Consider the following 56,659-nt stretch of genomic DNA (forward strand, 5'->3'; position numbering starts at 1 on the left):
ACAGGCTCAGGGACCGATTCGCCGGTCGCCGAGCTTGTCGAGGCGTCGTCCTCGTTCTTCGCCCCTTCGACAGGCTCGGGGACCGAGGCTTCTGCGTCGTCCGCGGGGAGGCCGGCGGCCGCGCGGGAGCCCCACGCCTCGGCCCGCTGGTCGTCGTCGATCCGGGGCGGGGCGCTGTAGTCGGGAAGCGCCTCCGTCCCCTCCACGATCGGCGTGCGCAGCCGGCCCGAGGAGGCGCCTTCGGGCACGTCGACCTCCACCTCGACGACATCGCCGGGTTGCACGACGGACGCCCCCGCGGGCGTCCCGGTGAGGATCACGTCCCCCGGCTCGAGCGTCAGCAGCTGCGAGAGGTCGGCGACCAGAAGGGGGAGGGGGAAGAGGAGCGTCGCCGTCGAGTCCTCCTGAACGAGTTCGCCGTTCACCCACGTGCGCAGCCGCAGCGACGCCGGATCGACGGTGCGGGCGTCGATCAGCTCGGGGCCGACGGGGGTGAACCCGTCGCCGCCCTTCGACCGGAGGTTCGACCCCTTGTCGGCCCATCGGAGGTCATAGACCCCGAAGTCGTTGGATGCGGTGACGTGCGACACGTGCGCCCACGCGTGCTCCGGCTCGATGCGGCGCGCTGCGCTGCCGATCACGAGGGCGATCTCGCCCTCGAAGGCGAGCAGCTCGGTCCCGGCCGGCCTCTCGACGGGCGATCCGCTGACTGAGAGGGAGGTCGACGGCTTAAGGAAGTACGACGGCTGCTCTGGAGTGCGGCCTCGCTGCGCGGCTCGCGACGGGTAGTTGATGTGCACCGCGATCACCTTGCCGGGGCGCATCGGGAGCGCGCCGAATCCAGCGGCCGCGGCATCCGTCGTTCTCTTCATGAGCTCCCTCGCCCTTGCGTGATATTCGAAATCGTATATTATCTTGTTCACCTCGGCAACCCCTCGCCATCCCACCGGCCGAAGGCAATCCCCGACATTGGAGTCACACATGTCCGCAGAGTCGCCGACAGGGTTCACGCCCACGGGAACGATCGCCACCTCCACCGACCGACGCCGCGTCGTATTCGCGACCGTCGTCGGCACCACTGTGGAGTGGTACGACTTCTTCATCTACGCCTCGGCCGCCGGCCTCGTGTTCGGCCAGCTGTTCTTCGCGCCGCTCGGTGCGGACGCCGCGATCCTGCTCTCGTTCGCGACGGTGGGCGTCAGCTTCCTGTTCCGCCCGCTCGGCGCGTTCCTCGCCGGCCACTTCGGCGACAAGTACGGCCGCCGCGTCGTGCTCATGTGGACCCTCATCCTGATGGGTGCCGCCACCGCCGCCGTCGGCCTGCTGCCGACATACGAGGCCATCGGCATCGCCGCCCCGATCCTGCTGATCCTGCTCCGCATCCTGCAAGGCATCTCGGCCGGTGGCGAGTGGGGCGGCGCGGTGCTGATGGCCGTGGAACACGCGCCCAAGACCAAGCGAGGGCTGTTCGGCGCCTCTCCGCAGATCGGGGTCCCGCTCGGCCTGCTGCTCGCGAGCGGCATCATGGCGATCATGACCGTGCTGGCCCCCGGCGACGCGTTCCTCGCCTGGGGCTGGCGCGTGCCGTTCCTGCTCTCGGTCTTCCTGATCCTCATCGGGTACTACGTGCGTCGCCGCGTCGAGGAGAGCCCGGTGTTCGTCGAGCTCGCCGAGCGCAAGGAGCAGACGCGGATGCCGATCATCGAGCTGTTCAAGCGCCACGCGCTCCTCGTGCTGATCGCCGCGCTCGTCTTCGCCGGCAACAACGCCGTCGGCTACATGACGACCGGCGGCTACATCCAGAATTACTCGACGAACCCCGACGGGCCGCTCGGCCTCGAGCGCGGGCCCGTGCTCTGGGCGGTCGCCGGCTCTGCCGTCACCTGGCTGCTCTCGACGTTCTTCGCCGGATGGATCTCCGACCGCATCGGTCGCCGGACGACCTACATCATCGGCTGGATCTTGCAGCTGATCGGTGTCTTCCTGCTGTTCCCGCTGGTCAACACGGGCGAGATCGGGATGCTGTTCCTCGGCCTCGCCATCCTCACGATCGGTCTGGGTTTCACCTACGGTCCGCAGGCGGCGCTGTACTCGGAGCTGTTCCCGGCATCCATCCGCTTCTCGGGCGTCTCGATCTCGTACGCCATCGGAGCGATCCTGGGTGGAGCCTTCGCGCCGACGATCGCCACGGCCCTCGTGCAAGCGACGGGTTCGACGGAGTCGGTGACGTGGTACCTCGCCGGGATGACGCTGCTCGGCCTGTCCGCGACGCTGCTGCTGCGGGACCGCAGCGGCATCCCGCTCGGGCCCGACAGCGAGACGGAACAGACCAAGAGCCCGGTGTACGGGCTCGCGAGGGCCTAGCGGGTGTGCCGCGCCGATCGTCACGGCGTCGGCGGGGCTCCCAGTCCGTAGCAGCGCATCGCCGTGATCAAGCCGCCGTCGATGTCGTATGCGACGCAGTAGTGGATGCGTTCGTCCGCTCGTGAACGTCCGGCCGAACAATCGCCCTCCAGGTAGGAGTGGTCGTCGGCGACGACGAAGTTCAGGGTCTGCATGTCGGTCAATCGCGCGTGCAGCGTGACAACGTAGTTCCGGACGGTCTGCGGCCCGCGCACGATTTCTCCCGTGTCGGCGACGAGCCACGTGACATCCGCGGCGTAGCACTGCGCGAAGTCTCCTTCGGAGCCCATGAGCGTGAAGTAGCGATCCATCGTCTGTTTCGTCTGTTCGGTGCTCATGCGGCCCCTCCCACGCTGACGAGGTGCGGCGCAACGGATCGTCCCGCTGCGGCGTCCCCTCGCTCTGCAGTATCCCGCCCTGGACGTGTGTCCGCCAGGGACCGGGCGCGGCCCAACTGTTCTCTCAACGGCTGTTCACGTCTGCGCGATCCCAAGCCCAGACTTGAGGGCCACGGGGAGTCCTCAAGTCTGCGCGAACCTCAGCGCAGACTTGAGTAGGCGAATCGAGAACAGCTGCGCCCCCGCGACACGCCGAGCGCCCTCCCATACCCGAGCGAGCGACCGGTCCCCCTTCCGAGCCCAGAGGGGCCGGCGCGCTACGAGTTCACGCGGATGATCTCCTGCTGGTACGGCGCGATCACGGTGCCGGAGATCCGGAGGTCAAGGAGCAGGAACGGGCGATCGGATGCCGGCTGCCGGGCCCACTCCGCGAGTCGTTCGAGGTCATCGAGCGTCCGTACGACGACCCCCTCGGCGCCGAAGCCCCGGGCGAGCGCCGCGAAGTCCACCTCCGGAATGAGCATCGGCGCCTCGGCCAGGCCCTTCAGGCCGTACAGGTTCACCTCGGCCCCGTAGGCGGCGTCGTTCCACACCACCGCGAGGCCCCGTCCGCGGGCGACCCGCACCGCCGACTCGAGGTCGGCGAGCGCCATGAGCCCACCGCCGTCGCCGGTGGTCAGCACGATCGTCGCCTCGCGCCGCGCGAGGGCCGCCCCGGCGACGCTCGGGAATCCGAGTCCGATCGACTGGAACGCCGTGCCGACCATCATCATGCGGTCGGGGGAGGCGACCGGCCAGTACATGTTCGCCCAGCCGATGAAGTGACCGCCGTCCGAGACGACGACGCGGTCCTCCGGCAGCAGCTCGGCGATCCGCGCGGCCGCGGAGCGGGGGTCGAGGCGTCCGTCGGCGGCCAGGTGCTCGCCCGGCTCGTAGATCCGAAGGGATGCCGCATCCACCCTCTCGCGCCAGCCACTCGGAGTTGCGCCGAGCGCCCCGAGCTCCTCGGTGATCGCGCGAGCCACGACGGCGGCATCGCCGCGGATGAAGCCGCCCACGTGCGGGTGCGTGGCGGCCGGGGCGAGATCCACCTGGAAGACGCGCGTACCCGGGGCGAACAGCGCACCGAATCGCATTGTGAACTGATTGAGGGATGCGCCGAACACGACGGCGACGTCGGACTGCCCGATGAGCTGCATCGCCCCTTCGGCGCCGAATCCGCCGGTCACGCCGAGGTCGGACTCCGGACGCGGGAAGATGCCGCGGCCGAGCGCGGTCGACGCGGTCACCGCTCCCGTCGCATCGGCGAGGTGGCCGAGCGCCTCTCCGGCGCCGGCGATCCAGGCGCCGCGGCCGGCGAGAAGCAACGGCCGCTTCGCGCCGGCCAGCGCACGGGCGACATCCCGCACCGCCCGCTCGGCGAACGGGCCGCGCGGAGCGGCGGGCCCGGGGAGACGCGGCTCCGGCGCGTCGGGCACCGGACCCGCCTCGAGCGCGGCGACGTCGTAGGGGATCGCGAGCACGGTGGGCACGCGGTAGGTCAGCGCGTGCTCGATCGCGATGACCGTGGTGGCGGCGGCATCCGCGCGCCCCACGGTGTACGTGCGGGCGCCCACCGCGGACGCCATCGCGATCTGGTCGACGTCCCACGGGCGCGGGCCGGACGTCGGCTCGTCGCCCACGACGAGCACGAGGGGGACGTGCGCCTGGACGGCCTCCGCAAGGGCGGTCAGCGTGTTCGTGAAGCCGGCTCCGTAGGTCGCGGTCGCCGCCGCGAGCCCGCCACCTGCGCGGTGATAGGCGTCGGCCGCGACGACGCCGCCGGCCTCGTGGCGCACGGCGGTATAGCCGACGTCGGTGGAACGCTCGAGCGCATCGAGGAAGTAGGCGTTGCCGTTCCCCATGACGCCGAAGACGTGGTCGATATGGCGGGCGAGGGTGGCGGCGACGTGCGCGGAGACGGTGGGCATGGGACTCCTCGAGACGAGAACGGAAGGACGGGATCCGTATGTGTCTCGCGCGCCTCGTTGGCGGCTGCGTGCCCATTTTCCGAGCACCGGCGAACTGCGGCCGGACGTCGCGAGTTTACCCTCGCCCGATCGGACGCCGCCACTCGCGAAGAAGCAAGCTCTTGATCGGGGCGAGCTCAACCGCCGAGGGCGTCGCGGATGAGGTCCGCGGAACGCCGGAGGCGAGCGGCGATCTGACTCGGCTCATGGGCGCTCGCCACATACACCACGGCGATCGCCGACGGGCGACGCCCGTGCACGACGACCGGCACCGACACCGAGCGGAGGCTCGGGATCACCTCGTCGTGGCTGGTCGCGAAGCCGCGGAGCGCGGCATCCGTGACCTCTTCACGCAGCTGCGGGGACACCTCCGGCGGCCAGGACGAAGGCGGCAGCACGGAGAGGATCGCCTTGCCGGGAGCTCCGACGGTGACCGGATGCCGGGTCCCCGGTCGCTGCGCCACCGAGGCGACCGCGTGCCGGGGTTCTACGCTGACGAGCGTGACGCACTCGTCGTGGTCGAGCACGACGAGGAAGCACGTCAGGCCGAGCTCGTTCGCCACGGCCGTGAGCTCTGGCAGCGCCTCCGCCTGAAGGTCGTGTGCCACCCCGGCCGCGAGGGCGGCCATCCGGGCGCCGAGCTGGATGCGACCCGCGCCGTCGCGCACGGCGAGTCCGTGGTCTTCGAGCGTGCGCAGCAGTCGGTAGGCCACCGATCGATGCACGGCCAGGCGCCGGGCGATCTCGTCGATGGACAGAGGCTCCCGAGCGTCGGCGAGGATCTCCAGAATCCGGATGCCGCGGCTGAGGGTCTGCGACGGCGGAGCCGTGGCAGCGGCATCCGTCATCATGGTGTCTCCCCTTGCCGATGTCCCAGGCGAACGTATACGATCTGTTCAGAAGTGGAACGTCGCGTTCGAATATAGAACACGTGATCCCGCGCCACAAGCCCCGCACCGCAGGCCTCGACATCGCCGTCCGAGGAGGACATCCATGCAGTTCCACCACCACGGATACGTCTCGGGCGAGCCCCGCATCCAGGACGCGGCCGGCTCCGGGATCGATCGGCCCGTCGACCTCCCCGACGAGATGGACGTGCTCATCGTCGGGTCCGGCCCCGCCGGCATGCTGCTCGCGGCGCAGATGTCGCAGTTCCCGGACGTCACGACCCGCATCATCGAGCGCCGCGACGGCCGCCTCGTGCTCGGGCAGGCCGACGGCATCCAGCCACGCAGCGTCGAGACGTTCCAGGCCTTCGGCTTCGCCGAACGGATCGTCGCCGAGGCCTACAACATCGCGTACATGAACTTCTGGGGCCCGGACCCGGAGAACCCGCGGAACATCGTGCGCACGACGCGCACCGAGGACTACGCCTTCAAGATCAGCGAGTTCCCGCACCTGATCGTCAATCAGGCGCGCGTGCTGGACTACTTCGCGGAGGCGGCGGCCCACGGCCCGGGGCGCATCGTCCCCGACTACGGGGTCGAGTTCCTTGGCCTGACCGTCCTAGACGGCGGCGACTCGAACGGCGGCGATCATCCCGTCGAGGTGCGCGTGCGGCACACCACCGGGGACCGCGCGGGTGAGGAGCGGACCCTTCGCGCGAAGTACGTCGTGGGCAGCGACGGCGCCCGCAGCCGTGTGCGGGAGGCGATCGGGCGCACGCACGTCGGCGACTTCTCCGCTCACGCCTGGGGCGTCATGGACGTGCTCGTCAACACGGACTTCCCGGATTGGCGCACCAAGTGCGCGATCAATTCCGTCGCGGGCAACATCCTGCACATCCCGCGCGAGGGCGGCTACCTCAGCCGGATGTACATCGATCTGGGCGAGGTCGCACCGGACGATCATCACCAGGTGCGCGAGACGCCGATCGAAGAGATCATCCGCAGGGCGAACGAGATTCTGCACCCCTACTCGATCGATGTGAAGCAGGTGGCCTGGCACAGCGTCTACGAGGTCGGCCACCGCGTGACCGACAAGTTCGACGACGTCCCCGTCGACGAGGCGCGCGCTCCCCGGGTGTTCCTCACCGGCGACGCGTGCCACACGCACAGCGCGAAGGCCGGGCAGGGGATGAACGTGTCGATGCAGGACGGGTTCAACCTGGGTTGGAAGCTCGGCCACGTCCTGACCGGTCTCAGCCCCGAGTCGCTGCTGGCTTCCTACTCCGCGGAGCGGCAGCCGGTCGCCCAGCAGCTGATCGACTTCGACCGCGAGTGGTCCTCGCTCATGGCTCGCAAGCCCGAAGAGATCTCCGACCCGCAGGACCTCGCGAACTACTACCTGGCCACCGCGGAGTTCCCCTCCGGATTCATGACCCGGTACGGTTCGTCGGGCATCGTGGGCGATTCGTCTCACCAGGCGCTCGCGGCCGGCTTTCCTCTCGGCAAGCGGTTCAAGTCCGTCGAGGTGGTGCGGGTCTGCGACGGCAACGTCGTGCACCTCGGTCATCACGCCAAGGCGGATGGACGCTGGCGCGTCTATGCTTTCGCGGACACCGCGGCCGGGGCCTTCGCGGACACCGCGGCCGGGGCGTACGCCGATGCGCCGTCCGCCGGTGCGCCCTCGGCGCTGTCGTCCTGGGCGGAGTGGATGGCCTCGCCGGAGTCGCCGATCACCCGTTACACGCCGGCCGGCGCCGACATCGACGCCGTGTTCGACGTGAAGGCGATCTATCAGCAGCGATTCGAGGACATCGACATCGCGCGGGTTCCCCCGCTCTTCCTCCCGAAGACCGGACCGCTCGGCCTCACCGACTGGGAGAAGGTCTACGCGGCGGCACCGAGCGCGTGGAGCAGCGCCGACATCTTCGCGGAGCGCGAGCTCTCGCGCGACGGCGTCGTCGTCGTGGTGCGCCCCGATCAGTATGTCGCGGCGGTGCTGCCGCTGACCGCGACGGCCGCGCTCGCGTCGTTCTTCCAGCGCTTCCTGGTTCCGCAGGGGGCGCCCGTCCTGGCCGCAGGCGCCTGAGGGCCGAGCCGCCGGCGAGCTCGCGGTGCGTGAAAGGATGCTCGGGTGAAGACGATCCAGTTGCGCAGATACACGCTCGTCCCCGGTGAGTACGACGCCTTCGTGGCGTGGTGGCAGGAGTGGATGCCCCGGGTGCGACCAGCCGCCGGTTTCACGATCGATTTCGCCTACGGGCTGCGCGAGACCGACGAGTTCGTCTGGGCGGTCAGCGCCGACGGCGACCAGGACGCCTTCCTCGAACTCGAGCGCACGTACATGGCGTCCGACGAGCGCGCGAAGGCCTTCGACGGCGTGCCGCAGCGGATCGCGGAGTACAACATCCGCTTCGTGGACGACGTCTTCGCGTAGGGCAGGGGCCGTCCGCAGTGCGCAACGTGATCGTGAGCGGATGACCCCACAACCTCCGACGGGGTTGACCGGAAACTGATCCTGCATGAAGATCGGGGTAATCGCGCCTGGCCCATAGGAGGACCATGATCCCCGAGTTCCATGGCGACGCGGACGGTCCACCTCGGAGCGCACGGATCACCCGGCGGACGATGCTTCTCGGAACGGTTGCCGGGGCAGTCGGAGCCGTCGGCGGCACCTCGGCCGCCTCTGCCGCCGACTATTCCAGGGTGGGACGGCTGCCCGGCGAGGTGAGCCGTGCCGCCACAAAGTACACGGCGGCGGGCAATGCCTATGAGTCCATCGATGTCGCGTCTGGCGGCGACAAGGCGCGACTGTTCGTCCCGTGGACTGCGCCACCATCCAAGCCCGGCACGACCGTCGTCTGGTTCTACCACTCCAACGGCGGCGACCGTACGGCACTCACCCACGTGTACGGCTATCCGGCGGCATTGCTCGTGGACCGCGGCATCGTATCGATATGCCCTGACTACGGCGGCACCTTGTGGACCAGCCAACCGGCAATCGACCATCAAGCACGCTGGGCATCATGGATGTCCGCAACATTCTCGGTGGCGCGCGCGTACAGCCGTTCCAACTCTGGTGGAGGACCTCTGATGTGTTGGGCGTATGGACAGAACATGATCCCTAGACTCCGCGGTATCTACCTGGTCAACTCCGCATACGACATGAGCGACCTGTACTCCCGCGACCCGATACGCATCGCACCTGTGTACGGCTACAGCAGAACAACGATGGAGAGGACAAATCCGGCACGCCTTTCCTCCACGTCGTGGACGGCGAAGCGCATCAGAGTCGTCGTTTCAATGGCGGATGCGATCGTGCCGCCCGCGCGGCACGGCACCGCGCTGATCAATAAGGCAGCCCCGGTGGCCACATCGACCAGCGCGCGCTGGCACGAGCTGGGTCACAAGGAACCCAGCTGGGCCACGACCGACATGCTGACCACATTCCAATCCTGGGCTTAGGTCGGTCCGCCGGCACCTCGGGCATGATGAACCCGTGACACCCGCCCGTCTCCGAGCGCTTCGCCTGCGGCACCACCGGCTGTCCGCCCCCGCGCGCACGCTCACGGATGCGGCGTCGCACATGACGGCCACGCAGGGCCAGGAGTTCTGGGGCGGTCGCCTCGCGCTCGCCGCGCGCACGGCCGGCGCACCGACCATGGCCGACGTCGACGCGGCCTTCGACCGCGGCGAGCTGGTCCGCTCGTGGACGATGCGCGGCACGTTGCACATCGCCGCGGCCGGTGACCTCGCGTGGATCCTCAGCGTGACGGGTGAGCGGATGCTGCGCTCGGCGCGCAAGCGGCACGCCGACCTCGGCCTCGACGCCGACGTGATGGCCCGCGCCGAACGCACGCTGGTCGGCGCGCTCCGCGGTGGAGGTGCGCTTTCGCGAGCGGAAGCCTTCGAGGCGCTCGCCGCGGGTGGCGTGGATCCGTCCGGCCAGCGCGGCTACCACATCCTCTTCGCGCTGTCGGCGCGCACGATCCTCTGCTGGGGACCGGTGGTCGGAAGACCGGGGAAGACGACCCGCGAGCAGCGGGTGGTTCTCATCGACGAATGGATCGCCGAGCACGCGCGGCCGGCCGACCCGCTCGTGGAGTTCTTCGTCCGCTACGTGCAGAGCCACGGCCCCGCAGGCCCCGCCGACTTCGCGTGGTGGGCGGGCCTGCCGGTCGGCATGGCGCGGCGGGCGCTCGACGGCGCCGGCGATCGCGTCGCTCCCGTCGAGGTGGGCGGCGAGACGCTGTACGTCTCCGCCGCTCCGGCGCGCACGAATCCGAAGGCCCCGAGAGCCTTCATCCTTCCGCCGTTCGAGGAGTACTTCATCTCCTACGCCGACCGCACCCGGGTGTGCTCACCCGAACTGCTCTCGGCGATCGGCCCCGGCATCAACGGGATCGTGAGGCCGGTGATCGTCGCAGATGGCGAGATCGTCGGAACCTGGGCCACCCCCAAGGTCACCGACATCCCCGGATCACTTCCGCCGGCGACGCTGTTCGCGCGTGACGCCGTTTCAGAGGAGGACCTCACCGCGGCGCTTGCGCGTTACGCAGCCTTCGCGTCATCCTGATTCCCCGTCACCACCAGGATCTGCCGCGGAGCATCTCCCCGAAGTCGTCGGGTGAATCGTGCCCGCTGTGGCGGGAGCCCAGGTAGCTCTCCACGACCGCGCGTCCGAGGTCGTCGAGCTCCGGCGCGACCACCTGGCCACCGGCCCGACGCGCGAGCGCGTCCATGAACCGCGCGAGGCCGGGGTCATCCCCCAACCGGAAGAAGGTCGTCTGTGCGCCGAGGCGCTGCACCGTGTCGAGCTCGCTCACGGTGACGGCTATCGTTCGGGGATCGGGCGGGTAGGCGAAGTGCACCCGGCCGTTCGGGTCGAGGTGCGCCGTCGGCTCACCGTCGGTGACGATGAGCAGCACGGGCTGCGCGGTCGGGTTGCGCCGGAAGTGCCGCTGCGCGAGCAGAAGGGCGTGGTGGAGGTTCGTTCCCTTGTCCCAGACGGAATCCTTCGCCGTCAGCTGCTCGATGTCGATGACTTCCGCGTGGCGGGCGAATGCGATCAGCTGCAGGCTGTCACCGCGGAAACGGCTGGAGATCAGGTGATGCAGCGCCAGGGCGGTGCGCTTCATCGGCACCCATCGCCCGTCCAGCTCCATCGAGAAGGACGTGTCGACGAGGAGGGCCACCGCCGCCTGGGTGCGTTCCTCGGTCTCGACCACCTCGACGTCGCGGGTCTCGAGCCGCACACCGGCCGATGCATCCCTGCCGTCGGAGACCGTTCTGAGCACGGCATTCGACACGGTGCGGGGGATGTCCCACGCCTCGGTGTCGCCGAACGCCCACTCTCGCGTCGATCCGGTGCGGTCGCCGGCCGCACCGGCGTTGCGCGTCTCCCGGCGACCGGTTCGCCCGGACTGGCGCGTGGCGATGTCGCGCAGCAGCGCACGGCCGAGCTGGCGCATCGCGCGAGGGGTGAGCCGCAGCGCGCCGTCGGACGCCCGGTGCAGCATCCCGGTGTCCATCAGCTCCTGCTCGAGGTCCCGCAGGGTGCGTGCGCTGACGCCGGCATCCTCACCGACGAGACGTGCCAGCGCATCGACGTCGATGTCGTCCATGCGGGCGCCGGGATAGGACTGGCTCAATTGATCCGTCAGCGAGTCGAGGTCGGCGAGATCCTGCATGATCCCGGTCGCCTCGCCCAGCCCGGTCGGCTGGTCGCCCGAAAAGGATGCCGACCCGCTCCAGTCTTCGCCGGGTCTCAGCGAGCGAAGGTTCTCGTCCAACCGCGACAGCGACTGCATGAGATCGGGCGACCCGAACGCCTGGGCGGCGAGATCCATCAGCTCGTCCCGCTGCTCGGGAGTCATGGAGTTGAGCATCCGCTGGGCCGCGGCGGAACGCTCGGCGAGGGTGTCGAGCAGCTCATCGAGACTCTGAGGGTTCTCGGGGAACTGGTCGCCGTGCTTCCGCATGAACTCGTCGAAGTCCTCGGCCGTGTCCTCTCCGAGCCGACGCTTCTCGAGCAGGTCGTTCAGGTCGTTCAGCATGTCGCGTATCGCCTGGCGGTCGGCGTCCGTCGCGCCCTCGAGAGCGCTCTTCATGCCGGCGAACCGCTGGTCGAGCAGCTCGCGACCGAGCAGCTCTTTGATGCGCTCGTAGTCGGCGCGTGCCGCCGGGCTCTGCCACTCGTAGTCGGCCAGGTCGTTCACGGCGGCGGCGGTGCTCGCCGGGAGGTTCTCGAGCCGCATCTCGGCGAAGGACCGGGCGTCGTCATCCATGTCGACATCGCGGACGAGGTGCTTCCGCTCTTCGAGCACCGCGCGGTCGAGGAGCTGACGGACCTCCTCGAGCGTGCCGTCGAGCCGATGCCGGCGCGTCAGTTCGCTCCGCCGCTCGCGCACTCGTCGCGCCAGGTCATCGAGACCCAGCTGGTCGCGGGTACCGCGGCGAAGGTACTCGCGCATCGCGCGTTCGGCGGACGTGCCCGACATGACGTCCAGCCCGATCGCCTCCAGCGCCTCCTGCACGGGGACGGGCGGAGCGAGCGGATCCGGCCCGCCGGCGTACCTCCCGTACCGGTTGGTGTGCGCGGGCGCGCGGTGGAATCCGCGGACCATCAGCGGCCCTTCGACAGGCTCAGGCGCCGGGGGTGCGGCTCAGCCATACACGGTCTCCCCGTCTGCGCTGTCCTTGCTGATCCGGCGCTCGAGGTAGAGCGCCTCGAGCAGGAGTTCGAGCGCGCCCGCACGCTCTCCCGGCGTCTGCGCGCCGAGCCGCTCGGCCACCTGGTCGTACAGATCCGACTCCCCGAGCACCGGCATCGCGGTGAGAACGTCGGCCGCGGGCACCTGCTCCCCGGTCATCACGGTCGCGCCGTCGTGCAGCGCATCGACGAGTGCGCCGGCGTCGATGCCCCGCAGATGCCTCCGGGCGGTCTCAGCGACCGCCGTGCGCAGCAGATGTTCCAGGATGACGCGCTCGCGGCCCTCCTCGCCGGTCTCGAACTCGATCTTGCCCCCGAGCACGTCGACGGCGGTCTCGAGGTCGACGGGACGCGCCACCCCGACCTCCTCATGCTGACGCGTCGCGCGGTGCAGCGCCGCCGCCGCGATCGTCTCGGCCCCGGCGATGGCGAATCGCGCCGACACTCCGGCGCGCTGGTCGACGGCATCCGACTCGCGAAGGTTGCGGGTGAACCGCGCCAGCACCTCGAGCAGGTGCGCCGGGACCGCCGCGACGAGCTCCGCCTCCTGGCGGATGACCGCGACCTCCTCCTCGATCGTCTGCGGGTAGTGCGTGCGGATCTCGGCGCCGAAGCGGTCCTGCAGCGGCGTGATGATGCGACCCCGGTTGGTGTAGTCCTCGGGGTTGGCGGTGGCCACGACGAGCACATCGAGGTTGAGGCGCAGCACGTAGCCGCGGATCTGGATGTCGCGCTCCTCCATCACGTTCAGCAGCGACACCTGGATGCGCTCGGCGAGATCGGGCAATTCGTTGATGGCGACGATGCCGCGGTGACTGCGCGGGACGAGTCCGTAGTGGATCGTCTCCGGGTCGCCGAGCGAGCGGCCCTCCGCGACCCTGATCGGGTCGACGTCCCCGATCAGGTCGGCTACCGACGTGTCGGGGGTGGCGAGCTTCTCGACATAGCGCTCCGAGCGATGGCGCCAGACAACGGGAAGGTCGTCACCGAGCTCGGACGCATGCCGAAGGGATGCCGGCGTGATCGGATGGAACGGATGCTCGCCGAGCTCTGATCCGTCGATGACCGGGGACCATTCGTCGAGCAGACCCGCCAGGCTGCGCAGCAGCCGCGTCTTGCCCTGACCGCGCTCGCCGAGCAGCACGACGTCGTGTCCGGCGAGGAGGGCGCGTTCCAGCTGAGGGATGACCGTGGTGTCGAAGCCGTGGATGCCGGGCCACGGGTCACGCCCGTCGGCCAGCGCCGACAAGAGGTTCTCGCGCAGTTCGACGCGCAGCGGCCGATAGGTGTGCCCCGATGCGCGCAGCTGCCCCGTCGTGGCGATCGCGGATGGCGAAGATGTCATGACGAGAGGGTAGGTCGCCTTCGAGGGCATCGGGGCCGGATGCCGCAATTTCGTTCAGCGCGGGCGCCGCGGGGAGCAGGTCCGTGCGACCCGACATCACCCCTCGGCATGCCGGTCGAGGAACGCGTACACCTCGTTGTCGTCGACACCGGGGAACGCTCCCCTCGGCAGCGGCGAGAACATGTGCGTGTGCACACGGGCGCTCGGCCAGGCCTTGCCTCTCCAGCGGCCCGCCACATCCTGCGGGGGCCGCCGGCAGCACGACTCGTCGGGGCAGGTGGACGCGGCGCGCGTCGCCGTCTCGCGGCCTCGGAACCATCGCGCGTCGTCGAAGGGCACGCCGATCGTGATGGAGAACTCGCCGGCATCCGTCGCCCCCGTCTGCGTCGAGCACCAGAAGGTGCCGGCCGGGGTGTCGGTGTACTGGTAGTGCTCCGTCGTGCGGTTCTGCCGCGCGAAGGCGCTGCGCGCGGAGAAGCGCCGGCAGACGATCTGTCCTTCGATCGAGCCGGTCACATCCATCGGCAGGGGAAGGTCATCGTTCTCGTACACGCGCATCAGCGCCCCGGTGCCGTCGACGCGAAGGAAGTGCAGGCGGATGCCGAAGTGGTGCGTGAGCAGGTTGGTCAGGCGCATGGCCGCGGCCTCGTGCGTGACGCCGAAGGCATCGCGGAAGTCCTCGACGGCGAGGTCGCGGTCCTTCTTCGCCTGCGTGAGGAACGCCACCGAGGGCGTCTCGGGCATGAGGCAGCAGGCGGCGTAGTAGTTGATCTCCAGCCGCTGCTGCAGGAAGTCGGCGTAGTCGCTGGGGCGGGTGTGCCCGAGCAGCCGGTGCGCCATCGCCTGCAGCGCCATCGAGCGAAGACCATGACCGCCGGGGATGGAGGCGGGCGGAAGGTAGATGCGACCGTGCTCGAGGTCGGTGATGGAACGCGTGGAGTGGGGGAGGTCACTGGCGTAGATCAGCTCGAAGCCCAGCTGCTCCGCCATGATGCTGACAGTGCGGTGCGTCAGGGCGCCGGAGACGTGCCCGGCCGCTTTCAGCTGCTTCTCGGCGAGCTTCTCGATCTCGGGCAGGTAGTTGCCGCGTTCGCGCATCCGCAACCGCAGTTCGGTGTTCGCGCGCCTCGCCTCTTCCGGCGTAGCGATCGCCTCGCGTTCCCGGCGCTGCAGTTCTCGGTGCAGACCGAGCAGCGACTCGAGCGTCTCGTCGGTCATCCCCTTGCTGACCCGCACCGGCGGCACGCCCAGCTGTCGGAAGACATGGCTCGCCTGCGCGCGCTCCAATTCGATCTCCAGTGCGGCGCGGCGGTTGGGCGGCTCGCCGGAGATGAGGTCCGAGACCTCCGTGCCCGTCGCCTGTGCGATCGCCTGCAGCAGCGAGAGCTTCGGCTCGCGCTTGCCGTTCTCGATGAGGGAGAGCTGGCTGCCGGCGATGCCGACGACGGCGCCGAGTTCGTCGAGCGTGAGGCGGCTGGCCAGGCGGTGATGGCGGATGCGGTGGCCCAGTGTCGCGAGCTCGATCCCGGTGGACGTCATTCCTTGAGCATATCGAAAGAATACTGCTTCTTTCGACCAAATTTCCCGAAACATCGCCACATGGCTTTCAGAATGGATGCAGACCCCTTGTTCTACGACTTCAGTCTCACTACTCAGAGGAGCGACAATGGCACTCGCGGAAACCTTCACGGCCCGGCGTCCCAGTCCGGCCCCCGTTCCGGCGGCGCGCGTGTACGGCCGGCGGCCCGGCTTCGTCGGCAAGGGGATGGACGATCTCGTCGCCTGGGTCGATGAGATCGCCGCGCTGACCCAGCCCGCGAACATCCACTGGATCGATGGCAGCCGCGCCGAGAACGACGCGCTCCTTCGTCAGCTCGTCGACGAGGACAAGCTGATCAAGCTCAACCCCGAGTGGCGTCCCGGCTCCTACCTCGCCCGCTCCCACCCGAGCGACGTGGCTCGCACGGAGGGGCGCACCTACATCGCCTCCGAGCGCGAGGAGGACGCCGGTCCCACGAACAACTGGGCCGACCCCGCCGAGATGCGCGCCACGATGACCTCCATCTTCGACGGCAGCATGCGCGGGCGCACGATGTACGTCGTTCCGTTCTCGTTGGGCCCCGTCGGCGGCCCCCTCTCGCACATCGGCGTGCAGGTCACCGACAGCGCGTACGCGGTGACCTCCATCGGCATCATGACCCGCGTCGGCGATGAGGTCACGAAGCTCATCGCGGATGGCCGGCCGTGGGTCAAGACGGTCCACTCGGTCGGCGCGCCGCTGGCGGAGGGCGAGGCGGATGTCGCGTGGCCGTGCAACGACGAGAAGTACATCGTGCACTACCCCGACTCGCTCGAGGTGTGGTCGTTCGGCTCCGGGTACGGCGGCAACGCCATCCTCGCGAAGAAGTGCTTGGCCCTGCGCATCGCCTCGGTGATCGGCCGCGACGAGGGCTGGCTGGCCGAGCACATGCTGCTCATCCGGGTCATCGACCCCCAGGGCAGGGCCTACCACGTGGCGGCCGCGTTCCCCTCGGCGTGCGGCAAGACGAACCTCGCGATGCTGCGCCCGACGATCCCCGGCTGGCGAGTCGAGACGCTCGGCGACGACATCGCCTGGATCCGCCCGGGCGAGGACGGTCGCCTGTGGGCGATCAACCCGGAAGCCGGCTTCTTCGGCGTCGCTCCGGGCACGGGGGAGTCGACGAACGTCACTGCGGTCGAGACCCTCTGGGGCAACACGATCTTCACGAACGTCGCGCTTCGGCCCGACGGCGACGTCTGGTGGGAGGGACTCACCGACGAGGCCCCCTCACACCTGACCGACTGGGAGGGCAACCCGTGGACGCCCGACCAGGACCGCCCCGCCGCGCACCCGAACTCCCGCTTCACGGTGGGGGCGGGCCAGTGCCCACAGATCGCGGCGGACTGGGATGCGCCGCAGGGCGTTCCCCTCGACGTGATCCTCTTCGGCGGACGCCGGGCGACCAACGTGCCTCTCGTGGTCGAGGCGACCGACTGGACGCACGGCGTCTTCCTCGGCTCGACCATCTCGTCGGAGCGCACGGCAGCCGCCGAGGGTCTCGTCGGCGAACTGCGCCGCGACCCGTTCGCGATGCTGCCCTTCTGCGGCTACAACATGGCGGACTACTTCGGGCACTGGCTGAAGGTCGGCGGCGGTCTGCGGTTCGATCGTGCGCCTCGCATCTTCCAGGTCAATTGGTTCCGCAAGGGATCGGACGGCCGGTTCCTGTGGCCCGGGTTCGGCGACAACGCCCGCGTGGTCGACTGGATCATCCGCCGCATCGAGGGCGAGGTGGGCACGATCGACAGCCCCATCGGCCGGCTGCCGAAGCCCGAGGACCTCAACCTCAACGGCATCGAGGTGCCGCAGGAGGACCTCGACGAGCTGTTCGCCGTCGACCCCGAGTCGTGGCTGCACGAGGCCGACCTGACCCAGGAGTTCTACGACTCCTTCGGCGGTCGGGTCCCCGCGGCGCTGCAGTCTGAGCTCTCGGCGCTCCGCTACCGCCTCAAGGCCGCGCAGCACTGACTCCTCGCCCGGCCATGCCGAGGGGACGCGATCTGCTGCTGAGCCGGAGGCGAAGCAGCAGATCGCGTCCTTTCGCGCTCCGAAGGCTCCGGCTGCACCAGCACCCGGTGCCTCGCCCGGCCATGCCGACGGGACGCAACCTGCTGCAGCGCGGGAGGCGCAGCGGCAGATTGCGTCCTTTCGCGACCGTCGGGTTGGCGCGCGCGTCAGACCAGGAGCTGGTGCCTTGCGAGGTCGCGGTAGAGCGGCGTCGACTCCACCAGCTCCGAGTGCGTTCCCTGGCCGACCACCCGGCCGCGGTCGAGCACGACGATGCGGTCGCTGTCCACGACGGTCGAGAGGCGGTGGGCGATCACGATGAGCGTTCGCCCTGCGGCGACGGCGTCGATGGCGTCGCGCATCCGCTGCTCGTTGACGCCATCCAGCGACGAGGTCGACTCGTCGAGCAGCAGGATCGGGGGAGCGGCGAGCAGGGCCCGGGCGATGGCGAGGCGCTGGCGCTCTCCGCCCGAGAGCATCACGCCGGCCTCGCCGACCGGAGCGTCGAGCCCGAGGGGATTGCGCTCGAGCACCTCGGTGAGGTTCACCGCGTGCAGCACGCGCTCGCACTCGAAGTCGGTCGCATCCGGTGACCCCAGCCGCAGGTTGTCGCCGATCGTCCCCGCCAGTGTCGGGGCATCCTGTTCGACGTAGCCGAACTGCGCACGCAGCTCTTCGCGATCCAGAGAGCGGATGTCGCGGCCGCCGAGCAGCACCTGCCCGCCGGTCGGGTCGTAGAACCGCTCGATGAGGGACAGGATCGTGCTCTTGCCGGCACCGCTCGGCCCGACGAGCGCGACCCGGGTCCCCCGCGGGACTTCGAAGGACACCCCGCGCAGCACGTCCCGATCGGTGAAGTTCGATTCGCCGTCCACCTCCTCGGCGGCGCGGTCGAGATGAACCTGCTCGAGGACGGTGCGAGCCTCTGCGGCCGCCGCCTCGCGGGCGGCCACCACCGCCTCCGGGTAGCGGAAGCGCACGTCGCGGAACGCGATCGCCGGCGCCGCGGCATCCGACAACTCACTCGCAGAAGGCGCCTGATCCGCATCCGGTCCTTCACCCCGGCGAAGGCGCGAGACCGACACCGCATCCCCTTCGGTCTCGGTGGGCAGGTCGAGCATCTCCTGAATGCGGCCGAGCGCACCCAGCGCCTGGTTCACGGAGGTGATCGCACCGAAGGTCGACCCGAGCGGCGCGATCAGCATGAACAGGAACATGATGAAGGTCACGAGAGCGGCGATCGTGATGGCACCCGACGCGACGCGGAACCCGCCGACGCCCAGCACGACCAGCAGGGAGAGCTGCAGCGCCACGCCGGCGATGGGCACGACGAGGGCCGACACCTTGGCGATGCGCACCCCGACGTCGTAGGCCTGGGTCGCGAGCCCGCTGACCGACGCGACCTCGCGGTCCGTCGCACCGGCGGCGCGCACCGTGCGGATCGATCCGACGGCCCGTTCGACGCCCGACGCGAGCTCGCCCACCTTCTCCTGCTGCTCGGTCGAGGCCGTGCGGATGCGGCCGCTCAGCAGCGAGACCACGGCGACGGAAACGCCGATGACGACGATGATCAGCCCGAGCAGCACGGGGTCGATGATCGCCATCGCGATGAGGGCGCCGACCAGGATGAGCGCGTTCCCGACCGAGTCCGCGAGCCCCTGGGTCAGAACGGCGTAGAGGAGCGTCGTGTCGGTCCCGACGCGCGACACGAGATCCCCGGTGCGGCGCGCATCGAATTCGCTGATCGGAAGGTGCAGGATGCGGGCGATGAGCTTGCGCCGGGAGGAGTAGACGACGGCCGTGCCCGTGCGCTGCAGCAGGTAGTGCTGGTAGCCGGAGAGCAGCGACGACGCGATGACCAGGGCTATCAGGACGGCCACCAGCGAACCGAGGGCCTGCTCGCGCTGCACCCGATCGATCACCATGCCGACGACGAGCGGCTGCGCGAGGGTCGCGATCGCGCCCAGCACGCTCAGCACGCCGATGACCACGAGCACGCGCTTGTGCTCGAAGAGGAACGGCAGCAGCTGCCGGAAGGAGGCGCGTGGCCCCTCCGGCGCTTTGCGGCCGCGGCGGCGCGGCGTTGCTTCGGGCTTGGCGGGGGCGTCGACGGACACGGTTGCACCTCGGGGTTGTTCGGGGGTCATCTTCGACCGTACTTCTTGTGGACGGCCTGCCGGGTCACGCCCAGCGCCGCGGCGATGGCCTGCCAGGAGTAGCCCTGGAGGCGCGCGCGACGAACCTGAACCTCTTCGGCCTGGGCCAGCTCCCGCCGGACGGCGGCGAGGCGGTGCAGTTCCGCGATCGGCGCGTCATCGGGGGCCGCCCCGATCAGGGTGCGGATGTCGTCGCCGCTCACGCGGGGCTCCTTCCCGGGTGCCTCGCTCGAGGCATCCGGGTGTCAACGTTAGTTGACGCCTCGCGCCGATGTCAACTCTTGTTGACAGAACGTGGAGCTGCCCGGTCCTCGAGGGGGACCGGGCATCTCCGCACACGCGACCGGATCAGTGCGCCATGGCCGCCAGCGCCTCGGGGTCGATCGTCGCGATGGAGCGCGTGTCCTGGAACGCCCGGATGCCCTCGATGCCCTGCTCGCGCCCGATTCCCGACTGCTTCATGCCGCCGAACGGGGCGCGGAGGTCCAGCCGGGTCGCTCCGTGGTCGTTGACCCACACGTAGCCGCACACGAGCTGCGATCCCACGCGCGACGCGGAACCGGGGTCGGCGGTCCAGACGGACCCGCAGAGCCCGCCCCACGTGTCGTTCGCGAGACGCACCGCTTCCTCCTCGGAGTCGAACGGGAGGATCGGGATGACCGGCCCGAACTGCTCCTGCGTCACGACGCGGAGCGCAGGGTCCGGGTCCACGACGATCGCGGGCCGCAGGAAGTTGCCGCCGGCGAGGTCGCCGGCCGGCAGCTCGCCGAACTCGCGGACGTCGGCTCCCGCATCCTTCGCCTCCTGGATGATCTCCTCGACGAACGCCTTCTGCGCGGGCGAGTGCAAGGGGCCCATGGTGGTCTCCGCGTCGAGGCCGTGCCCGAGCTTCGCCCGCTCGAGCCGCGCGGTGAGCCCCGCCACGAGTTCGTCGAGCCGCGAGCGGTGCACGAACACGCGCTTGGCGTTCATGCAGATCTGGCCCGTCGTGTCGTAGACCGCCGCGAACAGCCGGTCCAGATGCGTGTCGTCGAGGATCGCGTCGTCGAGGAAGACCGCCGCGTCGTTGCCACCCAGCTCGAGCGTGACGCGGGTGAGCGTCTTCGACGCCATCTCCATGATGCGCTTGCCGCCGTTGACGCTGCCCGTGAAGCACACCTTCGCGATGTCGGTGTTCTGGATGAGCCCGGTCATGTTCTCGTCCTTGCCCGTCACGACGTTCAGCACGCCGGGCGGAAGCTTCTCGGCGACGCGCTGCACCACGCGGGTGGTGGCGAGGGGCGCCGACGGCGGCGGCTTGACGATCGCCGTGTTGCCGGCGAGAAGGGCGTGCGGCAGCGACGCGCCGAGGATCGCGATCGGCCAGTTGAACGGCACGATCACCGTAACCACGCCGAGGGGCTGGTAGGCGACCTCGGTGCGCACCGGGATGCCGGGGGCAGGCTCGAGCACCTTGCCGGTGTCGACCTCGTCGGCCAGCATGAGCGCGAGCTGCCAGCGGATGTCGAACACCAGGGCATCGATCCAGCCCTCGAGGCGGACCTTGCCGTTCTCCTGCGACAGGATGGCGGCGTCCTCGTCGCGATCATCGGCGATCCCGGCGATCGCCTCCGCCATCTTGGCGGCGCGCTCCTGCGCGCTCAGAGCCGACCATGCAGGGAAGGCCGCCTTGGCGGCGGCGACGGCATCCTCGACATCTCTCGGTGACGCGGATGCCGCGTGGCCGACGACGACGCCAGGTCTGGCGGGGTCGGGAATCTCCAGTGTGTCCTGCGTGTGGCGCTCCTCGCCCCCGATGTACAGCCCGGTTCGAACAGGCGCTTGCGTGACTGTGTCCGACATCGATCGATCCACCTCTCTGACGGCGTGCTCGGGTGCGACGCCCGCATCTAGCGTGCGCTCGCCGGTCGCGGAGCGCAAGATTGCCGACAAGATCTGCGCGCATTTCGTCTGCAATCCTGCGCGCGCGGCCACTACTCTCTTGAGACAGGGCGCACATGCGCTCCGGGATGTCATCACGAGAGGTCACAGAGCTGCCATGTCGGATGCCGCGGTGGTCGAATCGGGTGATGAGCCGGCCCGTGCGGACCTCACCCAGCAGATCCGGGACGCGATCCTCGGCGGCGAGTTCGCCCCTCATCAGCGGCTCATCGAAGCGGACATCAGCGAGCGCTACGACGCCTCCCGCGCCGCCGTGCGCACCGCCCTGCTGAATCTCGCCAGCGAGGGACTCGTGGAGCGCCTGCCGAACCGGGGAGCGCGGGTCCGCGCCATCAGCATCGACGAAGCGGTCGAGATCGTCGAGGTGCGCATCGGCCTCGAGACGCTTTGCGCCCGCAAGGCGGCCGAGAACCTCACCGACGCGGATGCCGAGGAGCTGCGGAGGCTGCGCGAGGAGATCGCCGGCGCGGTGGCGGCGGGCAACCTCGTGGAGTACTCGCGGCTCAATCAGGAGATGGATCGCCGCATCCGGGACCTCAGCCGGCACGCCACGGCCACCCGGCTGCTCGAGCGGCTGCGTGCGCAGTCCGCGAGGCACCAGTTCCGGCTCGCGTTCCACCCCGGTCGGGCGGCGCAGTCCGCCCCGGAGCACATCGCCATCATCGACGCTCTGCTCGCGCGCGATCCGGATGCCGCCGAGGCGGCGACCCGCTCGCACCTCGAGGGCATCGTGGGCGTGCTGCGCGGCTTGGACTGAGCCGGCTCCCAGAACAGAAGAGCGGCCCGGCCGATCGGCCGAGCCGCTCCCTCTGGCCGGACGCCGCTTATCCGAACTGCTCCGCCGTCGCGTACCCCTTGCCGTTGTACTTCTGCACCTGCACGTCGGACACGGCCGGCTTGCCGTCGACCGTCGTGTCGATGACCGACCCTTCGAGCATGAACGGCGCCTCGTAGCCCTGGATGCTCATGAGCGCCTCCATGAAGCTGTCCCGGGTCGGCTCCTCCATGGCCGCGAAGGCCTGCTCGAGCGTCGCCGCCGCGATCCAGCTCCAGACGCAGTGCGGGAAGGCGGGGACGCCGTCCTGGTCGGTGTACTCGTCGATCGCCGCGAGGAACGCCTTGCCCTCTTCGCTCTCCTGGAACGGCGGGCTCGCCGCGGACTGCGAGAACGCCACGGAGTAGATCCCCGGGAAGGCCGAGCCGCCACCTGGTTCGAGGATGGCTACTGGGCTCGACGTGTTCGACGGCAGGAACCAGCTGGGCAGCCAGCCGACCTGCTGCGCCTTCTGCAGCGAGGAGATCACCAGCGGTGTGATCGACATCGCGTTGAAGAAGACGTCGGCGCCGCTGGCCGCGAGCTCGGTCAGCTGCGCGTCGACGCTCGTGTCGGTGGCCTCGTAGGTCAGCTCGCTCACGACCTCGATGTTGTCGGCCCCGTCGATCGCATCCTTGAAGCCCTCGACGTAGCCGTCGCCGTAGTCGTCGTTCTGCGACAGGATCGCGACCTTGTGATCCTCCCCGGATGACGCGAGGAGTTCACCGAACGCCGCACCCTCCTGCTGGTAGATCGGGACGAGACCGAGCTGCATGGGGCTCTCGTTGCGGTCGCTGAACAGCGGGTCGCCCGTCATCACCAGCACCTGCGGGACGCCCTCGTCGATCGCCGCCTCGCGCCACGCGCGGTTGGTGGGGGTGCCGAGCCCGATGCCGGCGGCGAAGACGCCGTCGGACACCATCTGCTGGAAGTTGGCCAGCGCCTTCTGGGGGTCGTACGTGTCGTCGTACGCCTTGATCTCGACGGTACGGGTCTTGCCGTCGCCGAACTCGATCCCCCCATCGGCGTTCTTCTCGCCGAAGTACGCCTTGGCCCCGTCGACCGTGCAGTTTCCGGGGCCGGCTGTGGGACCGGAGAGGGGGCTCGTGATGCCGAGCGTGATGCTCGTGTCGGTGATGCCGGGGCTGGCTTCTGCGGCACCGTCGCCGCTGTCGCCACCGCCCCCGTCGGTGTCGCCGCCGCGGGCGCAGCCGCTCACGGCGAGGGCGAGGACGGATGCCAGGGCGACGCATTCGATGACACCCCGCCTCCGCTTGCTGATGTTCATGATCAACCTTGCCTCTCTGTGTCGTACGGTTCAGGGTTTTCGGGTGTCTTCCGCACGGGACCGGCCGGGGCCGCGGGCACGGGAGCGGTCTGCGGGATCGGTCCCGAGCGGCTGGCCGGCGGCGAGCCCGAGCCTCCTCCGCGTCGCCGGGTGAGCCGGCGCAGCGTTCGCGGGAGCGAGACGAGACCGCCTGGCAGGAGGAAGAGCACCGCGAGGAGGATGATCCCCTGCAGGACGAGGGTGAGGCTCGCGTCGATGCTGTTGGTGAGCTGCGGGGCGAGCACGTAGTACGCGCCGCCGATCAGGGATCCGGCGATGCTGGCGGCGCCGCCGATCACCATCGCGGCGACGAGGCTGATCGAGTGGGCGAAGCTCATGGTCTCGGGTGAGGTGTACTGCACGGCCACCATGTAGAGGAAGCCGCTGGCGCCGCCGAACAGCGACGCGATGGTGAACGCGAGCACCTTGTAGCGATATGGGGAGATGCCCATCGAGGTCGCGACCGCCTCGTTGTCGCGCACGATGGCCATCGCGCGTCCGAACTTGCCGCGCACGAGGTTGCGGGCCAGAAGGAACGCGACGACGGTGATCGCGAGCACGATGTAGTACTGCCACTGGTCGTCATCGAGGCCGCTCCAGTCGGGAGCGCCCGAGAAGCGGGCCGATGTGCCCTGTGATCCTCCGGTGAACTCGTCGAGCCGCTTGGCCAGGGGCAGGCCGACGATCGGCAGGGCGATCGTGACCATCGCGATGGCGAGACCGCCGAGGCGCGCAGCGGCGAGGGCCACGATGAGGCCGGCGACGCCGGGGATCAGGCACGCGAGCACGAAGACGATCGTGATGTTCCAGCCGGCGTTGACCCCGTATGCGGTGACGTACGCCCCGAGGCCGACGAAGAAGATCTGCCCGAGCGACACCTGGCCCGTGTAGCCCATCACGATGTTCAGCCCCAGCACCGCGACGGCGTAGACCCCGATGCGCACGAGCGTCTGGTTGGCGAAGACCGGGAGCATGAGCGGCGCCGCCACCAGCAGGGCGGCGACCAGGACGACGAGTGCCCCCACGATCCAGGGGTTGCGCAGCCGATCGGTCAGCGTGGACATCAGACGCGCACCACGACTTTCCGGCCGAAGAGTCCCTGGGGGCGCAGGAAGAGCACGACGAACACGAGGATGAAGGGCACGGCGATCTTCAGGTCGTAGCCGATGAAGGGCACGTAGACCGCGGCGAGATTCTCGAGGATGCCGATGGCCCACGCGGCGACGACGGCACCGGCCGGGCTGTTCAGACCGCCGATGATGACGGCCGCGAGGGCATACACGAGCGCGCTGTCGAGCATCCCGGGCGTGAGGGTCAGCTGGGGGGCGACGAGTGAGCCGGCGACCGCCCCGAGCGCGGCGGCCAGGCCCCAGCCGACCATCAGCAGCCGGCCGACCGGGAGCCCGGAGAGAGCCGCCGAGTTCGGGTTCACGGCAACGGCCCGCAGCGCCAGGCCGAGCTTGGTGCCCCGGAACAGCAGCTGCATCACGATCATGATCGCCACGATGGCCAGAAACGTGCCGAGCGAGCGGACGCTCACCACCGCTCCCAGGATGTTCACCGTGTCGAGGGGGAAGAGCGAGGGGAACTGCCGGTTGTTGAATCCCCAGATCCAGCCGCAGATTCCGGTGATGAGGGTCAGCAGCCCGATCGTCACCACAACGGCCGTGTCGGGGTCGCCGCCCTCGAACCTCCGGATGAGGAAGCGCTCGATCAGCCCTCCGTAGACGAAGGAGATGACCACGGCGATCACGATGGCGAGAAGCACGGGGGCGCCCAGCTGGGTGAAGGCGAAGGCGATGTACGCCGACAGCACGGCCATCCCGCCCTGAGCGAAGTTGATCAGCCCGGTGGACTGGTTCACGAGCACGATCGCCAGCGCGAGCGCCGCATAGATCGAGCCGGTGGAGAGACCGTCGACGACGAGCTGGATGAAGGTGTCCACGCTCAGCCTCCCAGGTAGGCGCGACGGATCTCGTCCATGCCCTTGAGCTCGGCCGAGGTTCCGGTGAGCGCGTTGCGCCCGGTCTCGAGCACGGTGGCGGTGTCGACGAGGGTGAACGCGAGGTTGGCGTTCTGCTCGACCACGAGCATCGCGATGCCCGAGTCCAGCCGCAGCCGCCGGATCGCCTCGTACACCGACTTGCCCGTGCTCGGGGCCAGGCCGAGCGATGCCTCGTCGAGCATGAGCAGCCGGGGCTTCGCCATGAAGGCACGGGCGATGGCGAGCATCTGCTGCTCGCCGCCGGAGAGGGTGGATGCCGTGGAGGTGATGCGCTCCTTCAGCTGCGGGAAGAGGTCGAGGCAGTAGTCGACGTCGGCAGCGACGCCCTTGTCCTTGCGGCGGTACGCGCCGACGCGAAGATTCTCCCGCACGGTGAGCTGACCCAGTGTGCCCCGCCCCTCCGGCACGTGCGCGATGCCCCGCGCCGCGACCTGCTCCGGCCGCAGGCCCCGGAGGCTCTTCCCGTCGAAGGTGATGCGCCCACCGGAGCGGACCGAACCGCTGATGGCGCGAAGCGTCGTGGTCTTGCCGGCTCCGTTTGCGCCCAGGATGCCGACGGCTCCGCCGTCCGGAACGCTGAGCGACACCGTGTCGAGCACCTGCACCGGTCCGTAGAAGGCCGTCACATCGGTGAGCTCAAGCAGCGTCATCCGCCGCGTCCTTCCCGATGTACGCCTCGATGACCCGGGCGTCCGCCTGCGCCTGCGATGCCGTCCCCTCCATGAGCTTGCGGCCGTGGTCGAGCACCACCACGCGGTCGGTGAGCGCCGAGATCAGCCCCATGTGGTGCTCGACGATGACGATGGTGATGTCGAAATCGGAGCGCATGCGGCGCACCTGGTCGATGAAGCCGTCGACCTCCGAGTGGGGGAGGCCCGCGGCCGGCTCGTCGAGCAGCAGCAGCCGCGGCTGAAGCAGCATCGCCCGGCACAGCTCGATGCCCTTGTGCAGCCCGTGCGACATCTCGTCCGGGGTGCGCATCGCGGCCCAGCCGAGCCCGAATCGATCGAGCAGCTCGAGCGCGTCGGCGCGCAGGCTGCGCTCGTCCTTCCCCGTCGGGGGCACGCGCAGCGACCACGAGACCGGCCCCCCGCGCAGCCGCGGGTGCGCGCCGAGCATCACGTTCTCGAGCACCGTGGCGTGCAACTGCAGCGCGGGGTGCTGGAAGGTGCGGGCGAGCCCGAGCCGGGAGAGGCGCCACGGGGCCGTGGCGAGCACCTCCTGCTCGTCGATGCGAATCGAACCGGATGACGGGCGGTAGTGGCCGCTGATGCAGTTGAAGAGCGAGGTCTTGCCGGCGCCGTTGGGTCCGACCAGCCCGAAGACCTCGCCCGGCTGCACCTCGAAGCCGACGTCTTCGAGCACCTTGACGCCGCCGAAGCGGAGGTTCACGTGCTCCAGGGTGAGTCGAGCGGCCATCGCCTCCCTTTCCCCGTCGTCGCCTCGCTGCTGTCGACCGTGAGAGCGCGCGTGCCCTCGGGTGGATGCGCGCGCCTCCCTGTGATGGGACGGTACGGACCCCCGGCCGGATTGTCAACGATTTTGGCGTGAGCGTCGCGATCTTTATCCAACCGTGTCTCACCCCGCCGTCGGGGTGACCCGTACCGGCATGTGCTCCCATCCGCGCAGGGTGTTGTTGAGGTGCCGCGCGGGCGTTCCGGAGAGTTCGATCGCCGAGACGCGGTCCAGCAGCGCCCCGAGCACGGCCGTCGCCTCGAGGCGCGCGATGTGCTGCCCGACGCACTGGTGCAGCCCCATCCCGAAGGCCACGTGCCCCGAGGGATCGCGCGAGAGGTCGAAGCGGTCGGGGTCCGCCCATCTCCGCGGGTCGCGGTTGGCCGCGCCCAGGAACATCAGCACCTTCTCGCCCGGCGGGATCGGCGTTCCGGAGACGACGGTCTCGACGGTGGTGGTGCGGAAGAAGGTCTGCACGGGCGATTCGAGGCGCACGGCCTCCTCGAACGCCCGCGGCAGAAGCGATCGATCGGCCCGCAGCCGCTCCCACTGGTCCGGATTCGCGGCGATCGCGTGCACGACCGCCGCGATCCCGGTGACCGTGGTGTCCACCCCCGCGGTGAGCATCGAGCGCACGATCAGCGGCGCCTGCTGCGGCGTGATCTCCCCGCGGTCGGCCGCGGCCCAGATCTGCGCGCCGAAGCCGTCGTCGGTCAGGTTCTCGCGCAGGCACTGCTTGTTGATCCATTCGACGGTCGGCCCGATGGTGGCCGCCGGAACCGTCACCAGTTCGTTCTGCGGACCGAAGGCGTTGAACGCGAAGTCGCCGTACGGCAGCAGGTGCTCACGACCGGTCGGGCCGATCCCGACGGCGTCCGGGAAGACGCGCAGGGGGAGCACCTCGGCGAGGTCCGTGACGGCGTCGAACTCCGTGCCGCGGCCGAGCAGCTCGTCGACGAGCTGCGCGGCATCCGCCTTCCACTCCTCCTCCAGCCGCCGGAGCCGCCGCTGGGACAGCAGCTGCGAGAGCACCGCGCGGGGAGCGTCGTGCCGGGGCGGATCGGCCTCCAGCAGCAGGCTGGGCGGTCGCCACGGCTTCTCCGTGGTGAAGTTGCTGAGCCCCACGCCGGCGCCGGACTGCAGCGCCTGCCAGTCGGTGAGGCAGCGGTGCACCTCCGCGTAGCGGGCGACCGCATATACGCCGTAGGCGTCGAGGGAGACGACGGGGCCGAGCTCCCGCAGCCGCTCGTGGAACGGCAGTGGGTCGGCGAGGAACTCGGTCGAGAACGGGTCGATCGAGCTGACCGGTGTGGGGGAGAGGGCGATGGCCATCAGGCGGACCTTTCGAGAAGCGGGTCAGACATCGAGCACGAGACGCGGGCCGAGGCTGCGCGAGACGCAGGGGAACATGCAGAGGGATGCCGCCCGCTCGGCGTCGTCGAGCAGCGAGTCCCGATGGTCGGGGCGGCCGTCCAGCACGTCGGTCTCGCAGGTGCCGCAGACCCCCTGGGCGCAGGACGTGATGACGTCCACGCCTGCACGGGCGAGCGCGGCGACGATCGTCTCGTCGGGAGCCACCGTGACCGTCGAGCGCGAGCGTGCGGCCACCACCTCGAACGCGCGGGCCACGTGCGAGCCGTCGTTCGAGGCCGCGGTGAACCGCTCCACCTTGGCCGGAAAGCCGCCGGGCGGCGCCGGCCATGCCTGCACCGCATCCAGCAGCCGGGTCGGCCCGCACGCGTACACGCGCACGCGGGGGTCGGTCGGTCGCCATGCTTCCAGGTCGGCCCGTCCGATCTCGTCGGCGCAGTGCACCGTCACCCGCTCGGCGTGGGAAGCGAGCTCATCGAGGTAGGCCAGCCGGGCGCGCGACCTGCCGAGGTACAGAAGTCGCCACGGGAGGTCGAGCAGCTCCGCCTGGCGGATCATCGGCAGCAGCGGCGTGATGCCGATCCCGCCGGCGATGAAGAGGTGGTCGGCGGCCGGTGCCAGCCGGAAGTTGTTGCGAGGACCGCCGAAGCCCAGCGCGAAGCCCTCGGCGGCGTGGTCGTGCAGAAACGCGGAGCCGCCGCGGCCGTCGAGCTCGCGCTGCACCGCGATGCGGTAGGTCGCGGCATCCCAGCGATCGCCGCACAGCGAGTACTGCCGGGTTCTGCCGTCCGGCAGCACGACGTCGATGTGCGCGCCGGGTGCCCAGTCCGGCAGCCGGGACCCGTCCGGCCGCGCGAGGGCGAGTTCCACGACCCCGTCCGCGACCGTCCGGCGTCCGACCACGACCAGCGTCCGGCGGGCCGCGGGCGCGGCCACGGGGGGCGCTGCGGGAATGGCGTGCGGTGTCACGAGGCTCCCTTGCCAGGTGGATCGGCGGTGATCGAGCCCCACGCTAGACCCGGCCGCGCGTGGCGGCTCCGGACATTCCATTGAACGGAATCACCGCGTAGGGTAGCGCGCGGAGGAAGCGATGGCGCGTGGGTCTGCCGGCGAATCGGTGCTGCACAAGCACCTGCGCGTGCTGGAGTCCTTCGAGCCGCTGCGTCCCTTCCTGACGCTGGCCGAGATCGCGGATGCCGCGGGGCTCGCCCCGTCGACCACGCACCGGCTCGTGGCCGAGCTGGAGCGCGAGGGCATGCTCGAGCGGATGCCGGATCGCTCGTACCGCCTCGGGGTGCGCCTCTGGGAGTTCGCCTCCCGCACGCCCGGCGCTCTGGGGCTCCGCGAACTCGCGCGGCCGTGGCTCGGCGCCGTGCACGCCCGCATCCGTCAGCACACCCAGCTGGGCGTGCTTGCGGGCACCGACGTGCTGTTTATCGAGCGGATGTCGACCCGCGACGCCGTGGTGAACGCGACGCTCATCGGGGGCCGCATCCCGCTGCCGATCAGCTCGAGCGGGCTCGTGCTGCTGGCCCATGCCGGCGAGCATGTCATCGACGAGGTCGTCGCCGCCGGGTGGCCGCTGCCGACATCGAACACCATCCGGGGTGAAGCCGAGCTGAGGCCCCGGCTGCGGCGCGTCCGGGCCGACGGCTTCGCGGTGACCGATGGACACATCCATCCGGAGTCGCGGGGGATCGCGGTGCCGGTGCTCGGGCCGCACGGGGTCGTGTACGCCGCGATGGGTGTCGTCGTCCCCAACGACGACACGTCTCCGCAGGCCGCGATCGAATTGCTGACGGTCGCCGCGGCCGGCATCACGCGGGCGCTCGAGGAGGTCTATCTGCCCGGCGGGGGGCGGCCGGGCCTGCCGCTGATGACCACCTCGGTCCGATCGCTCGAGTACTTCGCCGAGTCGGGGATGCCGTTGCTCCGTACACCCGGCGAGGGCGGCTAGGGTGAGGGACGCCATGACGACGATCGCGATCCTCGGCCTCGGCGAGGCCGGCCGGGTGTACGCGCGAGGTCTGCGCTCCGCGGGCGCCGACGTGCGCAGCCACGACCCGTTCCACCGGGTCGATGACCCGGGGCTCGGTCAGGTCGAGACCCTGAAGGGCGCCGTTCGCGGCGCGGATGTCGTGCTGAGCCTGGTCGGCGGCGCGGCCGCGCTCACCGCCGCGGTGGATGCGCTGCCGTTCGCGTCGGAGGGCGCCGTCTATGCGGACCTCAACACCGTGTCGCCGGAGGTGGAGGTCGAGATCGCCGAAGTGGCCGACCGGCACGGCGTACCCATGGCGGATGTCGCGGTGCTCGCACCCGTGCCGCGCGCGGGGATACGCACCGAGCTGCTGGCCAGCGGAACCGGCGCCCCAGCGTTCGCCAAGAGGGTCGGCCCCTTCGGAGTCCCGGTCACCGTGGTCGAGGGCGGGCCCGGCGAGGCCGCCCGGCTCCGGCTGCTGCGGAGCATCTTCATGAAGGGGCTCGCCGCGCTCGTCCTCGAGGGCGTGGGCGCGGCACGGGCTCTGGGAGCCGAGGACTGGCTGCGCGACCAGATCGCCGGCGAACTCGGTCCCGACGGCCACGCCGTTGTGGATCGCCTGGTCGACGGCACCTACCGTCACTCGGCGCGCCGTGAGCACGAGATGCGCGACGCCCTCGCGAGCCTGGAGCAGCTCGGCCGGCCCTCCGACATGACGAAGGCGACTCTCGCCTGGCTCGAGCGCATCAACTCCGAGCGCCGAACCCCCTGATCCGCGAAGGGACGCAATCTGCGGCTCAGGAGCCCGCGAACCGACGTGCTGCGTCCCTTCGCACGGGGTTGCGAGGGGCTCAGGCCTTGGTCGAGCGCCAGCCGCCGTGATACTCCGTCCGCACCGTTTCGGCGTAGGGGGCTGGGCTGACGACGGCTCGCACGGCGATCTGCTCGTGCGGCTCGACCGTGGTCTTCCTCGATCCGCCGTCGGGCTCGCCCCAGATGACGCGCACCTCCGTGCCGATCGGCACATCAGGATCCACGGTCGCCAGCGAAAGGCCGCGCCGCTCGTTCGCGGTGATGCCGGTGAACAGCGAGAGGCCCACGATGTCGCCGTCGGCGTCGATCACCGAGTCGTAGTTCGATGATCCGTAGTTCGCGTTCGGCAGGTCGAAGAACTGGTATCCCGGCCCGCTGCGATCGATCGGGGAGGCGAGGATCTTCGCGAGGTCCTCGTCGTTCCAGGCGAGCGTGACCTTCTTGCGCTGGGCATCGCGGTCGATCCCCTCCAGCGCCTGGCGGCCGATGAAGTCGTGGTCGAACTTCACGAATGAGCCGTAGCCGAGCTCCCACGGGTTCAGGTAGTAGTCCTCGATGTTCTCCGAGACGAACGATCCGGCCAGGGCGTTGATGGCCTCATAGCTGTCGGCGGGCAGCCATTCGCGGTAGGCGCGCTCCGGCTCGCTCGAGTAGATCGCCGGCAGCGGCGAGGGGATCCACCCGGACTCCAGGGTGTTGGACGAGTACGCCCGCGACCCGCAGGGCTCGATGCCGAACTCCGCACCGGCGTCGAGCACGGCGTCGCGGATGCGGCCGTGGTCCTCGTACGGTCCCCAGATCTCCAGCCCGGGCGCGCCCGCCATGCCGTGGCGCAGCGTGCGCACCTCCACGCCGCCGACCTGCAGGTGGCCCATATGGAAGAACTTCACCTGCTCTACCGCTCGGCCGGCGAAGCGCTCGATGATCTGCCACGCGTTCGGGCCCTGGATCTGGAAGCGGTAGTACTCGCGTGTCACTGCGGCGCCGTAGGGCCGCGACGGGGACCGGTCGTCGTAGCGCACCTCCACGTCGTAGCCGCCCGTCTCGGCGTGGAACTGCAGCCAATTCGCCGCCGGCGCCCGCCCGACGTAGACCAAGTCGTGCTCCGCCTCATGGAAGAGGATGCCGTCGCCGATCACACCGCCGTTCGACGCCGTCGGCACGAACTGCTTCGCCGTGTCGACCGGGAAGTTGGCGAAGCTGTTGATCCCAGTATCGGAGACGAGCTTCAGAGCGTCCGGGCCCGAGATGAAGAAGTTGACCATGTGATGCGACTGGTCATAGAGCACCGCCGTCTCGCGCCAGGCCTTCTGCTCACGCCGCCAGTTGGTGAACTCCGCCGGCACCACGGGGTAGATGTACGTTCCGAGCTGCGAGTCGCGCAGCATCCGGACGGTGTCGCCCCTCTCATCCAGCAGCTGCTGCAGGTTCTCCGGCATGTCTGACTTCCTTCTGTTGCGGTTGCGTGGTCGGGCGAGTGATGTTCAGGACGTTCGGTAGTGCTCGCGCGCCTCGCGCACGTAGGGCCACGGTGCGACGGTCGCCCGCACCTCCACCTGGCGGTGTGGCTCGACCTGCGGCTTGTGCGAGTTCGGCTCCTCGCCCCATGTCACCGTCACCTCGGCGCCGACATCGGCGTGCGCGGCGTCGAGCGTCGCGAGCGACACGTAGGCCTGCTCGTTCGCGATGTAGCCGCAGTCGAACGACTGGCCGACGATCGTATCGCCGACCCGCACCCGGTCCACCTGGTACAGCGCGTAGCGCGATTTCGGCAGATCCATGTACTTCGCCGCCAGCCCGTCCTCGAGCAGCGAGCCCCAGACCCCGCGCACGTCGTCGGCGTTCCATTCCAGAGTCACCTTGCGGCGGTGCGGTCCCTCCGCGACGCGCTGGAGCGCATCCCGGCCCACGAAGTCGTGGTCGAACGAGATCGTGCGGCCGTAGTCGAGGTCCCACGGCGTGAGGTAGTAGTCCTCGATGCGCTCCGATGCGAAGCTGCCCCCGAGCGAGCCGGCGCTCGTGGCGGGCAGCCACCGGCGGTAGTCCGCCGTGCTGTCCCCCGAGAAGATCGCGGGCAGGGGCGAGGGGACCCATCCGGACTCGAGGTTGGCCGTCGAGTACCCCTTCGCCCCCACCCGCACGAGGCCGTGCCCCGAGCCGGCCTCGAGGATGGCCTCGAGCACCCGGTCGGCGTCTCCCCAGGCGCCGAAGAGCTCGAAACCGGGCTGCCCGGCCATGCCGTGCCGGATGCCGCGCACCTGCAGTCCCGCGATCGTGAAGCGCGCCATGTGGAAGAAGCCGATGCGCGGCACTTCGCCGCCGATCAGGCGCTCCATGATCGGCAGCGCCGTCGGCCCCTGCAGCTCGTAGCGGAACAGCGCGGGCGCGCCCGCCCGCACGATGGAGTTGCCGTCGCGCGTCACCTCGACGTCCCAGTCGCCGGTCTCGGCGTGGAACTGCGTCCAGTCGATCACCATCTGGTGGCCGACGAGATCGTAGTAGTCGTCGTCGATGTGGGTGAGGATCGCGTCGCCGATCAGGTGACCGTCGTCGTTGACGGCGACGAACTGCTTGGCGCGGTCGACGGGGAAGGTCGCGAAGCTGTTCACCGCGAGGCGCTCGAGGAGCTGAGCGGCCTCCGGCCCTCGGAGGAACAGATCGGTCATGTGATGCGACTGGTCCAGCAGTGCGCACGACTCCCGCCACGCGTGCTGCTCCGAACGCCAGTTGCTGAACTCGGGTGCGACGGGGAAGACCGTCGGCCGGGCCTGCGCATCGCGCAGCAGGCTCACCGGAGAGCCGACCCGGTCGATGGCGGCCTGAAGCGACTCTCCTGCACCGGCGCTGTTTCCGGCCGGTTCCGGCGTCCTTGCGGCGGCGGCTGCGACGTTCGACATGAAGACTCCTCGTCTCTCGTCAGGCTGTGTCGTCGCGCGGAGAAGCCCCCGGCATCCGTTGCACTTCGTCGCCAAGATTGTAGACAGAATCTTGACCAGCGCACCAGGGTGTGGTTCGCTTTGCTCGCGGGGCGGACGTTCCGGCGTTCGGTGCATCTCCGCGCACGCTGATCGCCGCGCAGATCGGAGCCCCCATGGCAGAGACCACGCCGAGCCTGCTCGTCGTGAGTGCGCACGCCGGCGACTTCGTGTGGCGCGCGGGCGGCGCCATCGCGTCCGCGACGAAGCGCGGGGAGCGCGCCATGGTCGTGTGCCTCTCCTATGGAGAGCGCGGCGAATCGGCCAGCCAATGGCTGGAGGGCAGGTCGCTCGAGGAGATCAAGACGATCCGCCGGGATGAGGCCGCGGCCGCGGCCGCCGCACTCGGGGCGGAGATCGAGTTCCTGGATGCCGGGGACTACCCGCTGCGCGAGTCCCAGCAGACGCTCGAGCGCCTCATCGACGTGTATCGTCGCGCGCAGCCGACGGTCGTGCTGACCCACCCGCTGCTCGATCCCTACAACGGCGATCACCCGGCTGCGGCGAGGATGGCGCTCGAGGCTCGTGTGCTCGCGCAGGCCATCGGCGTGGCGAACTCGGACGGCACCTACCCGGCGAAGGACGAGATCATCGGCGCCCCACCCGTGTTCTTCTTCGAACCCCACCAGAGCGAGCAGAGCGAGTTCAAACCGAACCTCCTGCTCGATATCACTGCCGCGTTCCCGCAGAAGCGCGCGGCGATGGAGTGCATGCCGGCCCAGAAGCACATGTGGTCGTACTACACCGACCTCGCGATCCGGCGGGGGGTGCAGGTCAAGCGCAACGCCGGACCCAACCTGGGGCTGCCGCACGACACGATGGGCGAGGCCTACATGCGCTACTACCCCCAGGTCACGGACGTGCTGCAGTGAATCGTGCTGAAGTGAGCGGTGCTCACGTGAACGGGGCACTGGTTCGGGCGGGCCGCGCCGGAGGTTCGCGATGAGGAACGTGGTCGTCACCGACATCGAGAGGGCGGATGCCGCCACGATCGACGCGCTCGGTGCGCACGGTGTCGCCACGGTGCATGAGGCGCTCGGCCGAGTCGGACTGGCGGGCGCGACGCTGCACCCTCGCCAGGACGGCGCGCGCATCGCCGGCTCGGCTGTGACGGCGCTCTGCTGGCCCGGCGACAACCTCATGATCCACGCCGCGGTCGAGCAGTGCCGCACAGGCGACATCCTGGTCGTCACCACCACCTCGCCCTCCCTCGACGGCTCGTTCGGCGAGCTGTTCGCGACGGCGCTGCGCTATCGAGGCGTGCGGGGGTTCGTCACGACCGGCGGTGTGCGGGATGTCGCGGACCTGCGGGCGGTGGGGTTCCCGGTCTGGTCCGGGGCGGTGAATGCGCAGGGAACGGTGAAGGCGACGCCAGGAGCGGTGAACGTGCCCATCGTCGTCGGGGGTGCGACGGTGCGGCCAGGAGATGTGATCGTCGCCGACGATGACGGGGTGCTCTGCGTTGCTCGGGAATCGGCCGGTGAGGCGCTCGCCGCGGCCGACGCGCGTGTGCAGAAGGAGGCCGCATCGCGGGCCGCCTACGAGCGCGGGGAGCTGAGTCTCGACCGCAACGACCTCCGCTCGGTGCTCCGCGACCTCGGTGTGCAGTACATGACGCAGACGGAATACGAGGCGCAGAGTGGCCGAAGCTGACGGCATCCCGTGTCTTCTCATGCGCGGCGGCACCTCCAAGGGCGCCTACTTCCTCGCGGATGACCTGCCCCGCGACGAAGCCGAGCGCGATGACCTCCTGATGCGCATCATGGGGACGCCCGACCACCGTCAGATCGACGGACTGGGGGGCGCACACCCCCTCACCAGCAAGGTCGCGGTGGTCTCGCGGTCGGCGACGGGCGACACGGACGTCGACTACCTCTTTCTGCAGGTCGGCGTCGACGAGGCGTTCGTCACCGACAAGCAGAACTGCGGCAACATCCTCGCGGGAATCGGGCCCTTCGCCCTCGAGCGCGGCCTCGTCGAGGCGCAGGGCGACCGCACCAGCGTGCGCATCCGCATGCTCAACACGGGATCGGTCGCCACGGCCGCCTTCGCGACCCCCGGCGGGCGCGTGCACTACGACGGCGACCTGGCGATCGACGGCGTCCCGGGCACGGCGGCGGCGATCACCCTGGACTTCGAGGGGACGGCGGGGTCCTCGACGGGCGCGCTGTTCCCCACGGGACGCGTCGCCGACGAGGTCGACGGGGTGCGCGTGACGTGCGTCGACAACGGGATGCCGAGCGTGCTCGTGCGCGCCGACGACGTCGGTGCGACGGGCGTGGAGTCGCCCGAGGAGCTGGAAGCGGATGCCGAACTCAACGCGCGGCTCGCCTCGATCCGCCGGGCCGCCGCCCGGCTGATGGGCATGGGCGATGTCTCCGAGACGACCGTGCCGAAGGTGGTGCTGGTTTCGCAGCCCTCTCGGGGTGGGACGATTTCGACGCGCAGCTTCCTGCCCGTGCGGGTGCACACGTCCATCGGGGTGCTCGGCGCGCTGACGGTCGCGGCCGGCGGGCTCGTGGAGGGAAGCGTCGGCCACGACGTCGCCGATCTTCCCTCGGGGGGCTCGCCGTTCGTGCTCGAGCACCCGACCGGCCATTTCGACGTGGATGTCGCGGTGGCGACATCAGGCGACGGCTGGACCGTGACCCGCTCGGCCGCCCTCCGCACCGCTCGCAAGATCTTCGACGGGGTCGTGTTCGCGCGGCCCCGCCGGTAGCCGGCACCGGCAACACCGCATGTCAGAGAGGACGTCATGACGGACTTCACGTCGTTCGACACCGCGCACATCGGCAGCGTGGAGCTGCTCACCCCGGATTTCGAGAAGAGCCTGTGGTTCTTCCGGGACCTGCTCGCGATGCGGGTGGTCGCCGAAAGCGAGGGGTCGGTGTTCTTGCGCACCTGGGACGAGTATGAGCTCTACACGATCAAGCTGACGGCGGCGGATGCCGCGGGAGTCGGTCGTACGACCTTCCGGACGACCAGCTCTGAGGCGCTGCACCGGCGCATCGCCGCGATCGAACGATTCGGCCTGGGCGAGGGATGGGCGGACGGCGAGGTCGGCGTGGGCGCCACCTACATGTTCCGCGACCCGGACGGGCACTCGATGGGCATCTACTACGAGACGCAGCGCTATGTCGCGACCGACGACAAGCCGGCGCTCAAGAACCAGGCGTCCGCGTTTCCGGGCCGCGGCGTCAACGCGCGCAGGCTCGATCACATCAACTACCTCGCCAAGGACGTGGAGGCCAACGGCCGGTTCGTCCAGGAGGCTCTCGGGGGCCGCGAGAGCGAGCGCATCCGCAACGACGACGGCCGCTTCGCCGCGTGGTGGTTCCACTTCAGCCTCAAGTCCTACGACGTCGTGTACTCGGACGACTGGACCAAGCACGGCAACCGTCTCCACCACGTCGCGTTCGCCCCCGACACCCGCGAGGACATCCTGAAGGCCGCCGACATCTTCCTCGAGAACGGCATCCACATCGAGTCGGGCCCGCACAAGCACGCGATCAACCAGACGTTCTTCCTCTACGTCTACGAACCGGGCGGCAACCGCATCGAGTTCGCCAACGCCGGCGCGCGCCTGCTGCTCGACCCCGATCAGCCGGTGGTCGAGTGGAGCCAGGAGGAGCGCAAGAAGGGCCAGGCCTGGGGCATGAAGACGATCGAGACGTTCCACACCCACGGCACGCCGGTCGTGGACGTCCCCCCGCCGCACTGAGCCCGGCGGCCGGCGCCGGACGCACGTACGAGTGTGCGGCGCAACCCGCCGCTGCGGCATCCGCTCGCATGAGTTCGGAGAATCGCGCCTCAGTCGTCCAAATCGCCCGGAATCACCCGAATTACGCGACATTTTCCGAAGTTCGTGCTCCGGCGGCGGGGCGGGGCGCTGTCCGGTGGTTGAGCCAGCGCAGCCAGGCGGCACGCGCGAGCCTGCGGTATCCGCTCGCATCAGCTTCGGAGAATCGCGTCTCGATCGGCCGGATCGCCCGGAATCACCCGAATCACGCGACATTCTCCGAAGTTCATGCTCCCGCGGCGAGACTGGCGCTGTCCGGTGGATGAGCCAACGCAGTCAGACGGCACGCCCCGCCCGCGGCATTTGCTCGCATCAGCTTCGGAGAATCGCGCATCAATCGTCCAAATCGCCTGGAAGCACCCGAACTACGCGACATTCTCCGAAGCTCGTGCGCGCGTGAGCGCGTGAGCGCGTGAGCGCGTGAGCTCGTGCCCCGCGAGCCCGTAGCGGCCCGGCGGGTCAGCGCCAAACGTCGTCCGCGATGGCGACGACCTCGCGGATCTTCGCCCACTGCTCGTCCTCGGTGAGGACGTTGCCCTCCTCGGTTGAGGCGAAGCCGCACTGGGGGCTGAGCGCGAGCTGCTCGAGCGGGGCGAATGCGGATGCCTCGTCGATGCGCTTCTTCGTCGCCTCGATGTTCTCGAGCTCGCCGCTCTTGGTCGTGATGAGTCCGAGCACGACGGTCTTCTCGCCCTGGGGGAGGAAGCGCAGCGGCTCGAACCCGCCGGCGCGGTCGCTGTCGTACTCGAGGAAGTACCCGTCGTAGTCCACGACCCCGAGCAGCTGCTCGGCGACGGGCTCGTAACCGCCGGACGAGATCCAGGTCGAGCGGAAGTTGCCGCGACAGACGTGCGTCGTGACGACGAGATCGTCCGGCTTGCCGTCGAGGATGCGGTTCAGCAGCGACGCGTAACGCTCGGCGATGCCGTCGGTCTGGATGCCGCGGTCGCGGGCCTTCTCGAGCTCCACGTCGGAACAGAGATAGGCCCAGGCCGTGTCGTCGAACTGCAGGTACCGGGCACCCGCGTCGTAGAACGCCGCGATGGCATTCCGATATGCGGTGACGAGGTCATCGACGATCGCGTCGCGACCGGAGTAGGTCTGCGAGTCGATGTGCCCCGGCTCGAGGCGGAAGTCGAGCACGGTGGGGGACGGGATGGTGAACTTCGGCGTCGCGCCGGTCGTCCGCTCGAGCAGGTCCTTGAGGGTGCGGAAGTGCCCGAGGAACGGGTGGTTGCGGCTGAAGCCGATCGGCCCGTTGATCTCGACGCCGCGCGGCTTGGTCTGCACACCCTGGAACTGGATGCCGTGGTCGAGCTCGACGATGTCGACCCCGTCGAGACCGCCGAAGAAGTCGAAGTGCCACCACGAGCGGCGGAACTCGCCGTCCGTGGCGAGCCTGAGCCCCGCGTCGGACTCCTTCTGGACGAGCTCGGTGATCGCAGTGTCCTCGGCGACCTGAAGGGCCTCGTCGTCGATGACGCCGTGTGCGTGCTGCTCGCGCGCGGCTTTCAGGGCCGGAGGGCGGAGGAAACTGCCGACGATGTCGGCGCGGAACGGCGGATCGGTGCTCATCCTTCCAGGCTATGCCCGCCGGGCCTGCGGGCACAGATCACCGATACCGATCGTCACATTGCCTGCACGATCCACGTGTCGGGGCCCGGCGCTAGGCTTCTCGGGTGCCAGAAGCAGTCATCCGCGCGCACCAGCTCGTGAAGTCCTACAAGGTGAAGGCAAAGCCCGACTTCCTCGCCGTCGACGGGCTCTCGTTCGAGGTCGCGCCGGGGGAGTCGTTCGGCCTGCTCGGTCCCAACGGCGCAGGAAAGTCGACCACGATGAAGATGATCGGCGCGGTGTCCACCCGCACGCGCGGCGACCTGAGCATCCTCGGACTCGACCCCGACCAGTACGGGCCGGAGATCCGTTCGCGCCTCGGCGTCGTGCCGCAGCAGGACAACCTCGACGGCGAGCTCAACGCCCGCGAGAACCTGTTCATCTACGGCCGCTACTTCGGACTCCCCGCCAAGGTCTGCCACCAGAAGGCCGACGAGCTGCTCGCCTTCGCGGCGCTCGAAGACAAGGCCAAGAGCAAGGTCGACGCCCTCTCCGGCGGCATGAAGCGACGCCTTACGATCGCCCGCGGACTCATCAACGACCCGCGCATCCTGCTCCTCGACGAGCCGACCACCGGCCTGGACCCGCAGGCCCGGCACGTGCTGTGGGATCGCCTGTTCCGCCTCAAGGAACGCGGCACGACCCTTGTGCTGACCACCCACTACATGGACGAGGCCGAGCAGCTCTGCGATCGCCTCATCGTCGTGGACAAGGGCCGGATCATGGCGGAGGGCACCCCGCTCTCGCTCATCCGCGAGCACTCCTCCCGCGAGGTGCTCGAGGTGCGGTTCGGGTCGGAGCGCAACCAGCAGATCGCCCCACAGCTCGAGGGCTTGGGCGACCGCGTCGAGGTGCTGCCCGACCGTGTGCTGATCTACACCGAGAACGGCGAGCGGGCGCTCGAACGGGTCACCCAGCAGGGGCTCGAGCCGATCACCTCGCTCGTGCGCCGCTCGAGCCTGGAAGACGTCTTCCTCCGCCTGACGGGAAGGTCGCTGATCGAATGACCGAGCCGGCCGTCGTCGCCCAGCCCTCGCTCGAGCAGCTCCGCGCCGAGGCGATGGAGTGGGCTCAGAAGCCGCGACGGCGCGGGGCCTGGTACGTGACGGAGCACATGGTGCGCGCGATGCGCGCCTACGGCTGGACGATCGTCGTCAGCGGCCTGGGGCAGCCGATCGTGTACCTCCTGGGCGTCGCCGTGGGTCTCGCCGCGCTCATCCAGGCGCCGATCCAGGTCGCCGGCCAGGAGGTGTCCTACCTCGTGTTCGTGGCGCCGGCGCTGCTGATGACGTCGGCGATCGCCATCGCGAGCGAGGAGTTCACGTATCCCGTCATGTCGGGATTCAAGTGGCGGCGGTATTTCTTCGGCTTCAACGCGTCGCCCCTCTCGTCCCCGCAGATCGCGACCGGTGTGGTCTTCGGCGCCACCGCGCGGATGGCCGTCGTGGCGGTGGCCTACGCCGGGTTCCTCTACCTCTTCGGCGCGATTCCGGACCTGTCGCGCGGGTGGCTGACGATCTTCGTCGCCCTCCTCGCCGGGCTGGCGTTCGGCACTCCGCTGATGGCGTACGCGGGGTCGATCGAAGACGACAGGGGGCAGTTCGCGCTCGTGCAGCGGTTCCTCTTCATGCCGATGTTCCTCTTCTCGGGCACGTTCTATCCCCTCGCGACCCTTCCGCTGTGGCTGCAGTGGATCGGGTGGGTGTCGCCGCTGTGGCACGCGTCGGAGCTCGGCCGCTACCTGACCTACGGCCAGCCGATCGCCCCGGCGATGCTCTTCGTCCACGTCGCCTATCTCGTCGGTCTGAGCACGGTCGGCTACATCCTGGCCCGCGGCGTCTTCGAGCGGAGGCTCGCGAAATGACGCTGCTGCGACCGGTCGGCGAGCCGGCCGAACCCCGGGGTCCCGCCGACGACGTGCCCCGACGCGCGGGCGGCGTGCGGGCGCTCTGGGCCGGTAATCCCCAGGCCGTCGTCCAGCGGGGCCTGATCGCCGCGCGCTCCTCGAGCTGGGTCGTCGTCTTCTCGGGATTCTTCGAACCCGTCTTCTTCCTGCTGTCCATGGGTCTGGGCCTCGGGGTGCTGATCGGAGACGTGCAGACATCCACCGGTCTCGAGGTGCCGTACGCCGCGTTCATCGCGCCCGCGCTGCTCGCCGTATCCGCCATGAACGGCGCCATCTACGACTCGACCTGGAACGTCTTCTTCAAGCTCAACTACGGCAAGCTCTACGAGGGCATGCTCTCGACGTCGCTGGGGCCGCTCGACGTCGCACTGGGCGAGATCCTGTACGCGCTGCTGCGCGGCCTGCTCTACGCCACGGGCTTCATGATCATCATGCAGTTCGCCGGGCTGAACCTGGCGTGGACGGCCGTGCTCGCGCTGCCGGCTGTGCTGCTCATCGCCTTCGGATTCGCCAGCGTCGGCATGGCGGTGACGAGTTACATGAAGGCGTTCCAGCAGATGGATCTCATCAACCTCGTTCTGCTGCCGATGTTCCTGTTCTCGGCCACGCTCTACCCGATCACGGTCTACCCGGAGTGGGTCCAGGTGATCGTCAAGGTCTTCCCCCTGTACCACGGCGTCGAGCTCGTACGAGGGCTGACGACGGGCGCGCTCTACTGGGGCATGCTCTGGAGCATCCTTTACTACGTGGTCATGATCGCGGTCGGCGTCGTCTTCACGACGAAGCGCCTGCGCGCGCTCTTCCTGGACTGAATTCGCCAATCGCGGCTGCACCGCGAAAACGGCGGCTGCACCGCGAGAACGCGACGGATGCCGCGAGAATGGCGGATGCCGCGGGCCGGCGCGGCCCGCGGCATCCACTTGTCTCACTCAGCGTGGACCGCGACGGTCAGAGCGACCCGGTCACGCCGACGCCGAGATCGGCGTCGTAGTCGACGTCCTTGGTCTCGGGCGCGAGCAGCACGGCGATGAAGGTGAGCACGCCCATCGCCGACAGGTAGAGCCCCACGAGCCACGGGCTGCCGCCCGTGGCCGACCACAGGGCCACCGCGACGATCGGCGCGAGGGCCGCCCCGAGGATGGATGAGACGTTATAGGCGACGGCCGATCCCGTGTACCGGACGTTCGTGGGGAAGAGCTCCGGCAGCACCGCGCCCATCGGCCCGAACGTCGTTCCCATCAGCATGAATCCGAAGATCAGGAATGCCTGCACCAGCGCTCCCGTGAACTTCGGATCGGCCTGGGGCAGGAGGAACAGGTTGAAGGTCAGGCCGAACACGATGATCAGTACGGTGACCCACAGCAGCAGCTTGCGCCGCCCGATCGTGTCGGCGATGGGGCCGGAGAGCAGCGTGAAGATGCCGAAGAAGACCACGCCGATGATCTGCATGATCACGAAGTCGGTGTAGCCGAAGCCGAGACCAGGGTAGAACTGCGCGGCGAACGCCGTCGCATCGAACGGCTGGCCGGAAGCGTCCGCCGCCGCCTGCGCCGCGGCGGAGGCGGTCTCGAGGTTCGCCGCCTTCGTGCCGTAGGACAGCGTGAAGTTCGTCATCAGATAGAACAGCACGTACGTCGCCAGCATGATGAACGTGCCGAGGATGAGGTGCCACCAGTGCCGGCGTAGCACGGCGCCGAGCGGGAACCTGCGGATCGCGCCCTTCTGCTCTGCCTTCACGAAGGTCTCTGACTCGACCAACCGCAGGCGCACCCAGAGCCCGATGATCACCATGACGGCCGAGAAGAGGAACGGCACGCGCCAGCCCCACGCCAGGAAGTCGGCGGACCGCTGGCCGGCGCCCTCGGGGTGCGGGAGCAGGAAGTTGATCGCGAGGAACACCGAGTTGGCGATGATGAAGCCGAGCGGTGCGCCGAGCTGCGGGAAGGTGCCGTACCAGGCGCGCTTGCCGGCGGGGGCGTTCTCGGTCGCGACCAGCGCCGCGCCCGACCACTCGCCGCCGAGCGCGAAGCCCTGAGCGAGCCGGAGCAACAGCAGCAGGAAGGCCGCCCACCAGCCGATGTCGTTGTAGGTGGGAAGGCATCCGATCAGGAAGGTCGCGATGCCCATGGTCAGCAGCGACGCGACGAGTGTCGCCTTGCGGCCGAAGCGATCGCCGAAGTGGCCGAACACGACCGCGCCGAGGGGCCGGGCGATCATGGCGGCGCCGAACACCGCGAACGAGGCCAGCAGCGCGGTGGTGTCGTTGCCGGTGGGGAAGAAGAGGATGGGGAAGACGAGGACGGCGGCGGTCGCGTAGACGTAGAAGTCGTAGAACTCGATCGTCGTGCCGACCAGGCTCGCGGTGATGACGCGCGAGCGGGGATTGGCGGGTGCCGTCGAAGTTGGGGCAGTGGGGGATGACATGGATTACCTGTTCACGCGTGGCGGAGCATCCTCGTGGGACGGGTGGTGAGCGAGCGCGTGACGCAGGGTGACGCGTCAGGCGGCTCTGCGCTGGGTCACCGCGTGGCCGGGTGGTTGCCGGACACGAGGGACAAGTTTACCGTGCGCTCGCCGGGGGAGCCCGGAAACCGCAGCGGATGCCGCCGCGGCGCGGGCGCGGGCGCAGGCACCGTTCGGGCCGGGTTCAGCGCCAGAGCACGGCGATGGCGGCGTTGGCCAGCGTCAGGGCCCCGATCGACCAGAAGATCGCCGGCGGCACCGATCCGGACTTGCGCTGGCGCCCGGCGCCGACGCCCAGCAGCGCCCCGATGATGATCAGGATGCCGAGCTTCACGCCGAGCTTGACGGGATTCAGCTCGTAGTCCCGGCCGAACGGCGCCGCGAGGATGATGCCCGCGAGGCCTGCGATGCCGAGGCCCCAGTTCATCAGCCGGGTGATGCCGCGATGGCCGTTGACGGCCTCGACGACCCACGCGCCGAAGAGGACGGCGAAGCCGACGAGGTGGAAGAGCAGGACCAGGTGGCGCAGGAACTCCATGCTCGCCACGGTAGGCCGATCCGCGCACTGCCGCCACCCAGGCGCGCCTCACCCGCCCCGCCCGGCGCTCGGCGCCGGCACAGAGGCGCTCTCCATCCGCCCGCAGCCCGGCACGCCGGGCGCCGGCACAGGCGCGCCCCACCCACCCGGACCGGCACGAACTTCGGAAAATGTGGCGAAACTCGGACGATTCAGGCGAAAAGCTCCGAACCAGGCGACATTCTCCGAAGTTCGTGCGGGCGGGGGCGGCGTCCGCGCGCCCAGGTCCCGCGCGCCGGCCGCCGGCGCGCAGGCGACGCAGGCGCCCTCAGCCCCGGAGGTCGCGCAGCACCAGGGCCGTGCGCAGAGCGGCGTCCGCCGCCTCTGCGCCCTTGTCCTCGAGAGACCCCGGGAGGCCGGCGCGAGCGAGCCCCTGCTGCTCGTCGTCCAGGGTCAGGACCCCGAAGCCGACGGGCTTGCCCGCGTCGAGGGCGACGCGTGTGAGTCCATCGGTGGTCGCGGCGGAGACGTACTCGAAGTGCGGCGTCCCGCCGCGGATGATGACGCCGAGGGCGACGACGGCGTCGGCGCCGCCGGCGAAGGCCGCCTGCGCGGCGATCGCCAGCTCGAACGACCCGGGCACCCGCACGAGGCGATGGTTCGCGCCCGCGGTATCCAGCACCCGCTCCGCGCCGGCGATGAGTCCGTCGCTGATGACGTCGTGCCACGTGCCCGCGATCACGACGACCTTCAGTCCCGCGCCGTCGATCCCGCCGCCGGTGGGCGCCCCCTCGCGGCTCACCGGTCGCTCCCGAGGCGCTCGAGTGCTTCTGCGATCTCTTCCTGTCCGATCACGTGTCCCATCCTGTCGCGCTTGGTCTCGAGGTACTGGTGGTTGTTGGGGCCGATGCCGACGATGAGGGGCACCTGCTCGACGACGTCGAGTCCGAGCTCCCGCAGCTGCGTCACCTTGTCGGTGTTGTTGGTGAGCAGGCGGATGCGCTCGACGCCCAGGTCGGCGAGGATGCCGGCTGCCGCCGCGTAATCGCGGGCATCGGCCGGCAGCCCGAGCGCGAGGTTCGCGTCGACCGTGTCGAGACCGCGTTCCTGCAGGCTGTAGGCGCGCAGCTTGTTGATCAGGCCGATACCCCGGCCCTCGTGGCCGCGCATGTAGATGACCACGCCGCCCTCCTGCTCGATCGCGTCGAGCGCGGCATCCAGCTGCGGGCCGCACTCGCACTTGAGCGAGCCGAACGCCTCACCGGTCAGGCACTCGGAGTGCACGCGCACGAGCGGAGCGTCGCTGAGCTCGCCCGAGACGACCGCCATGTGGTCGGTGCCGGTCACCCGGTCCTTGTACGCGAGGAAGCGGAAGGAGCCGTGCGCGGTGGGCACCTTGGCGTCCGCACGCAGGCTGACCCGGCGGCGGTGCGCGTGCTCTCCCTCGGGGATCGGCTCGTGCTCGTCGAGGTAGGCGACGAGCTGCTCGATCGTGACGACGGGCACGCCGTCGCGCTCGCCGAGCTCCTTGAGCCCCGGCAGGCGCAGCATGCTGCCGTCCTCCGCGACGATCTCGGCGATCGCGGCGACGGGGCGAAGGCCGGCCAGGCGCATCAGCTCCACCGAGGCCTCGGTGTGGCCGCCGCGCTCCCGCACGCCGCCGTCGACGGCCCGCAGGGGGAGGATGTGACCGGGCCGCTTGACGCTCGTCGGCTGCGAGTCCGGGTCGGCGAGCACGTTGAGGGTGTGGGCGCGGTCGGTGGCGCTGATGCCGGTCGAGAGGCTGTCGGCGGCGTCGACGCTCACCGTATAGGCGGTGCCACGGGCGTCCTCGTTCACCGCGACCATCGGCGGCAGGTCGAGGCGGTCGGCGATCTCGGCCGTCATGGGGGCGCAGATGAACCCGGATGACCACCGCACGATCCACGCGATCCACTCGGGGCTCGCGAGCTCGGCCGAGATGACCGCATCGCCCTCGTTCTCTCTGTTCTCATCGTCCGCGACGATGATCGGGCGACCGGCCTTCAGGGCCTCGATCGCCTCCGGGATGGTTGCAAGGCTCATCGGGAGCCTCCTTCGTTCGATGTGTACTGCGGGGTGAAAGCGAGGAGGCGCTGCACGTGGCGCGCCAGGATGTCGGTCTCGAGGTTCACGCGATCGCCGGGGGAGCGGCCGCCGAGTGTCGTCGCCGCGAGCGTCTCGGGAATCAGCGAGACCTCGAACCAGTGACCGGCGTCCCCGGTCTCCGAGCCGGCCGGCGGGTCGCTCACGGCACTGACGGTGAGCGAGACGCCATCCACCGAGATGGATCCCTTGTCGACCACGAGCGGTGCCAGGTCGGCGGGCAGCGACACCCGGACGACGCTCCACTGCGCGCCGGGGCGCACCTCCAGCACGGAGCCGGTGCCATCGACGTGGCCCTGCACGATGTGGCCGCCGAGCCGTCCGCCGGTCGCGGTGGCGCGCTCGAGGTTCACCGGAGTGCCGACTCCGAATTCGCCGAGGGTCGACATGTCGAGCGTCTGCTTCATCACATCGGCGGTGAAGGATTCGGCATCCTGCGCGATCACCGTCAGACACACGCCGCTGACGGCGATGGAGTCGCCGTGCCCGGCATCCGAGACGGCCTTCGGCCCCCGCACGGTCAGACGAACGCCGTCGCCCGAGGGTTCGATGGCCGTGATCTCGCCGAGCTCCTCGATGATTCCGGTGAACATGTCAGGCTCCTCTTGTCTGTGTGCTGAATCTGTGGTCGCGCGCCGGGACGAAATCCTCGGCGCCGTCGGTGCGCTGTGGCGTCGCGATCACGAGCAGGTCGTCGCCTAGGCGCTCCACCGCGGTCACCGCGAGCCGCCGGGCCGCGGCGATCGTCGGCACGCCGACGTCCGTCAGTGCGAGGCGACCGCCCCCGAGCAGCACCGGGGCGATGTAGGCCAGCACCTCGTCGGCGAGGCCAGCGGCGACGAAGGCGCTCGCCAGGGTGGGCCCGCCCTCGACGAAGACCCGCTGGATCCCGCGTGCGTGAAGATCCTCCAGCACGGCGGCGACGTCATGGGTGGGGAAGAACAGCGGGTGCCGCGGATGCCGGCGGATCGCGGCGTCTTCGCGCACGTCCCGAGCACCGATCACCACGGGCACCGGCTGCGCGGCGAACGGACCGTGCGGCCCCCGGGCCGTGAGCGCGGGATCGTCGGCGAGCACCGTGCCGGTGCCGACCACGATCGCATCGGCCTCCGAGCGGCGGCGATGAACGTCCGCGCGTGCTTCCGGGCCCGTGATCCACTGACTGGTGCCGTCATCGGCCGCGGCCCGGCCGTCCAGGCTCTGCGCCCATTTCACGGTGACGTGCGGTCTCCCCAGCTGGGCGGCGGTCACCCATGGCCCGATCAGGGCGAGCGCGGCCTCGGCCTCGACACCTGTCTCCACGCCGACGCCCGCCGCGCGCAGGCGGTCGGCGCCGCCGTGCGAGACCGCCACCGGGTCATCGAGCGCATACACGACGCGCGAGACGCCCGCCTCGATGAGCGCGACGGCGCAGGGGCCGGTGCGCCCCGTGTGGTTGCAGGGCTCCAGCGTGACGATCGCGGTCGCGCCGCGCGCTGCACCCGGGGAGAGGTGTGACAGGGCGTCGACCTCGGCATGCGCGGTGCCGGCCCCGCGGTGCCAGCCCTCGGCCAGCGTGGTGCCGTCAGGGGCCAGCAGGACGGCGCCCACCTGCGGGTTCACGCCGACGGGTCCGCGGGCCGCCAGTTCGAGGGCGCGCCGCATCGCACTGCGTTCCGCTCCGCTCACTGCCATCCCGATCCTCCGCTGAGGTCTCCGGGGTATGCGCGGCGGCGCGCATGCGCGACGCCCGTGCTGCCTCCCATCCGGACTCGCGGGGAGATCCCCGCATCACCGTCGGTTCCGGAATTCCACCGGATCAACCTCGGCGGCATCCAGGTGGATGCTGGTGCCGAAGCTCGCGGACTGTCACCGCCGGTTCGGATTCTCACCGACCCCGGAGCACGTACTGCTCTGAGTGTAGTCAACGCCGCTCGGCGCACATCATTCCCTTCCTCATATGACGACGGCTCCGCCCCCGCCTCCGGCCGCCTCCCTCCGGGAGGACATAGCCTGGGGGGGAGGGGGCAGAATGACTTTCGGGAACAGGCAGACGCACGGGTTTGCGGGCCTCGCGGCCCGGCCGTACGCGGACGTGCTCGTGGTGGGCGGCGGCATCAACGGGGCCGCCACGTTCCGCGACCTGGCGATGCAGGGAGTCGATGTCGCCCTCGTCGAGCGCCGCGACTACGTCAGCGGCGCATCCGCAGCCTCGTCGCACATGATCCACGGCGGCATCCGCTATCTCGAGAACGGCGAGTTCCGCCTCGTCCACGAGGCCGTCACCGAGCGCAACGGGCTGCTGCGCATCGCCCCGCACTACGTGCGACCGCTGCAGACCACCATCCCGATCTACTCCGCTTTCTCCGGAATCCTGAGCGCTCCCTTCCGCTTCCTCTTCCACGGCGGCGGAAAGGCCCGCGAACGTGGGGCGGTGCTGATCAAGGTCGGGCTCGTGATCTACGACTCGTTCTCGCGCAGCGGCGGCCGCGTCCCCCGCCACACCTTCCACGGGCGCAGGCGATCGCTTGCCGCGCTGCCGGCGCTGAACCCCGCGGTCAAGTACACGGCGACCTACTGGGACGCCTCGGTGCACGACCCGGAACGCCTGGCGATCGACGTGCTGCGCGACGGCATAGCCGCCGGCGGCGACCGAGCGCGCGCGGCCAACTACGCGGCGGCCGTGGGGGCCGACGGCGGTCGCGTCGTGCTGCGCGACGAGCTGACGGGCGACGAGATTTCGTTCGCGGCATCCGTCGTCATCAACGCCTCCGGGCCGTGGACCGACCTCACGAACGAGGCGCTCGGCGACCGCACCCGCTACATGGGCGGCACCAAGGGGTCCCACATCGTGCTCGACCAGCCCGAACTGCTCGAGGCCACGCAGGGCCGTGAGCTCTTCTTCGAGAACAGCGACGGCCGCATCGTGCTGATCTACCCGATCAAGGGCCGGGTGCTCGTCGGCACGACCGACATCGAGCACGACATGGGCGATCCGATCGTCTGCACCGAAGACGAGGTGGACTACTTCATCGACCTCGTCCGCAGCGTCTTCCCCGACATCCCCGTTGAGCGCGACCGCATCGTCTTCCGCTTCTCGGGTGTGCGGCCGCTGCCCGGGCACGGCGACCTCGCGCCCGGATTCGTCTCCCGGGACTACCGCATCGAGGCCGCGCCGCTCCGCGGGGGAGACGCGACCGTCCTGAGCCTGGTCGGCGGCAAGTGGACCACATTCCGGGCCTCCGCCGAGACCCTCGCCGATCGCGCCCTCGCCGTCATGGCCCGCCCTCGTCGCCGCACCACCAAGGGCGTGGCGATCGGCGGCGGGCGGGGCTTCCCCTCGAACGATCGCGCGCGCGAGACGTGGCTCGCCGCGCACGACGCCGTGGTCGGCCGCGATCGCGCCGCGGTGCTGCTCGAGCGGTACGGCACCGTCGCCGGAGAGGTCATGCGGACGATCGAACAGGATGCCGCCGACACGGCGCTCGCCGGCGCTCCGTCGTACAGCACCGGCGAACTGCGCCACCTGGCGGAGACCGAGGGCGTCGTGCACCTCGACGACGTGCTGCTGCGCCGCACGAGCCTGGCCTTCACGGGCGCGGCGACGCCCGAGACGGCGCGAGAGGTGGCCGAGGCGATCGCCGGAGTCCTCGGGTGGGATGCCGCTCGCATCGATGCCGAGGTGCAGAGAGGGCTCGAGGCCGTGCACGCGGCGGATCCCGTCGGGCCTGCGCTCGGGTCGGATGCCGAAACCCGCCCCGCGGGCATCCCCGACACGCGCACCGCGCGATAGCCTGGCGCCCGACAGTGCCGCCCGCGGCACCCTGACACCGGCGCCGCGGCGCCCGACGCGCGAGGAGGCGCTGTGGCCGATCACGTGCTGGCGCTCGACCAGGGAACCACGTCGACAAGGGCGATCGTCTTCGATTCGGCAGGGGAGATCACCGCGGTCGCTCAACGGGAGCACGCTCAGATCATGCCGCGCGCCGGGTGGGTCGAGCACGACCCGGTCGAGATCTGGACCAACACCGAGTGGGTGATCGCGGCCGCGCTGCAGAACGCGCACCTGGGCGCCGGCGACATCGCCGGCGTCGGCATCACGAATCAGCGGGAGACGGCGATCGTGTGGGATCGCCGCAGCGGGCGCCCGATCTACAACGCCATCGTGTGGCAGGACACCCGCACCCAGCCGCTGGTCGATGCGCTCGCCGCCGAAGGCTCCGGCACCGACCGCTTCGCCGAGCAGACCGGCCTGCCGCTCGCGACCTACTTCTCGGCATCCAAGGTCGCCTGGATCCTCGAGAACGTACCGGGCGCGCGTGCCGCCGCCGAAGCAGGGTACGCGCTGTTCGGCACCCCGGACACCTGGCTCGCCTGGAACCTCACGGGCGGCAGCGGGGGCGGCATCCACGTGACGGATGTCACGAACGCGAGCCGCACGCAGCTCTTCGACCTCGCCACCCTGGACTGGTCCGACGAGCTCCTCGCCGTGTTCGGCATCCCGCGTTCGATGATGCCCGAGGTGCGCTCTTCGTCCGAGGTGATGGGCGATGTCCTGGTGCCCGGCGTGCTGCGAGGCGTCCCGATCGCGGGGATCCTCGGCGACCAGCAGGCGGCGACGTTCGGGCAGGCCGCGTTCGAGTCGGGCGAGTCCAAGAACACCTATGGCACCGGCAACTTCCTGCTCGTGAGCACGGGACCGGAGATCGTGCGCTCGGAGCACGGCCTCATCACGACGGTCGCCTACCGGTGCGGCAATGACCCGGCCTGCTACGCCCTCGAGGGGTCCATCGCGGTGACGGGCTCGCTCGTGCAGTGGCTTCGCGACAACCTCGGCATCATCTCCCGGTCGGAGGATGTGGAGCGCCTGGCCCGCACCGTCGATGACAACGGCGGGGCGCACTTCGTGCCGGCGTTCTCGGGGCTGTTCGCCCCGTACTGGCGTCCGGATGCGCGCGGAGCGCTCGTTGGCCTGACCCGGTTCGTGAACAAGGCGCACATCGCCCGCGCAGCGCTGGAGTCGACGGCCTTCCAGACCCGCGACGTCGTGGATGCGGTCGTCGCCGACACCGGTGTGGCGCTGACCGAGATCCGCGTCGACGGCGGGATGACGCGGGACGACCTGCTCATGCAGTTCCAGGCGGACATCCTCGGGATCCCGGTGGTGCGCCCGCACATCGTCGAGACGACGGCGCTCGGCGCCGCCTACGCAGCGGGGCTCGCGACGGGGGTATGGGCGACGCACGACGACCTGCGGGCGCACTGGCGCGAGGACAAGCGCTGGGAGCCGCGGATGTCGGAGGACGAGCGCGAGCGCCGCTACCGCATCTGGAAGAAGGCCGTCTCGAAGTCCCTCGACTGGGTCGACGACGACGTCTCGACCGGCGCCTGAGGCGCGCCGCCGCGCCGCTACCCCGGTCCCTGAGCGAGCGCAGCGAGGAGGGGCAGCCCTCTTCTCCCTGCGGTCCCTGAGCGAGCGCAGCGAGACGAAGGGCCCGCGCCCCCTCGTCCCGCGGACCCGCTACTTGAGCAGCCGCGACAACCGGCGGTCGGCGAGTGGCTTGCCGCCCGTCTGACAGGTGGCGCAGTACTCGAGCGAGTTGTCGGCGAAGAACACACTGCGCACAGTGTCGCCGCACACCGGACAGGTCTGCCCCGCGCGCCCGTGCACCCGCATGCCTCGGCGCTTCGCGTCCTTCAGGTCGGCCGGTGGCTTGCCGGATGCCTCGGCGACGGCATCCGTCAGTGTCTCCTTCATCGCGGCGTAGAGGTGCGCGACCTCATCCTCAGACAGGTTCGCGGCCAGCGCATAGGGCGACATGCGCGCCGCGTGCAGGATCTCGTCGGAATAGGCGTTGCCGATGCCCGCGATCGTGGCCTGGTCTCTGAGCACCCCCTTGATCTGCGTCCGACGACCGTGCAGAAGGCCAGCGAAGACGTCGAGCGTGAAGCCCGAGTCGAGGGGATCCGGCCCGAGCCGAGCCACGCCCGGCACCTCATCCGGGTCGCGGACCACGTAGACGGCGAGCGACTTCTTGGTTCCCGCCTCGGTGAGATCGAACCCGGAGCCGTCGCCGAGTCCGACCCGCAACGCGATCGGCGTCTTGCCCGGCCTGATCAGCGTGGCGGGGAGCGCGTCATACCAACGCAGCCAGCCGGCCTTGGCCAGGTGGAACACGAGGTGAAGTGGCGCCTCTTCCGTGCCGGCATCCACATCGAGGAATTTGCCGCGGCGCGATACCCGGCGTATCGCGGCGCCCTGCAGGGCGTGCACGGGCGGGTCGTAGGTCTTGAGCGCGGAGAACGACGCGACCGTGACGCGCGAGACCTCGAGCCCCGTCGTCCGGCCGTTCAGGAAGTCGACGAGCCCCTGAACCTCGGGCATCTCCGGCATGCGCCTATCCTGTCACGGGCCGCCGACGCGCGGTCAGCTCTCGAGCACCGGCCAGGGCTGCGGCGAGCGATCGTCTCCCGCGAGCAGCCCGGCGATCCAGCCGTCGTCCCGTCCACGCGGGCTGGCCAGGCCGGCTCGGAGCAGTCCCTCGTACCGGAACCCGAGGGTGCGCGCGCTGCGCGCCGACGGGACGTTCCCCACGACGGCGCGCCACTCGACACGCTCGAGCTTCAGCGGCTCCGCAAAGGCGAAGTCGATGACCGCCCGAGCCGCCTCGGTGAGGTATCCGCGGCCGCGCGCCCCGGGCGACATCCAGTAGCCGATCTCGGCCTCACCGCCCTTGACCCGGTGCAGCCCGACCATGCCGGCGAACGCCTCGGGGGAGTGGATCGACCAGACGTAGTCGCTGCCTGTGTCCCACCACCGTGCGGTGTTGGCGACGAATTCCTCGGCGTGGTGCCGCTCGTAGGGGAAGGGCACGGGCGTATACCGCCAGACCTCGGGATCCTGGCACCCGGCCGTGATCGGGTCGATGTCGTCCTCCGCAGGCGCCGAAAGCACGAGGCGCGCCGTGGTCAGGGTCACCGGTTCCATCGGGCCCACGATACCCAACTCGCAGCCGCGCGCTCCAGCGTCGTTCATCTGCCACCGCCGGTCGTGCACACGGGAGCAGGTCCGCTCGCCACCGCCGGTGCGGACTCGGAAGTGGGTTCGTCGCCACCGCCGGCGTGCACCTCGGAGCAGATCCGTCGCCGCAGGGCACCGTTGCGGCCCCGACAGGCCGTTCGGACGCGATTCTGCGCCCGAGTGCACGGCGTCTTCCGTCGCAGCCCAAGGCGCCCACACGGCGCCGACCCCCGGCCCACCGGACCCTGACAACCCCCGACCTCCGGCTCGCGAGTCCGACCGCGTCAATTCGGGCCCAGCGGCGGCCGGAGGCCGTGATTCCGCAACCCAACCGCCGCCGGCGTGCACTCGGGAGCAGATCTTCTAGCCCGATCCCCACTTATGCGGCGGATTGGCCCCCGCACACGCCGATCTGCGCCCGAGTGCGCGGTGATTCCTGCACAGGTCGCCGGCCGGCGGCGGATTCCCCAGGCTGCGAACCCCGCCCCCGACTCGAGCGGCCGGCTTCCACACTTTGGGGCATGACCCCACCCGCAACCCAGCCCGTCACCCCGACCTGGACGGTCGGCTGGTCCTACGCGGAGCTGCGCGCTGAAGGCCTGTCGAGGCGTTCGATCGACCGGGCTCTCCGTTCCGGCTCACTACTCAGGGCTCGGCGGGACCGGTATCTGCACGGTGATGCCCCGGCGCACGTTGCCGCCGCGGTCGCTTGCGGAGGTCGACTCGATTGCCTGAGCCTGCTCGGCGAGTTGGGCGTGTTCGTCCAGGAGAAGCCGATGCTCCACGTGCAGTTGACGCCCGGCACCGGTCACGGGCCAGGAGTCCGGCACGGAATCGTCCGACACTGGCGGCACACGGCCGCGGACGCCCGAAGCACGACGACAGACATCATCGAGGCACTCGCGCAGGCGTGCCGGTGTCAGAACCCTCGGTCGGCGATCGCCACCCTCGACAGCGCGTGGCACGCGGGATGGGTTGACGAGGAAGGCATAGCCGCGGTGTTCAGGCTGCTGCCGCGGCGCTTCCGTGTGCTTCGCAGCAACCTCGAGCGCCGCAGCGAATCCGGACCCGAGACACTCGTGCGGCTGATGGCCCGAGCGCTGGGGTGCGATGTCGAGGCGCAGGTAAGCATGCCGGGGGTCGGACGAGTGGACCTCGTGCTCGACGGCTTATTGGTGATCGAGTGCGACAGCCAGGAGTTCCATCAGGGCTGGACGTCTCAACAGCGCGACAGGTCCCGGGACCTCGCCCTGGCCGCTATGGGCTACGTGACCCTGCGACCCTGGGCCTCCGCAATCATGTGGCAGCCGGAGACCGTCGTCGATGCGATCCGTGGCTTGCACGGGACCAGAGCTTGACCCGCGCGCCAAGCCACCGGAGTACGTCGCCGAGCACTCAGGCGCAGATCAGGGCCGCACGGCCGCCTTTGGGGCACGCCGGAGCCGTCCTCGGCCCAAACTGCGCCCGAGTGCTCGCACCGCCCCGGTGCTCGGTGCGCCGGCGGCTCCGGCGACGGGCGCGGCACGGCGGCCCGCGGTCGGCGGGCGCCTGGGCGCCTGGCCGCCCGGGCACCGGCTACACCCGGCGGAGCAGCCCGATCCGGTCGTAGACGTCGTTCAGGGTCGCGCCCGCCACCTCGGACGCCTTCGCCGCGTTCGCCGCGAGCACCCGGTCGAGTTCGGCGCGGTCATCGAGCAGCGCCAGGGCGCGGTCGCGCACCGGACCGAACTCGCCCACCACGACCTCCGCGAGACCCTTCTTGAAGTCCCCATAGCCGCGACCCGCGTATTCGTCCTCGATCGCCGGGATCTGTCGCCCGGTCAGGGCGGCGTAGATGACGAGAAGGTTCGACACGCCCGGCTTCGCCTCGCGGTCGAAACGCACCGAGCCGTCGCTGTCCGTCACGGCGCGCATGATCTTCTTGGCGCTCACCGACGGGTCGTCGAGCATCCACAGCACACCGGCATCCGACTCCGCGGACTTGGACATCTTCGCCGTCGGATTCTGCAGGTCGAAGATTCGGGCCGTGTCCTTCTGGATGACGGGCCTGGGGACCGCGAAGGTCGCGCCATACCGGCTGTTGAACCGTTCGGCGAGGTCGCGCGTGAGCTCAACGTGCTGCTTCTGGTCGTCGCCGACGGGGACGACGTCGGTCTGGTAGAGCAGGATGTCGGCGGCCATGAGCACCGGGTAGGTGAAGAGGCCGACGTTCGTGGCGTCGGTGCCGTACCGGGCGGACTTGTCCTTGAACTGCGTCATTCGCCCTGCCTCGCCGAAGCCGGTGATCGTCGAGAGCACCCAGGCGAGCTCGGCGTGCTGCGGCACGTGGGACTGCACGTACAGCGTCGACTTCGACGGCTCGATGCCGGCGGCGATGTACTGGGCAGCGGTGCGCCGCGTCTTCTCGCGCAGTTCGGCCGGGTCGTTCGGCTGGGTCAGGGCGTGCAGATCGACGACGGAGAAGTACGCGTCGTACGACTGCTGCAGCTCCCGCCACTGCATGAGGGCCCCGATGTAGTTCCCGATCTGCAGGGAGTCGGCCGAGGGCTGCATGCCGGAATAGAGGCGAGGTCGTGTCACCTCCCTATCCTACGGGCGGCCTCCCGGGCACCCGGCCCGCCGAACCCGCCGCCCCTCAGCCACCCAGGGTGTAGTCGGCCACCACGGGGGCATGATCGCTCCACCGCGTGTCCCACGACGGTGCCCGCACGACGCGGTAGTCCGTGAGCCGCTGGGCAAGGGCCGCGGTCGCGAGGTGGTAGTCGATGCGCCATCCCGTGTCGGTGTCGAATGCCTTGCCGCGGCTCGACCACCAGGTGTACGGGCCGTCGACCTCGCCGTGGAAGGAGCGGCCGATGTCGACCCACCCCAGCCCCGTCCCCTTCGATCCGTCGGCTCCGACCACGGCTTCGCCCGCAGGCCCGACGAACCGGTCGAAGTAGGCCCGCTCGCGGGGCAGGAACCCCGCCTTCTTCACGTTGCCCTTCCAGTTGCGGATGTCGAACTCCCGGTGCCCGACGTTCAGGTCGCCCGTCAGGACGCCGAGGGGCGTCTGGGCGCTCAGCTGCGACATCCGCGCCGTCATCGCGTCGAGGAACAGCCACTTCGCGTCCTGCTTCGG

The 56,659-nt window shown here is 69.9% G+C and carries 49 protein-coding genes and 1 riboswitch (1 of these 50 only partly in view); of the genes, 19 read left to right on the forward strand and 30 right to left on the reverse strand.

Going from position 1 to position 56,659, the window contains the following annotated elements:
* On the reverse strand, positions 1-872 hold an 872-nt coding region (locus tag ACLQ2Q_RS00675), incomplete at its 3' end, for a fumarylacetoacetate hydrolase family protein (protein ID WP_425816919.1).
* 109 nt (positions 873-981) lie between these two features.
* Between ACLQ2Q_RS00675 and ACLQ2Q_RS00680 the strand changes: the two genes are divergently transcribed.
* Positions 982-2,364, forward strand: a complete 1,383-nt coding sequence (locus ACLQ2Q_RS00680; RefSeq protein WP_425816921.1) for an MFS transporter — start codon at positions 982-984, stop codon at positions 2,362-2,364.
* A gap of 20 nt (positions 2,365-2,384) precedes the next feature.
* On the opposite strand, the gene ACLQ2Q_RS00685 is transcribed toward ACLQ2Q_RS00680, so the two are convergent.
* The 3 genes from ACLQ2Q_RS00685 to ACLQ2Q_RS00695 form a co-directional block, all read right to left on the reverse strand.
* Positions 2,385-2,741: a nuclear transport factor 2 family protein gene (locus tag ACLQ2Q_RS00685; RefSeq protein ID WP_425816923.1), complete on the reverse strand. Its 357-nt coding sequence runs from the start codon at positions 2,739-2,741 to the stop codon at positions 2,385-2,387.
* Positions 2,742-3,058: 317 nt separating this feature from the next.
* Positions 3,059-4,711: a thiamine pyrophosphate-binding protein gene (locus tag ACLQ2Q_RS00690; protein ID WP_425816925.1), complete on the reverse strand. Its 1,653-nt coding sequence runs from the start codon at positions 4,709-4,711 to the stop codon at positions 3,059-3,061.
* Positions 4,712-4,887: 176 nt separating this feature from the next.
* The gene (locus tag ACLQ2Q_RS00695; protein WP_425818567.1) at positions 4,888-5,598 is read right to left on the reverse strand and encodes an IclR family transcriptional regulator; all 711 of its coding nucleotides are present in this window, start codon (positions 5,596-5,598) and stop codon (positions 4,888-4,890) included.
* A 145-nt stretch (positions 5,599-5,743) separates the two neighbouring features.
* Here ACLQ2Q_RS00695 and ACLQ2Q_RS00700 point away from each other — a divergent pair, with 145 nt between their 5' ends.
* The 4 genes from ACLQ2Q_RS00700 (at position 5,744) to ACLQ2Q_RS00715 (ending at position 10,210) form a co-directional block, all read left to right on the forward strand.
* On the forward strand, positions 5,744-7,723 hold the full coding sequence (locus tag ACLQ2Q_RS00700) for an FAD-dependent monooxygenase (RefSeq protein WP_425816927.1): 1,980 nt from the start codon (positions 5,744-5,746) through the stop codon (positions 7,721-7,723).
* A 45-nt stretch (positions 7,724-7,768) separates the two neighbouring features.
* Positions 7,769-8,071 carry a hypothetical protein gene (locus ACLQ2Q_RS00705; RefSeq protein ID WP_425816929.1) on the forward strand — a complete coding sequence of 101 codons (303 nt, stop codon included), beginning with the start codon at positions 7,769-7,771 and terminating at the stop codon, positions 8,069-8,071.
* Positions 8,072-8,196: 125 nt separating this feature from the next.
* Positions 8,197-9,099 (forward strand): hypothetical protein, encoded by a 903-nt coding sequence (locus ACLQ2Q_RS00710; protein WP_425816931.1) that lies wholly within the window; start codon positions 8,197-8,199, stop codon positions 9,097-9,099.
* 34 nt (positions 9,100-9,133) lie between these two features.
* On the forward strand, positions 9,134-10,210 hold the full coding sequence (locus ACLQ2Q_RS00715; protein ID WP_425816933.1) for a winged helix DNA-binding domain-containing protein: 1,077 nt from the start codon (positions 9,134-9,136) through the stop codon (positions 10,208-10,210).
* Between the two features lie 7 nt (positions 10,211-10,217).
* Here ACLQ2Q_RS00715 and ACLQ2Q_RS00720 read toward each other — a convergent pair whose 3' ends face one another.
* The 3 genes from ACLQ2Q_RS00720 to ACLQ2Q_RS00730 all read right to left on the reverse strand — a co-directional run bounded on the left by ACLQ2Q_RS00720 (position 10,218) and on the right by ACLQ2Q_RS00730 (position 15,230).
* Positions 10,218-12,260: a vWA domain-containing protein gene (locus ACLQ2Q_RS00720; protein ID WP_425816935.1), complete on the reverse strand. Its 2,043-nt coding sequence runs from the start codon at positions 12,258-12,260 to the stop codon at positions 10,218-10,220.
* A gap of 39 nt (positions 12,261-12,299) precedes the next feature.
* Complete coding sequence (locus ACLQ2Q_RS00725; RefSeq protein ID WP_425816937.1) at positions 12,300-13,691, reverse strand: sigma 54-interacting transcriptional regulator; 1,392 nt, start codon at positions 13,689-13,691, stop codon at positions 12,300-12,302.
* Between the two features lie 96 nt (positions 13,692-13,787).
* Positions 13,788-15,230: a helix-turn-helix domain-containing protein gene (locus tag ACLQ2Q_RS00730; RefSeq protein ID WP_425816939.1), complete on the reverse strand. Its 1,443-nt coding sequence runs from the start codon at positions 15,228-15,230 to the stop codon at positions 13,788-13,790.
* A 127-nt stretch (positions 15,231-15,357) separates the two neighbouring features.
* On the opposite strand from ACLQ2Q_RS00730, the gene ACLQ2Q_RS00735 reads away from it, so the two are divergent.
* Positions 15,358-17,241 carry a phosphoenolpyruvate carboxykinase (GTP) gene (locus tag ACLQ2Q_RS00735; RefSeq protein WP_425816941.1) on the forward strand — a complete coding sequence of 628 codons (1,884 nt, stop codon included), beginning with the start codon at positions 15,358-15,360 and terminating at the stop codon, positions 17,239-17,241.
* 206 nt (positions 17,242-17,447) lie between these two features.
* Here the strand turns inward: ACLQ2Q_RS00735 and ACLQ2Q_RS00740 are convergent, their stop codons facing one another.
* From ACLQ2Q_RS00740 to ACLQ2Q_RS00750, 3 genes are all read right to left on the reverse strand, one after another.
* Entirely contained in the window at positions 17,448-19,427 is a 1,980-nt protein-coding gene (locus ACLQ2Q_RS00740; RefSeq protein WP_425816943.1) for an ABC transporter ATP-binding protein, read from the reverse strand.
* Positions 19,424-19,639 carry an AsnC family protein gene (locus ACLQ2Q_RS00745; RefSeq protein ID WP_425816945.1) on the reverse strand — a complete coding sequence of 72 codons (216 nt, stop codon included), beginning with the start codon at positions 19,637-19,639 and terminating at the stop codon, positions 19,424-19,426. The genes ACLQ2Q_RS00740 and ACLQ2Q_RS00745 overlap by 4 nt, the downstream gene beginning before the upstream one ends.
* Before the next feature lie 145 nt (positions 19,640-19,784).
* A complete protein-coding gene (locus ACLQ2Q_RS00750) occupies positions 19,785-21,278 on the reverse strand; it encodes an aldehyde dehydrogenase family protein (RefSeq protein WP_425816947.1) in 1,494 nt (497 codons plus the stop codon).
* 196 nt (positions 21,279-21,474) lie between these two features.
* Between ACLQ2Q_RS00750 and ACLQ2Q_RS00755 the strand changes: the two genes are divergently transcribed.
* Positions 21,475-22,134, forward strand: coding sequence for a GntR family transcriptional regulator (locus ACLQ2Q_RS00755; RefSeq protein ID WP_425816949.1), 660 nt, complete (start codon positions 21,475-21,477; stop codon positions 22,132-22,134).
* Positions 22,135-22,201: 67 nt separating this feature from the next.
* Here ACLQ2Q_RS00755 and ACLQ2Q_RS00760 read toward each other — a convergent pair whose 3' ends face one another.
* From ACLQ2Q_RS00760 to ACLQ2Q_RS00790, 7 genes are all read right to left on the reverse strand, one after another.
* Positions 22,202-23,479, reverse strand: coding sequence for an ABC transporter substrate-binding protein (locus ACLQ2Q_RS00760; RefSeq protein ID WP_425816951.1), 1,278 nt, complete (start codon positions 23,477-23,479; stop codon positions 22,202-22,204).
* A gap of 2 nt (positions 23,480-23,481) precedes the next feature.
* Positions 23,482-24,582 (reverse strand): branched-chain amino acid ABC transporter permease, encoded by a 1,101-nt coding sequence (locus ACLQ2Q_RS00765; protein WP_425816953.1) that lies wholly within the window; start codon positions 24,580-24,582, stop codon positions 23,482-23,484.
* Positions 24,582-25,463 (reverse strand): branched-chain amino acid ABC transporter permease, encoded by an 882-nt coding sequence (locus ACLQ2Q_RS00770; protein WP_425816955.1) that lies wholly within the window; start codon positions 25,461-25,463, stop codon positions 24,582-24,584. Before ACLQ2Q_RS00770 ends, ACLQ2Q_RS00765 begins: the two co-directional genes overlap by 1 nt.
* Positions 25,464-25,465: 2 nt before the next feature.
* Positions 25,466-26,173 (reverse strand): ABC transporter ATP-binding protein, encoded by a 708-nt coding sequence (locus tag ACLQ2Q_RS00775; protein WP_425816957.1) that lies wholly within the window; start codon positions 26,171-26,173, stop codon positions 25,466-25,468.
* On the reverse strand, positions 26,160-26,942 hold the full coding sequence (locus ACLQ2Q_RS00780; RefSeq protein WP_425816959.1) for an ABC transporter ATP-binding protein: 783 nt from the start codon (positions 26,940-26,942) through the stop codon (positions 26,160-26,162). The genes ACLQ2Q_RS00775 and ACLQ2Q_RS00780 overlap by 14 nt, the downstream gene beginning before the upstream one ends.
* A gap of 159 nt (positions 26,943-27,101) precedes the next feature.
* Positions 27,102-28,310: a cytochrome P450 gene (locus tag ACLQ2Q_RS00785; RefSeq protein ID WP_425816961.1), complete on the reverse strand. Its 1,209-nt coding sequence runs from the start codon at positions 28,308-28,310 to the stop codon at positions 27,102-27,104.
* Between the two features lie 24 nt (positions 28,311-28,334).
* Positions 28,335-29,318, reverse strand: a complete 984-nt coding sequence (locus tag ACLQ2Q_RS00790) for a PDR/VanB family oxidoreductase (RefSeq protein WP_425816963.1) — start codon at positions 29,316-29,318, stop codon at positions 28,335-28,337.
* 121 nt (positions 29,319-29,439) lie between these two features.
* On the opposite strand from ACLQ2Q_RS00790, the gene ACLQ2Q_RS00795 reads away from it, so the two are divergent.
* Both ACLQ2Q_RS00795 and ACLQ2Q_RS00800 read left to right on the forward strand, forming a co-directional pair.
* Positions 29,440-30,306 (forward strand): IclR family transcriptional regulator, encoded by an 867-nt coding sequence (locus ACLQ2Q_RS00795; RefSeq protein WP_425816965.1) that lies wholly within the window; start codon positions 29,440-29,442, stop codon positions 30,304-30,306.
* 13 nt (positions 30,307-30,319) lie between these two features.
* Positions 30,320-31,099 carry a DUF1932 domain-containing protein gene (locus tag ACLQ2Q_RS00800; RefSeq protein WP_425816967.1) on the forward strand — a complete coding sequence of 260 codons (780 nt, stop codon included), beginning with the start codon at positions 30,320-30,322 and terminating at the stop codon, positions 31,097-31,099.
* A 79-nt stretch (positions 31,100-31,178) separates the two neighbouring features.
* Here the strand turns inward: ACLQ2Q_RS00800 and ligM are convergent, their stop codons facing one another.
* Positions 31,179-32,579, reverse strand: coding sequence for a vanillate/3-O-methylgallate O-demethylase (gene ligM / locus ACLQ2Q_RS00805; RefSeq protein WP_425816969.1), 1,401 nt, complete (start codon positions 32,577-32,579; stop codon positions 31,179-31,181).
* 45 nt (positions 32,580-32,624) lie between these two features.
* Positions 32,625-34,037 carry an aminomethyl transferase family protein gene (locus ACLQ2Q_RS00810; protein WP_425816971.1) on the reverse strand — a complete coding sequence of 471 codons (1,413 nt, stop codon included), beginning with the start codon at positions 34,035-34,037 and terminating at the stop codon, positions 32,625-32,627.
* Between the two features lie 194 nt (positions 34,038-34,231).
* Between ACLQ2Q_RS00810 and ACLQ2Q_RS00815 the strand changes: the two genes are divergently transcribed.
* The 4 genes from ACLQ2Q_RS00815 to ACLQ2Q_RS00830 all read left to right on the forward strand — a co-directional run bounded on the left by ACLQ2Q_RS00815 (position 34,232) and on the right by ACLQ2Q_RS00830 (position 37,836).
* Positions 34,232-34,987: a PIG-L deacetylase family protein gene (locus tag ACLQ2Q_RS00815; protein ID WP_425816973.1), complete on the forward strand. Its 756-nt coding sequence runs from the start codon at positions 34,232-34,234 to the stop codon at positions 34,985-34,987.
* A 70-nt stretch (positions 34,988-35,057) separates the two neighbouring features.
* On the forward strand, positions 35,058-35,768 hold the full coding sequence (locus ACLQ2Q_RS00820; RefSeq protein WP_425816975.1) for a 4-carboxy-4-hydroxy-2-oxoadipate aldolase/oxaloacetate decarboxylase: 711 nt from the start codon (positions 35,058-35,060) through the stop codon (positions 35,766-35,768).
* The gene (locus ACLQ2Q_RS00825; protein ID WP_425816977.1) at positions 35,755-36,834 is read left to right on the forward strand and encodes a 4-oxalomesaconate tautomerase; all 1,080 of its coding nucleotides are present in this window, start codon (positions 35,755-35,757) and stop codon (positions 36,832-36,834) included. The genes ACLQ2Q_RS00820 and ACLQ2Q_RS00825 overlap by 14 nt, the downstream gene beginning before the upstream one ends.
* A gap of 36 nt (positions 36,835-36,870) precedes the next feature.
* On the forward strand, positions 36,871-37,836 hold the full coding sequence (locus ACLQ2Q_RS00830; protein WP_425816979.1) for a VOC family protein: 966 nt from the start codon (positions 36,871-36,873) through the stop codon (positions 37,834-37,836).
* 537 nt (positions 37,837-38,373) lie between these two features.
* Here the strand turns inward: ACLQ2Q_RS00830 and ACLQ2Q_RS00835 are convergent.
* Positions 38,374-39,489: a 5-methyltetrahydropteroyltriglutamate--homocysteine S-methyltransferase gene (locus tag ACLQ2Q_RS00835; protein ID WP_425816981.1), complete on the reverse strand. Its 1,116-nt coding sequence runs from the start codon at positions 39,487-39,489 to the stop codon at positions 38,374-38,376.
* Between the two features lie 104 nt (positions 39,490-39,593).
* On the opposite strand from ACLQ2Q_RS00835, the gene ACLQ2Q_RS00840 reads away from it, so the two are divergent.
* The 3 genes from ACLQ2Q_RS00840 to ACLQ2Q_RS00850 are packed head-to-tail and all read left to right on the forward strand — an operon-like array spanning position 39,594 to position 42,246.
* Positions 39,594-40,535, forward strand: a complete 942-nt coding sequence (locus ACLQ2Q_RS00840; protein ID WP_425816983.1) for an ABC transporter ATP-binding protein — start codon at positions 39,594-39,596, stop codon at positions 40,533-40,535.
* On the forward strand, positions 40,532-41,392 hold the full coding sequence (locus ACLQ2Q_RS00845; RefSeq protein ID WP_425816985.1) for an ABC transporter permease: 861 nt from the start codon (positions 40,532-40,534) through the stop codon (positions 41,390-41,392). The genes ACLQ2Q_RS00840 and ACLQ2Q_RS00845 overlap by 4 nt, the downstream gene beginning before the upstream one ends.
* Positions 41,389-42,246, forward strand: a complete 858-nt coding sequence (locus ACLQ2Q_RS00850) for an ABC transporter permease (protein ID WP_425816987.1) — start codon at positions 41,389-41,391, stop codon at positions 42,244-42,246. The genes ACLQ2Q_RS00845 and ACLQ2Q_RS00850 overlap by 4 nt, the downstream gene beginning before the upstream one ends.
* 136 nt (positions 42,247-42,382) lie before the next feature.
* On the opposite strand, the gene ACLQ2Q_RS00855 is transcribed toward ACLQ2Q_RS00850, so the two are convergent.
* From ACLQ2Q_RS00855 to ribD, 6 genes are all read right to left on the reverse strand, one after another.
* Complete coding sequence (locus ACLQ2Q_RS00855; RefSeq protein ID WP_425816989.1) at positions 42,383-43,858, reverse strand: MFS transporter; 1,476 nt, start codon at positions 43,856-43,858, stop codon at positions 42,383-42,385.
* A 223-nt stretch (positions 43,859-44,081) separates the two neighbouring features.
* The gene (locus ACLQ2Q_RS00860; protein WP_425816991.1) at positions 44,082-44,435 is read right to left on the reverse strand and encodes a Fe-S protein; all 354 of its coding nucleotides are present in this window, start codon (positions 44,433-44,435) and stop codon (positions 44,082-44,084) included.
* Between the two features lie 307 nt (positions 44,436-44,742).
* Positions 44,743-45,216, reverse strand: a complete 474-nt coding sequence (gene ribH / locus ACLQ2Q_RS00865; protein ID WP_425816993.1) for a 6,7-dimethyl-8-ribityllumazine synthase — start codon at positions 45,214-45,216, stop codon at positions 44,743-44,745.
* Positions 45,213-46,478 (reverse strand): GTP cyclohydrolase II, encoded by a 1,266-nt coding sequence (ribA, locus tag ACLQ2Q_RS00870; protein WP_425816995.1) that lies wholly within the window; start codon positions 46,476-46,478, stop codon positions 45,213-45,215. The genes ribH and ribA overlap by 4 nt, the downstream gene beginning before the upstream one ends.
* A complete protein-coding gene (locus ACLQ2Q_RS00875; RefSeq protein ID WP_425816997.1) occupies positions 46,475-47,131 on the reverse strand; it encodes a riboflavin synthase in 657 nt (218 codons plus the stop codon). Before ACLQ2Q_RS00875 ends, ribA begins: the two co-directional genes overlap by 4 nt.
* 1 nt (position 47,132) lies before the next feature.
* A complete protein-coding gene (ribD, locus tag ACLQ2Q_RS00880; protein WP_425816999.1) occupies positions 47,133-48,212 on the reverse strand; it encodes a bifunctional diaminohydroxyphosphoribosylaminopyrimidine deaminase/5-amino-6-(5-phosphoribosylamino)uracil reductase RibD in 1,080 nt (359 codons plus the stop codon).
* A 54-nt stretch (positions 48,213-48,266) separates the two neighbouring features.
* A riboswitch (FMN riboswitch) is annotated at positions 48,267-48,426 on the reverse strand.
* Positions 48,427-48,549: 123 nt separating this feature from the next.
* Here ribD and ACLQ2Q_RS00885 point away from each other — a divergent pair.
* The gene (locus tag ACLQ2Q_RS00885) at positions 48,550-50,310 is read left to right on the forward strand and encodes a glycerol-3-phosphate dehydrogenase/oxidase (RefSeq protein ID WP_425817001.1); all 1,761 of its coding nucleotides are present in this window, start codon (positions 48,550-48,552) and stop codon (positions 50,308-50,310) included.
* 72 nt (positions 50,311-50,382) lie between these two features.
* Complete coding sequence (gene glpK, locus ACLQ2Q_RS00890; RefSeq protein ID WP_425817003.1) at positions 50,383-51,909, forward strand: glycerol kinase GlpK; 1,527 nt, start codon at positions 50,383-50,385, stop codon at positions 51,907-51,909.
* A 129-nt stretch (positions 51,910-52,038) separates the two neighbouring features.
* Here glpK and ACLQ2Q_RS00895 read toward each other — a convergent pair whose 3' ends face one another.
* Complete coding sequence (locus ACLQ2Q_RS00895) at positions 52,039-52,911, reverse strand: Fpg/Nei family DNA glycosylase (protein WP_425817005.1); 873 nt, start codon at positions 52,909-52,911, stop codon at positions 52,039-52,041.
* 33 nt (positions 52,912-52,944) lie between these two features.
* Positions 52,945-53,505, reverse strand: coding sequence for a GNAT family N-acetyltransferase (locus ACLQ2Q_RS00900; RefSeq protein WP_425817007.1), 561 nt, complete (start codon positions 53,503-53,505; stop codon positions 52,945-52,947).
* Positions 53,506-54,059: 554 nt separating this feature from the next.
* Between ACLQ2Q_RS00900 and ACLQ2Q_RS00905 the strand changes: the two genes are divergently transcribed.
* Positions 54,060-54,896 (forward strand): DUF559 domain-containing protein, encoded by an 837-nt coding sequence (locus tag ACLQ2Q_RS00905; protein WP_425817009.1) that lies wholly within the window; start codon positions 54,060-54,062, stop codon positions 54,894-54,896.
* 217 nt (positions 54,897-55,113) lie between these two features.
* Here ACLQ2Q_RS00905 and trpS read toward each other — a convergent pair whose 3' ends face one another.
* On the reverse strand, positions 55,114-56,118 hold the full coding sequence (gene trpS, locus ACLQ2Q_RS00910; protein ID WP_425817011.1) for a tryptophan--tRNA ligase: 1,005 nt from the start codon (positions 56,116-56,118) through the stop codon (positions 55,114-55,116).
* A gap of 55 nt (positions 56,119-56,173) precedes the next feature.
* A protein-coding gene (locus ACLQ2Q_RS00915; protein WP_425817013.1) for an exodeoxyribonuclease III crosses the window boundary here: on the reverse strand, positions 56,174-56,659 show its 3' portion. It continues 363 nt past the right edge of the window; only the last 486 of its 849 coding nucleotides appear in the window; the start codon falls outside the window, past its right edge — the gene reads right to left on this strand; the stop codon is at positions 56,174-56,176.

Source organism: Microbacterium sp. DT81.1 (assembly GCF_049844955.1).
Classification (GTDB): domain Bacteria; phylum Actinomycetota; class Actinomycetes; order Actinomycetales; family Microbacteriaceae; genus Microbacterium.

Coding starts and splice junctions, on each gene's coding strand:
- ACLQ2Q_RS00760 (WP_425816951.1), bottom strand. CDS start 23,479: ATGAACATCAGCAAGCGGAGGCGGGGTGTCATCGAATGCGTCGCCCTG.
- ACLQ2Q_RS00845 (WP_425816985.1), top strand. CDS start 40,532: ATGACCGAGCCGGCCGTCGTCGCCCAGCCCTCGCTCGAGCAGCTCCGC.
- ACLQ2Q_RS00720 (WP_425816935.1), bottom strand. CDS start 12,260: ATGGTCCGCGGATTCCACCGCGCGCCCGCGCACACCAACCGGTACGGG.
- ACLQ2Q_RS00695 (WP_425818567.1), bottom strand. CDS start 5,598: ATGACGGATGCCGCTGCCACGGCTCCGCCGTCGCAGACCCTCAGCCGC.
- ACLQ2Q_RS00830 (WP_425816979.1), top strand. CDS start 36,871: ATGACGGACTTCACGTCGTTCGACACCGCGCACATCGGCAGCGTGGAG.
- ACLQ2Q_RS00815 (WP_425816973.1), top strand. CDS start 34,232: ATGGCAGAGACCACGCCGAGCCTGCTCGTCGTGAGTGCGCACGCCGGC.
- ACLQ2Q_RS00860 (WP_425816991.1), bottom strand. CDS start 44,435: ATGGAGTTCCTGCGCCACCTGGTCCTGCTCTTCCACCTCGTCGGCTTC.
- ACLQ2Q_RS00750 (WP_425816947.1), bottom strand. CDS start 21,278: ATGTCGGACACAGTCACGCAAGCGCCTGTTCGAACCGGGCTGTACATC.
- ACLQ2Q_RS00730 (WP_425816939.1), bottom strand. CDS start 15,230: ATGACGTCCACCGGGATCGAGCTCGCGACACTGGGCCACCGCATCCGC.
- ACLQ2Q_RS00820 (WP_425816975.1), top strand. CDS start 35,058: ATGAGGAACGTGGTCGTCACCGACATCGAGAGGGCGGATGCCGCCACG.
- ACLQ2Q_RS00680 (WP_425816921.1), top strand. CDS start 982: ATGTCCGCAGAGTCGCCGACAGGGTTCACGCCCACGGGAACGATCGCC.
- ACLQ2Q_RS00725 (WP_425816937.1), bottom strand. CDS start 13,691: ATGACATCTTCGCCATCCGCGATCGCCACGACGGGGCAGCTGCGCGCA.
- ACLQ2Q_RS00875 (WP_425816997.1), bottom strand. CDS start 47,131: ATGTTCACCGGAATCATCGAGGAGCTCGGCGAGATCACGGCCATCGAA.
- ACLQ2Q_RS00700 (WP_425816927.1), top strand. CDS start 5,744: ATGCAGTTCCACCACCACGGATACGTCTCGGGCGAGCCCCGCATCCAG.
- ACLQ2Q_RS00685 (WP_425816923.1), bottom strand. CDS start 2,741: ATGAGCACCGAACAGACGAAACAGACGATGGATCGCTACTTCACGCTC.
- ACLQ2Q_RS00755 (WP_425816949.1), top strand. CDS start 21,475: ATGTCGGATGCCGCGGTGGTCGAATCGGGTGATGAGCCGGCCCGTGCG.
- ACLQ2Q_RS00780 (WP_425816959.1), bottom strand. CDS start 26,942: ATGGCCGCTCGACTCACCCTGGAGCACGTGAACCTCCGCTTCGGCGGC.
- ACLQ2Q_RS00800 (WP_425816967.1), top strand. CDS start 30,320: ATGACGACGATCGCGATCCTCGGCCTCGGCGAGGCCGGCCGGGTGTAC.
- ribA (WP_425816995.1), bottom strand. CDS start 46,478: ATGAGCCTTGCAACCATCCCGGAGGCGATCGAGGCCCTGAAGGCCGGT.
- ACLQ2Q_RS00690 (WP_425816925.1), bottom strand. CDS start 4,711: ATGCCCACCGTCTCCGCGCACGTCGCCGCCACCCTCGCCCGCCATATC.
- ACLQ2Q_RS00775 (WP_425816957.1), bottom strand. CDS start 26,173: ATGACGCTGCTTGAGCTCACCGATGTGACGGCCTTCTACGGACCGGTG.
- ACLQ2Q_RS00850 (WP_425816987.1), top strand. CDS start 41,389: ATGACGCTGCTGCGACCGGTCGGCGAGCCGGCCGAACCCCGGGGTCCC.
- ACLQ2Q_RS00885 (WP_425817001.1), top strand. CDS start 48,550: ATGACTTTCGGGAACAGGCAGACGCACGGGTTTGCGGGCCTCGCGGCC.
- ACLQ2Q_RS00765 (WP_425816953.1), bottom strand. CDS start 24,582: ATGTCCACGCTGACCGATCGGCTGCGCAACCCCTGGATCGTGGGGGCA.
- ACLQ2Q_RS00735 (WP_425816941.1), top strand. CDS start 15,358: ATGGCACTCGCGGAAACCTTCACGGCCCGGCGTCCCAGTCCGGCCCCC.
- ligM (WP_425816969.1), bottom strand. CDS start 32,579: ATGCCGGAGAACCTGCAGCAGCTGCTGGATGAGAGGGGCGACACCGTC.
- ACLQ2Q_RS00740 (WP_425816943.1), bottom strand. CDS start 19,427: ATGACCCCCGAACAACCCCGAGGTGCAACCGTGTCCGTCGACGCCCCC.
- ACLQ2Q_RS00895 (WP_425817005.1), bottom strand. CDS start 52,911: ATGCCGGAGATGCCCGAGGTTCAGGGGCTCGTCGACTTCCTGAACGGC.
- ACLQ2Q_RS00835 (WP_425816981.1), bottom strand. CDS start 39,489: ATGAGCACCGATCCGCCGTTCCGCGCCGACATCGTCGGCAGTTTCCTC.
- ACLQ2Q_RS00900 (WP_425817007.1), bottom strand. CDS start 53,505: ATGGAACCGGTGACCCTGACCACGGCGCGCCTCGTGCTTTCGGCGCCT.
- ACLQ2Q_RS00795 (WP_425816965.1), top strand. CDS start 29,440: ATGGCGCGTGGGTCTGCCGGCGAATCGGTGCTGCACAAGCACCTGCGC.
- ribD (WP_425816999.1), bottom strand. CDS start 48,212: ATGGCAGTGAGCGGAGCGGAACGCAGTGCGATGCGGCGCGCCCTCGAA.
- ACLQ2Q_RS00710 (WP_425816931.1), top strand. CDS start 8,197: ATGATCCCCGAGTTCCATGGCGACGCGGACGGTCCACCTCGGAGCGCA.
- ACLQ2Q_RS00810 (WP_425816971.1), bottom strand. CDS start 34,037: ATGTCGAACGTCGCAGCCGCCGCCGCAAGGACGCCGGAACCGGCCGGA.
- ACLQ2Q_RS00905 (WP_425817009.1), top strand. CDS start 54,060: ATGACCCCACCCGCAACCCAGCCCGTCACCCCGACCTGGACGGTCGGC.
- ACLQ2Q_RS00855 (WP_425816989.1), bottom strand. CDS start 43,858: ATGTCATCCCCCACTGCCCCAACTTCGACGGCACCCGCCAATCCCCGC.
- ACLQ2Q_RS00785 (WP_425816961.1), bottom strand. CDS start 28,310: ATGGCCATCGCCCTCTCCCCCACACCGGTCAGCTCGATCGACCCGTTC.